The sequence below is a fragment of the Pseudomonas pudica genome, from assembly GCF_015680405.1.
In the GTDB taxonomy this organism is placed as follows: Bacteria; Pseudomonadota; Gammaproteobacteria; order Pseudomonadales; family Pseudomonadaceae; genus Aquipseudomonas; species Aquipseudomonas pudica.
Genome location: NZ_JADLJS010000011.1, coordinates 1 through 53,667 on the forward strand (window position 1 = coordinate 1; position 53,667 = coordinate 53,667).

Genomic DNA, 53,667 nt, shown 5'->3' on the forward strand with positions numbered 1-53,667 from the left:
CGCTCCCACAGGGATATCATTGCCCTCAGGTCCAGTGATATCCCTGTGGGAGCGGGCGTGCCCGCGAAGAGGCCGGTACAGGCAACAAATACCTTCAGGCCCTGCGCGGGTTGAGGATCATCAAGGCCAGCACCCCCGCCACAATCCCCCAGAACGCCGAACCAATCGAGAACAAGGTCAGCCCCGAAGCGGTCACCATGAAGGTAATCACCGCCGCCTCCCGCTCCCGTGCTTCGCTCATGGCCACGGTCAGCCCGTTCATGATCGAGCCGAACAGTGCCAGTGCTGCAATCGATAGCACCAGCTCTTTCGGCAGCGCCGCAAACAGCGCCGCCAAGGTCGCGCCGAACACCCCGGCAATGCCATAGAAAATCCCGCACCACACCGCCGCGGTATAACGCTTGGCCGGGTCTTCATGGGCATGCGGCCCGGTGCAGATCGCCGCGCTGATCGCCGCCAGGTTGACCCCGTGCGAGCCAAACGGTGCCAGCAGCAGCGAGGCAAAGCCGGTGGCCGAGATCAGCGGCGAGGCCGGCACCTGGTAGCCGTCCGCGCGCAGCACGGCCACACCCGGCATGTTCTGCGAAGTCATCGCCACCACGAACAGCGGGATGCCGATGCTGATGGTCGCCGCCAGCGAGAAGCTTGGCGTGGTCCACACCGGCGTGGCTGCTTCCAGGCGGAAGCCGCTGAAGTCCAGCAGGCCCAGGGCGCCGGACAGCGCGGTGCCCACCAGCAATGCGGCCAGAACGCAGTAGCGCGGCGACAGGCGCTTGACCAGCAGGTAGCTGAAGAACATGCCAAGTACCAGCAAGGTGCGGTGCTGGGCGGCAACGAAGATTTCGCTGCCGATCTTGAACAGAATGCCCGCCAGCAGCGCCGAGGCCAGCGAGGCCGGGATGCGCTTGACCAGGCGCTCGAAGCTGCCGGTCAGGCCACAGATCAGCACCAGCACCGCACAGGTGATGTAGGCGCCGATCGCCTCGCCATAGCTGACCCCGCCCAGGCTGGTGATCAGCAAGGCGGCGCCGGGGGTGGACCAGGCCACGGTGATCGGTGTGCGGTAACGCAGCGACAGGCCGATGCTGCACACCGCCATGCCGATCGACAACGCCCAGATCCATGACGAAATCTGCGCGCTGGTCAGCCCGGCAGCCTGGCCGGCCTGGAACATCAGCACCAGCGAGCTGGTATAGCCGGTGAGCATGGCGATGAAGCCGGCGACCACCGCCGACGGGGAGCTGTCTGCCAGGGGCCGCAGGCGTGCGGAAGTGGCATCGTTCATGAACAAAATCCTTGTAAAGGTGTAAGCAGTTTTTTCAGACTACAGCGAGCAAGGTTGATTCTTGCCATACAGCGGCCATTGCTTTTAGCCGTACAGTCGCCAACTATTGGGCGCAAATGCAGAACTGCTTGGGAGTGAAGGGGCGATGTACAAGGTCTATGGCGACTACCAGTCGGGCAACTGTTACAAGATCAAGCTGATGTTGAGCCTGCTCGGCCGGCCATACGAATGGCACCCGGTGGACATCCTAAAGGGCGAGACCGAAACACCGGAGTTTCTGGCGATGAACCCCAACGGCAAGGTGCCGGTGCTGGAGCTTGAGGACGGCAGCTACCTGTGGGAATCCAATGCCATTCTCAACTACCTGGCCGATGGCAGCGAGTTCCTGCCCACCGAGCCACGCCTGCGCACCCAGGTGTTGCAGTGGCAGTTCTTCGAGCAGTACAGCCATGAGCCGTATATTGCCGTGGCGCGTTTCATCCAGTTCTACCTGGGGTTGCCGGACGAGCGCCTGGAGGAGTACCGCAAGCTTCACAAGGGCGGTTACAAGGCACTGAGGGTGATGGAGCGGCAGCTGCAGATGACGCCGTACCTGGTCGGCGAGCAGTATTCGATTGCCGATGTGGCGTTGTATGCATACACCCATGTGGCGCATCAGGGCGGGTTCGACCTGGCCGATTACCCGGCAGTGAGGGCCTGGCTGGAGCGGGTCAGCAGCCACCCGCGGCATGTGCCGATGGTGGGCTAGTTTCTAGCCTGTGCCGGCCTCTTCGCGGGCATGCCCGCTCCCACAGGTATTCCACAATATTCAGCCCTGTGGTGAACCTGTGGGAGCGGGCGTGCCCGCGAAAGGGCCAGTACAGGCCGCTGCAAACTGTCAGGCCGAAGCGAACCGCTCATCCAGGTAGGCAATGATCGCCTTGGACTCATACATCCAGGTCACCTTGCCCGCTTCTTCAATACGCAGGCACGGCACTTTCACCCGGCCGCCACCTTCCTGCAGGGCCTGGCGGTGCACCGGGTCGTTCTTGGCATCGCGCAGCGCCACCGGCACGTTCAAACGGTGCAGGGTGCGGCGTGTCTTGACGCAGAACGGGCAGGCGTGGAACTGGTACAGCGCCAGGCCCTGGGCCGCTTGCTCGACGCGGGCCTGGGCGGCGGCGTCGCGCTTGCGCTTGGCCGGGCGGCTGATCCAGTCGCCGAACACGATGAGCTGGCCGAGGCCAACCCGCAGGGCTTTGACGATCATGGGCAACTCCTGAAATGAAAAAGCCGACCCGGCAGGGTCGGCTCGGGGTCAGCAGCCAATCACTTGATCAGGCTGAGGAACTCGCTGCGGGTAGCGGCGTTTTCGCGGAACTCACCCAGCATCACCGAGGTGATCATGGTCGAGTTCTGCTTCTCGACACCCCGCATCATCATGCACATGTGCTTGGCTTCGATGACCACGGCAACGCCGGCGGCACCGGTTACCTTCTGCACGGCCTCGGCAACCTGGCGGCTGAGGTTTTCCTGGATCTGCAGGCGGCGAGCGTACATGTCGACGATGCGCGCCACCTTCGACAGGCCAAGTACCTTGCCCTTGGGCAGGTAGGCCACGTGCGCCTTGCCGATGAACGGCAGCATGTGGTGTTCGCACATCGAATACAGCTCGATGTCCCGGACCAGCACCATTTCGCTGTTGTCAGAGCTGAACAGCGCGTTGTTGGTGACTTCTTCCAGTGTTTGCTCATAACCGCGGCAAAGGTACTTCATCGCCTTTGCAGCCCGCTTGGGCGTGTCGAGCAGGCCCTCACGGGAGACGTCCTCGCCAATCTGGCTGAGGATCTCGGTGTAGTTCTGTTCCAGGGACATGGATCTACCTGTGGGAAAAAATCGCAAAAACGAAGGGTACGGCGGCGAGGGCGGCGCTGCAAGCGCGGCGTTACTCGTCGCGGCCTTCGAGCATGGTTCGCTTGAGCATCACATACACCGCGCCGGTGCCGCCGTGGCGGGCGTTGCACGAGGCAAAAGCGAGCACCTGCGGGTGCTGGCGCAGCCAGGTGTTGACGTGGCTCTTGATCATCGGGCGCTTGCCGTCCAGGCGCGCGGCCTTGCCGTGGGTAACCCGCACGCAGCGCACTTCCAGCTTGGTGGCTTCGGCGATGAAGTCCCACAGGGTTTCGCGGGCCTTTTCCACGGTAATGCCATGCAGGTCGAGGCTGCCCTCGAACGGAATCTGCCCCAGCTTCAGCTTGCGCAGCTGGCCTTCCTGCACGCCATCGCGGCGCCACAGCAGCTCGTCTTCGGCGCCAACGTCGATGACGAACTGGTCGGACATGCCGTCGATCACCAATGCCTTGTCACTGCGCACGGTCGCCGCCTGGCGCAGGCCGGCCAGCTTCTGGCGGTCGGCCTTTGGCTTGCCGACTTCGGCGCGGTCGTGCGTGATCGGTTTGACACCGCGCACTTCGGCCTTGAACAGGGAAAAATCGTCGTCTTGCATGATGCCTCCACGTGGGCGGCGTAGTTTACGCGACTGTGGGGCCTTGTGCAGCCTGTGCGGGCCTCTTCGCGGGCACGCCCGCTCCCACAGGGATATCACAGCGGCTGAAGGGAGCGGGGTACCTGTGGGAGCGGGCGTGCCCGCGAAGAGGCCGATACAGGTAATACAACCCCATCAGTCATGCTTCTTCATCAGGTGCGGCGACAGGTTCAGCTCGCGCCCGCGGCGCAGGCGAATGCGGCTGCGCCGCCAGAAGCGCACACCCAGCCACAGCAGCAGCAAACCGGCCACGGTGAGGATGCCGGCCAGCGGTTTGTTGGCGTTGAGTTCCGCCAGCGCAGGGTAGTTGCCCAGCAGGCCGGCGACACCGGCCATCGCCAGCAGCACGCCAAGGGTCGCCAGCATGGCCGCCAGGCCGGCCGCCAGGCGGGCGCCCCAGTTACGCGGTTCGCGCGGGCGCAGGCGCTTGGCGTCGAAACTGCCTTTGAGCTTCATTCCGCTCTCCTCTGTGGATATCCGGAATTCGACCTGGAGCCGCCCATCGGGTTCCGCCCGGCTGCCGGGCGGTTGTACCCAGCCGATCAGATCAGGCTGGCGGTAGGGGCCACGCAAGCGAAGTTGTCGGCCATCACGGCCATTTCGCACTGGTGGATCTGCGCGGCCGGGATCACCCCATCCTTGAATGCCAGGTCGCGTGTCGCCGAAGCGTCTTCCACCAGGGTGCAGCGGTAACCATAGTCCTTGGCGCGGCGTACCGTGGTGCTGACGCTGGAGTGGCTCATGAAGCCGCAGACGATCAGGTCCAGGTGGCCCAGCGCCTGCAGGGTCTCATGCAGCTGAGTGTTCTTGAATGCATTGGGCATGCGTTTTTCGATGACGATTTCGCCTTCCAGCGGCTCCAGCCCCGGAATGAACTGGCCGGCCGGCCCTTGTGGGTCGAAGCGGCCACCGACAGTGCCCAGGTGGCGAACGTGGATGATCGGACGGCCGCTCTTGCGCGCGGCGTCGAGCAACCTGGCGATGTTGGCCACGGCCTCGTCCATGCCCGACAGCGCCAGGGGCCCGCTGAGGTACTCCTTTTGCGCATCGATGATGATCAGGCTGGCGTGGCTCAGCTTGGCCGGCGGATAGTCGCGGCCAGTGAGGCGAAACATCGTGGTTGGAACGGACATCAAGGGCTCCTTGGATAGGGCTTTTGTATACCTATTGTCCCCTGCCTTGGCGCCAATGGGAATGGTTGACAACGCAAGCGGCATGGTTACTGGCTTGTGGCTAGCCATTGGGCAAGGCAAAGGAACAAATGTGCGGGTTGGGCTGTTAGACTTTTGTCCGGTCTGAATTAGGAGTACCCCGTGATCACATCCCGCCTGCGCACGCTGCGCGACTATATCCGCTGGGCGGTCAGCCGCTTCCATGAGCACGATCTGTTCTTCGGCCACGGCGCCGACAACGCCTGGGACGAGGCCCGCCTGCTGGTGCTGGGGGCGGTGCACCTGCCGTGGGAGGTGGCCGACAGTTACCTGGACTGCATGCTCGAGGACGACGAGCGGGTACGCCTGCAGCACCTGCTCAAGCGCCGTATCGAAGAACGCGTGCCGGCTGCCTACCTGCTGGGCGAGGCCTGGTTCTGCGGCATGTCGTTCATCGTCGACGAGCGCGTGCTGGTGCCGCGTTCGCCGATTGGCGAGCTGATCGAGAAACGCTTCGAGCCGTGGCTGGCGAGCGAGCCGGCGCGCATTCTCGACCTGTGCACCGGTTCTGGCTGCATCGGCATCGTTGCCGCCGACGTGTTCCCCGAGGCCGAGGTAGTGCTGGCCGACCTGTCGTTCGAAGCGCTCGAAGTGGCCAACCAGAATATCGAACGCCACGGCCTGGATGGGCGCGTGTACACCGTGCAGGGCGACGGTTTTGGCGGTTTGCCGGGGCAGCGTTTCGACCTGATCCTGTCCAACCCGCCGTATGTCGATGCCGAAGACTTCGACGACATGCCGGCCGAGTATCACCACGAGCCCGAGTTGGGCCTGGCCTGCGGCAACGATGGCCTCGACCTGGTGCGGCGCATGCTGGCCGAAGCGGCGGACCACCTGACCGACAAGGGCTTGCTGATTGTCGAAGTGGGCAACAGCCAGGTGCATGTCGAGGCGCTGTACCCCGAAGTGGACTTTGCCTGGCTGGAATTCGAGCGCGGCGGGCATGGGGTGTTCATGCTGACCGCCGAGCAGTGCCGCCAGCATCAGGAGCTGTTCAAGGCCCGGGTCTGATTCCAGGGCCTCTTCGCGGGCTTGCCCGCTCCCACAGGAATTGCGCAAAGCCTGAGGACAGCGCTGTACCTGTGGGAGCGGGCAAGCCCGCGAAGCAGGCGACGCGGTCTCAGCGCGTGGCGATCCAGATCAGCAACCCCGCCTGGAACACCGCAAACGCCACCAGGCAGGTAATGGTAAAGCGCAACCCGCTGTCTTCACGCTGGTACTTGGCAACCCGTTCATCTCGCTCACGCAGTTGCCCTTCCTTCTCCTGCAACTGCTGGTCAGCCTGCTGCAGCAGGCCGGCAGCATCCAGTATCCCCACTCGCTGCAAGCGCTCGCTGTTCCACGCGCCCTTGAGCTGGCCCACGGTCATTTCCACGGTACGGCCTTTCAGGTGCTGGCTGTCCTCGTACTCCACCTCGATACCCACCCCGCGCAGGCAGTGGTCACGACGCAGGCGTGAGTCTTCGTTCAGCGCATCCTTGCTCGGCAGCGCCATGCCCTCGATCCGGTAGTGCGACCACTTGCGCTGCAGCCATTGCGCGGCCTGAGCCAGCAGGAAGCGGCCGATGCCACGGTTCAGCGGCTCCAGTTGCAGGCCATGTTCATTGCCGATGCGCACCAGGCGCTCGGTGTGGTCGACGCGAATGTCCAGGCGGTTCTGTTCCTTGTGCACTTTCTGCCCAGGCAGCTGGATTTCCATGCGCAACAGGCTGTGGGCCTTGTCGTGGCGTTCGGCATAGCCGAACTGCACAAAGCGCAGTGGCCGTGCGCCGGTGTTGCGGTCGGTAGGCAGGGCGGCCAGGCGCAACAGCTGGAAATGTTCGGCGGCCAGGTCGGCCCAGGGCAGGGCGGTGCTTTCCTCGGGCTCTTCGGCCGGCTCTACGGCGGTAGGGGCGGTTGTCATCAGGGCTTGTCCTTGGGTACGGGCATGCGGCAGGGGCTGCTGCGCAGCCCATCGCCGGCAAGCCAGCTCCCACAGGGACCGCAGGGCATTCAGGCCTGTTGTGTTCCTGTGGGAGCTGGCTTGCCGGCGATGGGGCGCGCCAGCGGCCCCAAAGTTCCGCTAATACTGAAATATCGGCCGTACCGGCAAAGACCTGAGGGTCAGGCAGATGGCAAATGCTGGATAAACGTCACAATCTGCTCGCCCAGCTCCCTTGCCAGCGGCAGTTCAGGGTTGAGGTAGCTGTCGCGCTGCTGGCTCATCGCCTTGGGGCTGATGCGCAGCATGTGGTTCATGCCATCGATCAGCACCAGTCGGGCATCCGGCTTGGCCGCCTTCAGCCGTTCGGCGTCGACCACCCCCACCTGCACATCGTTGCGCCCCTGCACGATCAGCGCGGGCATTGGCAGGCGGGCAAAGGCCGCCGCCGGGTTCTGCTGGAACAGCGAAATCAGATAGGGCTGCACACTGGGGCGGAACACCTGGCGCAGCGGCGCCGGCACCTCCAGGCTGGTCTGCCCGGCCTGCAGGCGGTCGAGCAGGGCGCTGCCACCGGCCAGTTGTGCCGGCGGCAGGCGCTGGGCCAGCTGTTCGCGCAGCACCTCGGCCAGCGGCCGGCCGCTGCCGGCCAGGGTAATCACCGCGCTGGCACCGGCCTGCTCGGCGGCCAGGCTGGCGATCAGCGCGCCTTCGCTGTGCCCGATCAGGATCAACGGGCCGAAGCGCGGGTCTGCCTTGAGCTTGTGGCTCCAGGCGACCACATCGGCCACGTAGCGCTCCACGCTCAGGTCACGCTCGTCGGGCGTGGCCGGCTGGCTGGCGGCCACCCCGCGCTTGTCGTAGCGCACGCTGGCGATGTGCTCGTTGGCCAGCAACAGGGCCAGGCGCTTGAGGTTGTCGACCCGGCCTGACGCCGGGTTGTTGCCGTCACGGTCAGTGGGCCCGGAGCCGGCGATGATCAGCACCACCGGTGGTGGGGTGGCCTGTTGCGGCAGCAGCAGGCTGCCGTGCAGCACGCCCTGGCCGGTGTCGAGGTCGATCGGGCGTTGCAGCACGGTGGGGGCGGCGGCCTGGGCCAGGCCGGTGCACAGCAGGAAGAACAGGGCGACGAGGCGCGACATCATGCGGTACTACATGGGGAGATGAGGGTTTGACCCAGTGTTTGCGGGAAGGTTCTCGGGCCTTGCCTGGCAGGTTCGGCCTCTTCGCGGGCTCGCCCGCTCCCACAGGTTTACCACAGACCTGCGTCGTGGGGGTACCTGTGGGAGCGGACGAGCCCGCGAAGAGGCCAGCACAGGCGATCAATCCATCTGTATACTGCCGCTTTCGTTCACTTCAGGCAGATCTCGCGGAGCGTCCATGTCCGGCAATACCTACGGCAAGCTGTTCACTGTCACCACCGCTGGCGAGAGCCATGGCCCGGCGTTGGTCGCCATTGTCGATGGATGCCCACCGGGCCTGGAAATTTCCCTCGCCGACCTGCAGCACGACCTCGACCGGCGCAAGCCCGGCACCAGCCGGCACACTACCCAACGCCAAGAAGCCGACGAGGTGGAAATCCTCTCCGGCGTGTTCGAAGGCCGCACCACCGGCTGCTCGATCGGCCTGCTGATCCGCAACACCGACCAGAAGTCCAAGGACTACTCGGCGATCAAGGACCTGTTCCGCCCGGCCCACGCCGACTACACCTACCACCACAAGTACGGCATCCGTGACTACCGTGGCGGTGGCCGCAGCTCGGCCCGCGAAACCGCCATGCGCGTGGCCGCCGGCGCCATTGCCAAGAAATACCTGGCCTCCCAGGGCATCACCGTGCGCGGCTACATGAGCCAGCTGGGCCCGATCGAAATCCCGTTCAAGACCTGGGAGTCGGTGGAGCAGAACGCCTTCTTCAGCCCTGACCCGAGCAAAGTGCCCGAGCTGGAGGCCTACATGGACCAGCTGCGCCGTGACCAGGACTCGGTGGGCGCCAAGATCACCGTGGTCGCCGAAGGCGTCATGCCGGGCTTGGGCGAGCCTATCTTCGACCGCCTCGACGCCGAACTGGCCCACGCGCTGATGAGCATCAACGCGGTCAAGGGCGTGGAAATCGGCGCCGGCTTCGCCAGCGTGGCCCAACGCGGCACCGAGCACCGTGACGAACTGACCCCGGAAGGTTTCCTCAGCAACAATGCTGGCGGCATCCTCGGGGGTATTTCCTCGGGCCAGCCGATCGTTGCCCACCTGGCACTGAAGCCTACCTCCAGCATCACCACCCCGGGCCGTTCCATCGACATTGACGGCAACCCGGTGGATGTCATCACCAAAGGCCGCCACGACCCGTGCGTGGGCATCCGCGCCACGCCCATCGCCGAGGCGATGATGGCCATCGTGTTGATGGACCACCTGCTGCGCCACCGCGCGCAGAATGCCGATGTGAAGGTGAATACCCCGGTGCTGGGCCAGCTCTGATTCGCTTGCACTGGCCCTATCGCCGGCAAGCCAGCTCCCACAGGATTACCACAAGCCTGAACATTGTGGGGTACCTGTGGGAGCTGGCTTGCCGGCGATAGGGCCAGTACCGGCAACCCCATAGGCGACCCCATGCAACCAATCCCCTACTGGCGCCTGTCCAGCTTCTATCTGTTCTACTTCGCCCTGCTCGGTTCCACCGCCCCGTTCCTGGCGCTGTACTTCGACCACCTGGGCTTCTCTCCGGCACGCATCGGCGAGCTGGTGGCCATCCCCATGCTCATGCGCTGTATCGCCCCCAACCTGTGGGGCTGGTTGGGTGACCGCACCGGCCAGCGCCTGCTGATCGTGCGCCTGGGCGCATTGTCGACCCTGGCCACCTTCGCTCTTATCTTCCTTGGCAAAAGCTACGCCTGGCTGGCGCTGGTCATGGCACTGCACGCATTCTTCTGGCATGCGGTGCTGCCGCAGTTCGAGGTCATTACCCTGGCCCACCTGCACGGGCAAACCGCGCGCTACAGCCAGGTGCGCCTGTGGGGCTCGATCGGCTTCATCCTCACCGTGGTCGGCCTGGGCCGGCTGTTCGAGTGGCTGAGCCTGGATATCTACCCGGTGGCGCTGGTCACGATCATGGCCGGTATCGTCGCCGCCAGCCTGTGGGTACCCAATGCCCAGCCGGTGGAGCAGGGCGAGCGCACCGGCGCGGGCGGCTTCCTGCAGCAGCTGCGGGCGCCCGGGGTGATCGCGTTCTACGCCTGCGTGGCACTGATGCAACTCAGCCACGGGCCGTACTACACCTTCCTCACCCTGCACCTGGAACACCTGGGCTATGCCCGGGGTGCCATCGGTCTGCTGTGGGCACTGGGGGTGGTGGCCGAAGTACTGGTGTTCATGGCCATGAGCCGCATCTTCGCGCGCTTTTCGGTGCAACGGGTGTTGCTGGCCAGCTTCGTGCTGGCGTCGCTGCGCTGGCTGTTGCTGGGCAACCTGGCCGGTGAGCCGGCGGTGCTGGTGTTCGCCCAGGTGCTGCATGCTGCAACCTTCGGCTGTTTCCATGCCGCCAGCATCGCTTTCGTCCAGGCCAGCTTCGGCGCCCGCCAGCAGGGCCAGGGCCAGGCGCTGTATGCGGCGTTGTCGGGCACTGGCGGTGCGCTGGGGGCGTTGTATTCGGGCTACAGCTGGAAACTGCTGGGCCCCACCTTCACCTTTGGTATGGCCAGTGCCGCAGCTTTGGCTGCAGCCGTTATCATTGCCCTTTGTTCGCAACCGACCAGGACCCGCCCCTGATGAGCATTCTCAGCGTTTTCCATCTCTCCAGCCCGGAACTGCCGAACAAGGTGCTGACCCACCACGACGACATCACCGCCACCCTGGCCGAGCAGGGCGTGCGCTTTGCCCATGCCGCGCATGGCCTGCGGGTGCGCCCGGGCACGGCCCAGGACGAGGTGCTGGAAGCCTGTCGCGATCACCTGGACCAGTTGATGACGGCGCACGGCAGCAAGGCCTTCGTGGTGCTCAACCGTGACGGTGAGGCCCCTGCGCAGGTAGATGTACGCGATGAGCATGTGCATGACGCCGAGGAGGTGTTTGCCGTGGTCAGCGGGCGGGCGCAGGTTGGCCTGCGTTTGGGGGATTGGGTGTATTCGGTGCTGTGCGAGAAGGGCGACCAGCTGGTGGTGCCGGCGGGGACCCGGCGCTGGGTCGAGCTGGGCGATGTACCATTTTGCCTGGCGTTGCGGTTGTATGGCAGCGAGCAGGGGATACAGCCGAGGTTTACCGGAGATGTGACTGCGCGGGCGTTTCTTGGCATCGATGAGTTGTGATGGTTTTGCCGGCCTCTTCGCAGCACAAGGCTGCTTCTACAGGTAAAACGCGAAGCCTGAGGCCGGCGCGGGCCCTGTAGGGGCAGCCTCGTGCTGCGAAGAGGCCAGATCCACCAAAACCAAACTCAGCGATAGGTCGGCAGGGCAAACCGCTGCTGGCTCTGCAGCATCGAAATCACCGGCAACTCGCTGGCCTGCTCGGCCAAATCCCGGCGGATGGCGCTGATCGCCCACGAAAGCTGCTCGGCGCTGTGCAATTGTGAATAGGTCAATACTCGGCGGGTGACCTTGCCATCAGCAGCGCGCAGGGTCAGCAGCACACCACCGTCGGGGCGGGCCTGAGTGTTCACCTGATAGGCCGAAAATACCGAAACGAACTTTTCCTGGATGAGGTCCATATCAACTCCTGGCTGTTGTGTGACAGACGTGAGTCGATCGTTGCAGTGTCCGTGCCAGGAACTTTTCTTTGAAAATTTCCTTTAATTTCAGGAGGTTACGCACTTTTTTCTTAAGCGCTTCCGTGCAACCTGCACGGTCGTGCATTTTGCACAGTGCATATTGCACGACAGGCGGCCAGCTATCGGCCCGATAGAATCTGAACCTTTGACCCGGCAGCCTTGCCTGACAAAGACTTGGGCAACGATTTCTGCCAGGAGGTTCCAAATGTCCAGCCAACCCACGCCTGCAACCATGACCGACGACGAAACCGCCGCCTTCGCCGAGCAGGTGTTCGAACGTGCCCGCCAGGGTGATGCCGAGATGCTCGGGCGCCTGCTAACCAGTGGCCTGCCGGCCAACCTGCGCAACCACAAGGGTGACACCCTGCTGATGCTGGCCAGCTACCACGGCCATCATGACGCAGTGCGCGTGCTGCTGGCGCATGGCGCCGACCCGCTGATTGCCAACGATAACGGCCAGCTGCCCATCGCCGGTGCCGCGTTCAAGGGCGACCTGGCCATGATCCGCCTGCTGCTGGAACACGGCGTTCCGGTGGACGCCGCCGCGCAGGATGGCCGCACCGCGCTGATGCTGGCGGCCATGTTCAACCGCAGCGAGATCCTCGAATACCTGCTGGCCCAAGGAGCCGACCCGGCCCGCCAGGATGCCCGTGGCAGCACCGCGCTGATGGCAGCGCAAACCATGGGGGCCGTGGACGCCGCAGCGCGCCTGCAAGTGCTGGCCGGCTAACCGCAAGGGGGCATTTGCGGCTATCCTTGGCGACTTTTCACCCGTCGCAGGCCCCCTTTCATGAAAACTCAGTTGCTCGAATTCATAAGCCTCATTGGCGCTGGCTGCATGCGCGAGGAAGACATCGAGCGCATCGCCGACGAGGCCGCCCAGGCCTACGCCGACCCCGCCGCTTTCCTGGCCGCCAACCCCGACATCAACTACGACGACAGCTTCCCCATCCCGCTTGGCGAATGGGTGGTGCTGGGCAGCCTGCCGGACACCGTGGTGTTCCAGGCCGACAGCTACCAGGAGCTGTTCCAGCAGATCAGCGATTCGTTCGACCAGAGCGTGCCGTTTACCCTCAAGCCCAAGCAACTGGCCCGCACCGAGCCGCTGACCGCGCTCAACCGTATCCAGGTGCAGATGGGGGCGTTGAACAAAGAGGCGGGTGGATATGTGCTACTCAACTTCAGCCAGTTGCTGGATGACGAGCTGCAGATGGTGATGGTGGGGCAGAACGACCTGGCGCGGGTGCTGGAGCTGGGGGCAGAGGTGGGGATCAAGGTCGAGCCGGCCCTGGAGGCCTTGAAGGTCGCCGTGCACGTCTGATTTCCGCGGTTGCTTCTTCGCGGGCATGCCCGCTCCCACAGGATAATCACTGGGCCCGAGGGCAGTGGAGTCCTGTGGGAGCGGGCAAGCCCGCGAAGAGGCCGGTTCAGGCAACCTGAATAGTCAGCCCAGTGCGGTATCCAGGAACATCATCACCGCAAACCCACCCATCAACCCCAGGGTCGCCGCTGTCTGGTGCCCATTGCGGTGGGTTTCGGGAATCACCTCGTGGCTCACCACAAAGATCATCGCCCCTGCCGCCAGCCCCATGCTCACCGGGTAGGCCAGGGCAAAGCCGGTAGAAATCCCCAGGCCGATCACCGCGCCCAGCGGCTCCATCAGCCCCGATCCGATCGCCACGAGCGCAGCCTTCAGGTTCGACAACCCGGTAGCGCGCAAGGCCAATGCCACCGCCAGCCCCTCGGGGATGTCCTGGATGGCGATGGCGCTGGTCAGCGGCAGGCCGATGTTCATGTCGCCATTGGCAAAGCTCACGCCAATGGCCATGCCCTCAGGCAGGTTGTGCAAGGTAATCGCCAGCACGAACAACCACACCCGGCTGATGCGCTCGGCCTCCGGGCCGCAAGGGCCGGTGCTTTCGTGTTCATGCGGGGTGAAGCGGTCCAGGCCCAGCATCAGCAGCACGCCCAGGCCCATGCCCAGCACCACGGTAAAGGCCGCGGCCGGGCCGTTGCCGGTAATTTCGCGGGCGGCATCCAGGCCCGGCAGAATCAGTGAAAACGAACTGGCCGCCAGCATCATGCCGGCGGCAAAACCCAGCATCACATCCTGCGTGCGCGCCCTGACATCGCGCAGCACCACCGCCAGCACCGCGCCCAGTGCCGTGGCGCCAAAGCCGGACAACCCGCCCAGTGCGGCCAGGTGCAGGTTTTCAGCGTGGTCGCCGTTCACCGCGTTCCACAGGCTTGCCCCGAGCAGTACCAGTACCACCAGCAGGCTAAGGGCCAGGCCAGCACCTATCCATGGGTTGTCGTGCATCTGTTGGCGCCAGGCGCTGACGGGCGATGGCAGGGCAACGGGGTGGGTATTAGCGGGGGGCATGGCAACCTCGAAATCGATGGATACAGCAGTTTAAGCAGTGACCCGCGCAAACGGCCAAGGATTCCCTTCTATCGACGTGATAGCTGGCTATGCTGTGCAGCAAAAGCTTTTGACAGGAGTTTTGGCATGGGGTCGACGTTCAACAGCCTGGTCGGGCTGATCATTCTGGCGCTGGATATCTGGGCCATCCTCAATGTGATCAAGAGTGGCAGCGAAGTGGGCATCAAGGTGTTGTGGATCCTGCTGATCGCCTTGCTGCCGGTGGTGGGGCTGGTGATATGGGCGATCGCCGGGCCGCGGGGGAATGTGAGGATCTGAATGGCTGTGCCGGCGATAGGGCCGGAACAGACAAAACCCGCAACACCCCCGTGACAAAATTTTCACATTGGTTTAAACAGAATCCGCACCCGCACAATGCTGCGTTGGTATACACCTGCGCCATCTCCGCAAACCCGCAATCCTAGGACCTTCCCATTCATGGCTAACCCGGACGCCTTGAAGCAACGGGGCGCGCGAGCGTCGTTCTCGCCCACCCTGAAATCCCACCTGGCCTACACGCTGCTCAGCGGCCTGGTGATCATGCTGATGCTCAGCCTCGTGCGCCTGGCGCTGCTGGTCTACAACAGCGACATGATCGGCGATACCCCCAATGCGACCGTCGCCGAAGGCTTCCTCAACGGCTTGCGCTTCGACCTGCGGGTGGTGGTGTACATCAGCATTCCGCTGCTGCTGGCCATCCTCAGCCCCTGGGCCATGGCCCGGCGTGGCCTGTTCCGTTTCTGGCTGACCATCACCTCGAGCGTGGTGATGTTCCTCGGCCTGATGGAGATGGACTTCTATCGCGAGTTCCACCAGCGCCTCAACGGCCTGGTGTTCCAGTACATCAAGGAAGACCCGAAGACCGTGCTGAGCATGCTCTGGTACGGTTTCCCGGTGGTGCGCTACCTGCTGGCCTGGCTGTTCGGCACCTGGCTGCTGAGCCTGCTGTTCAAGGGCATCGACCGCATGACCCGTGGCAATGGCGCCGGCGAGGTCACCCTTCAGCGCCGCGCGGCCCCGTGGTACAACCGCCTGGCGGTGTTCATGGTCATCCTGCTGGTGGCCGTGGTCGCCGCCCGTGGCACCTTGCGCCAGGGCCCGCCGATGCGCTGGGGTGATGCTTTCACCACCGATTCCAACTTCGTCAACCAGTTGGGCCTGAACGGCACCCTGACCCTGATCGATGCTGCCAAGAGCCGCTTCGGCGAAGACCGCGCCAACATCTGGAAGCCGGTGCTGGAGCAGGACGTGGCCACACAGAGCGTGCGCGAGCAATTGCTGACCGCCAACGACACTCTGGTCGATGCCGACGAGGCAGCCATCCGCCGCGACTTCGTGCCGCCGGCCGAGCGCACCCTGCCGATCAAGAACGTGGTGGTGATCCTGATGGAAAGCTTCGCCGGCCACTCTGTGGGCGCGCTGGGCAGCCCCAACAACATCACCCCGTACTTCGACAAGCTGGCCAAAGAGGGCCTGCTGTTCGACCGCTTCTTCTCCAACGGCACCCATACCCACCAGGGGATGTTCGCCACCATGGCCTGCTTCCCGAACCTGCCAGGCTTCGAATACCTGATGCAGACCCCGGAAGGTGGCCACAAGCTGTCCGGCCTGCCGGCCTTGCTCAGCGCCCGCGATTACGACGACGTGTACGTCTACAACGGCGATTTTGCCTGGGACAACCAGTCCGGGTTCTTCGGCAACCAGGGCATGACCACCTTCATTGGCCGTAACGACTTCGTCAACCCGGTGTTCTCCGACCCGACCTGGGGCGTGTCCGACCAGGACATGTTCGACCGCGGCGCCGAAGAGCTGGCCAAGCATGATGGCAAGAAGCCTATCTACGCGCTGCTGCAGACCCTGTCCAACCACACCCCGTACGCGCTGCCCAAGGACCTGCCGGTAGAGCCGGTAACCGGCCAGGGGCGCCTGGACGAGCACCTGACCGCCATGCGCTATTCGGACTGGGCGCTGGGGCAGTTCTTCGAAAAGGCGCGCAAGGAGCCGTACTTCAAGGAAACCCTCTTCGTCATCGTTGGCGACCATGGTTTTGGCAACCACCAGCAGGTCACCGAGCTGGACCTGGGCCGCTTCAACGTGCCGCTGCTGCTGATTGCCCCGGGCATCCAGGAAAAGTTCGGTGCGGTCAACCACACCGTGGGCACCCAGGTCGACATCGTGCCGACCATCATGGGCCGCCTGGGTGGCCAGGCCCGTCACCAGTGCTGGGGCCGCGACTTGCTCAACCTGCCTGAGGGCGACCAGGGCATGGGCATGATCAAGCCATCGGGCAGCGAGCAGATCGTCGGCCTGGTGCAGGGCGACCGCATCCTGATCGAGTCCAAGGACATGACCCCGCGCATGTACCGCTACCAGCTGGGCAGAGAGTTCAAGGCCGAGCTGATCGAAAGCCCGGACCAGCCAGAGATGCTGAAAAAGCTGGAAGCGTATATCCAGACCGCGACCAAGAGCTTGCTGGATAACACTGCCGGTGTAGTGCACGGCACGCCGAAGTAATAGCTGGATCGCCAGGCGGACCTGGGCCGTGTGGGAGCGGCCTTGTGTCGCGAAAGGGCTGCGCAGCAGCCCCAGATCCAGTATCCATGCATAAATCGCCGGGGCCGCTTTGCGGCCCTTTCGCGACACAAGGCCGCTCCCACAAAAAGCCGCACCGCTACCAAGTCATCTGACTGAACATTCTCCCCACCTCAAGGTCACTTGTTTCAGGCATCACACACCCGGTGTTCGTTGACTGAGAGGGGTCGTTCGATGAAAGAGTGGGAAGTCATTTTTGCCGACCAGAAAGGCGTGCTCACCACCCTGACGCTGCGCGCCGAGCAGTGCCCCAGCGAGGAGGATGCCGCGCGGGCCATCCGTTCGCACCTGTTTCCGGTGATGGACGAACTGGACCTCAACGACTTCCAGGACCGCGCCATTTCCCCCACTGCACGCTGGCTCAAGGAGCAGAGTGGCGTGACCATCACCAGCATCCACGAAACGCCCTGAACCACACGTTTGCGTGGTGCCCTGGCAGGCACTACGCTGCAAGAAGGTGCCAGTCTATTCTGCGGGGCGGCACCGCATCCCTTCGCGTCTTGCATCAGCTCGAACTGCCCGGCCGTTGCCGGCAGGTGCGTAGTGCACGGAAAGTCTATCCATCGCATTATTCAGGAGGACGTTTCATGAGCAGCCAGAACGACGATATCAGCAGCAACGTCCTGCGCCAGATGAAGGCAGGCGGTTTCGACTTCACCCAGATCCACCCCATCGAGTTCTACGCCATATTCCCCGACGAAGCAGGGGCCCGCCGTGCGGCCGGGCAGTTTCGCGGTGAATCGCTGAATGCCCAGGTGAAGGAGCTGGGCGACGGTGCCTGGCATCTGGAACTGAGCAAGGTCATGTATGCCACCCATGGCGGGATTGGCGACTTTGAAGAGGCCTTCGAGCAGCTGGTGACACCTTATGGCGGTGAGGTGGAAGGTTGGGGGGTCAAGCAGGAGCGGCCCATAGCCTGAGAGTTTTGTGTTGCCTTCTTCGCGGGCTTGCCCGCTCCCACAGGTATCTCACGGCATTCAAGCCTGTGGTGATCCTGTGGGAGCGGGCAAGCCCGCGAAGAAGCACACACAGCCCTCAAGGCCTGCGCCCAGCCATATGCCTCAAATAGGCCAGCAATTCATCCAGCTCCGGTTCACTCAAGACACTTTCTGCAAAACCCGGCATCTTCGCCTGCGGCCACTGCCGCAAACTCTGCGGGTCACGAATCAGCTGTCGTAGATATTCGGGCCGAAAATACTCGGTCGGGTTATGCGGCACATTCAGGTCCGGCCCCACCTGTGCATCCCCCGCGCCGTTCAGCCGGTGACACGCCAGGCAGTTCTGCTGGAACAAGGCAAAGCCCCGGCGCACCGGGCTTTCGGCCGGCAGCTTCGGGTCGGGCAGCAGCGCCGGAAAACGCGCCTCGACAGAAGCCAGCTTGCGAATGGTCGAAATCTGGAACGGCCACTGTTCCGGGCGGATGCCGCTGGCCTGTGGTGCAGTCCACACCAGGTAGAACGGCCCCGCACTCGGCTTGCCCTGGCCCAGTGGTGGCCACGGCCGGCCCGGTTCTTCCACCGCCAGCCACGCCTGTGCCGGCCCGTGCTGCAACAGCGGCGCTGCCGGCATTTCGGCGGCAAAGCCGTCCAGCGCCACCGCTTGCAGATGGTCGCTGGCGCTCACGCCATCCAGCAGCGCGGCCAGCGGCACCGCCCTGTAACGCATGGGCTGCTTGTAGGAAACGTCCTGGTCGATGCTGATGTCCCGGGCCTGCGGGTGGACGAGCAGGTCTGCACTGCTCCACTCGCGCGTCGTGGCGCCCAGTTCAAGGTGCAGCTGCGCCGCCGACAGCGGCAGGCTCAGGAACAACACTAACAGTGCAAGGCAGTGGCGCATGGGTAATCTCCGACCATCAAGGCCAGCAGGTTACCTGTGCGTTGCCTGTTGGCGCCACAGCAGCGGTCAGCCGAACAAACGTGTGAGGTTCGGCAGGATCAGCAGCAAAGTCGTGGCGAAGAGAATGAGCCCAGCTTGGCGAATTTTCGATTGTCTGAACATGGCGGACCGCCTTCTTGTTGTTATTCCTGAATACCCGTTGGCTTCCTTGTCGCGCTTCGGGTCGATCGCAGTGGCGTTGCGTGACGCCTGAACTGCCTGCCTCTTGAAAGTGGATATACAACCAACAGTAGGGTGTGCGTCATCCATGTTTGAGAACCCTTTGTTCTAATGCTGTTGATCGTTGATTTCTTCTGGCTATGAGGCCAAATGCCAGCTGGCTGGCATGCTCTCGCTAGACGGTGGCGCAAGTGCCAGCAGGGCCCCGACGAAATGTGACCGTTCGTCAGTGCGGCCTACTTGCTTGTACGTGCCTTTCGCGTCAGTCTCTACAGCAGATTCCCACCCATGTCGTTCAGGACTATCCCTATGTCGTTACGCATCTGCATCCTTGAAACCGATGTCCTGCGACCGGAGTTGACCGCGCAGTACCAGGGCTACGGCAGGATGTTCGAGCAGCTCTTCTCGCGTCAGCCGATCGCCGCCGAATTTCGTGTGTACAACGTGATGAACGGCGATTACCCCGCCGACAACGAGGTGTTCGATGCCTACCTGGTGACGGGCAGCAAGGCCGACTCGTTTGGTACCGACCCGTGGATCCAGACGCTCAAGGCCTACCTGTTGAAGCTGTACGAGCGTGGCGAGAAGCTGCTGGGTGTGTGTTTCGGCCACCAGTTGCTGGCGTTGACCCTGGGTGGCAAGGCCGAGCGTGCCGAGCAGGGCTGGGGCGTGGGTATCCATCGCTATTCGCTGGCAGCCCATGCGCCCTGGATGGACCCGGAGGTATCGGAGCTGACCTTGCTGATCAGCCACCAGGACCAGGTGACCGAGCTGCCGGAAGGCGCCACGGTGATCGCCTCCAGCGACTTCTGCCCGAACGCGGCGTACCACATTCGTGACCAGGTGCTGTGCTTCCAGGGGCACCCGGAGTTCGTGCACGACTACTCCCGCGCACTGCTCGATGCGCGCCAGGAGTATCTGGGTGATGAGGTGTACCACAAGGCCGTGGCCAGCCTGGCCACCGAGCACCAGGGCGACCTGGTGGGGAAGTGGATGTTGCGGTTTATCCAGCAGCCGGTGAGCAAGCACGACGCGGCGTGAGGGCCCCGGGGCCGCAAAGCGGTCCCGACAATCTCAAAGCCAGCCAGACTTCTTGAAGCTGGCATACAACGCGGTACAACCCAGCCCGATCACCCCCAGCACCCCGAAATACCCATAGTGCCACCCCAGCTCCGGCATGTTCTGGAAGTTCATCCCGTAAATGCCGGCAATTGCGGTGGGGAACGCCAGGATCGCCGCCCAGGCTGCAAACTTGCGTTGCACGATGCTCTGCCGTGACGACTCCAGCAGCATGCCGATCTCGATGGTCTGGCTGGCGATGTCGCGGATGCCAGCCAGGTCTTCCATCTGCCGTGTCACGTGGATCTGCACATCACGGAAGTACGGGCGCATGTTCTTGTCGATGAACGGGAAGCTCAGGCGCTGCAGTTCCTCGCTCACTTCCACCATCGGTGCCACGTAGCGGCGCAGGCGCAGGATGTCGCGGCGCAGGCTGTGCAGGCGGCGGATATCGTCCTCTTGCAGCGAACCGCCAAGCACGCTCTGCTCCAGCTCTTCGATCTCGCCATGAATGGCCTCGCTGACCGGCTGGTAGTTCTCGGTGACGAAGTCGAGCAGGGCGTACAGCACGAAGTCTTCGCCGTGCTCCAGCAGCAACGGCCGCGCCTCGCAGCGCTGGCGTACCAGGGCATAGGATTTGGAGTGGCCGTTGCGGCAGGTGATGATGTAGCCGTTGCCGGCGAAGATGTGGGTTTCGATGAACTCCAGCTTGCCTTCGTGGCGCACCGGCGAGTAGGTGACGATGAACAGGGCGTCGCCAAAGGTTTCCAACTTGGGCCGGCTGTGCTTTTCCAGGGCGTCTTCGATGGCCAGCTCGTGCAGGTTGAACTGGCACTGCAGGTTGGCCAGTTCCTCTGCGTTGGGCTCTTCAAGGCCGATCCATACAAAGTGCCCTGGCTTGCGCGCCCATTCGCTGCCTTCATCGATGCTGATGTTGGTGACCTTTCTGCCGGCGCTGTACACCGCCGATGCCACGACTCGACCCATGGTTGTTCGCTTATTCCGGTTGGACACGGGTTACAGCTTGGGCTGTAGTGGGCGCAAGAGCAACCTAGCGCTTGGCCAGTTCCCCTTCCATGCGGTCGATGCATTGCTGCATCTGCCCCCGGCATTGTTCGATCAGCGCTGGCAGGTCCTGCAGGGTCATGCCCGCCGTGGCGATCGGTGGCAGCGAGCGTACGATCACCGTGCGCTGGCGCCAGCTGTTCAGGCTCAGGCGCCCGGCATAGCGGCTGACGCAGACTGGCACGATCGGCACACCGGCCTCGATGGCCATGTGAAACGCGCCTTTCTTGAAGGCCAGCAGGTGCTCGCCGGGGTTGCGCGTGCCCTCGGGGAAAATCCAGATCGAGGTGTCGTCCTGAAGGACCCGGGTGGTCTTCTGCATGGCCTTGCGTGCCTGGTAGGCGTTCTTGCGGTCGACCAGCACGTTGCCACCCAGCCAGAACAACTGGCCGAACAGCGGGATCCAGCCCAGGCTTTTCTTGCCGATGGCGACGGTGCGCTGCGGCACCACCTGGCCCAGCACGAACAGGTCGAAGTTGGACTGGTGGTTGGCGACGATCACGCAGCCTGGCGGCTGGTCCCACAGCGGGCCGACTTCGGCCTTGACCCTGATACGCATCAGCCAGGTGGCCGGCAGGCTGTAGAGGCGTGCGAACACGCGGCTGTTATCGGGGTTGAAGGGGCGGCACAGGCCGATGACCAGGCCCAAGGTGCCAACGGCAAGGAAATGCAGCGCCAGCAGGAACATGCGCAATGAATAAAGCATGGTACGACTCACACCAGACAGTCGCCGGGCAGTGTACGGCTGTGCACTGGTTGGGGCAAACCCGAGGTGTGAACCTGTGATGGCCCTTTCGCGGGTGAACCCCCTCCCACAGGATCACCACACCTTCAAGGTTGGGAGTTCCCTGTGGTAGCGGGTTCACCCGCGAAGAGGCCGGCAATGTCAACCCATATGCTGCTGGTCCAGCTCGATCGCCTTGTCCAACGCTTCCAGCAACCCTTTGCGCACCTTCAGCTTGGTGTTCTTGTGCGCCAGCATGTTCAGCTTCTTCAGCTCCCAAGCCGCCGCCAGTGCCGCATCCTGCAACTGCTCGGCCGGCACCACCTTGTCGAGGAAGCCGGCGTCCACCGCGCCCTGCGGGTCAAACACCTCGGCATTGATCACCGAGCGGTGGAAGGCCGAGCGGCGCAGGCGGTCGCGGGCCAGTTCGATGCCGGCATGGTGCATGGTCATGCCGATCTGCACTTCGTTCAGGCAAACCTTGTACGGCCCTTCGACGCCAATGCGATAGTCGCCCGAAAGCAGCAGGAAGGCGCCCTTGGCCACGGCATTGCCTGGGCAGGCGACCACCACGGGGAACGGGTGCGACAGCAGGCGGCGGGCGAGGGTGGAGCCGGCGGTGACCAGGCTGATCGCCTCCTTGGGGCCGCTGGTCATCACCTTGAGGTCGTAGCCGCCAGACAGAATGCCGGGCTGCCCGGTGATGATCACCACCGCGCGTTCTTCCGTGGCGCGGTCGAGCGCGGCGTTGAAGGCGGCGATAACGTCGGGCGAGATGGCGTTGACCTTGCCGTTGTTCAGGGTAAGGGTGACGATGCCGTCTTCGGCGTGGTAGGTAATCAGCTCGCTCATGGCAGAGTCCTTTTGTTGGCGTGGCGACGACGTTACCCAGCGCCAGGGGCGAGGTAAAGCAGTAAGGCTGACTGGTCGGTCAGCGTTCGCCGGGGCTCAAATGCAAATGCATGAAAAAATTGAAAAAAATGCTTGCCAAAGGGAAGCTCTTTCACTAAATTAGCGCACCTCGACAGGCTGCAAGGCTTGAAGAGCAACGGTGAAGTGTCCGAGTGGTCGAAGGAGCACGCCTGGAAAGTGTGTATACGAGAAATCGTATCAAGGGTTCAAATCCCTTCTTCACCGCCACATTCTACGAAGAGCCCTCGAGCTGAGAAGCCGGGGGCTTTTTGTTTTTGGGGCCTTTGGGGGCCGCTTTGCGGCCCTTTCGCGACACAAGGCCGCTCCTACAAGCGTGCGCGGTCCCCTGTAGGAGCGGCCTTGTGTCGCGAAAGGGCTGCAAAGCAGCCCCAAAAAATCTAGAAGGTGACCGAAGCCGAAAGCCGAGCCGTCCGCGGCGCCCCCTGGAACAGGTAGTTATCCCCCAGGTAATCCCCCACATCGCGCCAATAACGCTTGTCGAACACGTTATCCACAGTCAGCCGCAGCACCGTGTCATACCCACCAATGCGCGTGCGGTAGCGGCTACCCACATCGAACACCGTATACCCACCAACTTCTACATTCCCCGCCTGGCTCGCATACTTGCTGGCGCTGTAGCGCGCCCCGCCCAGCAGTGCCAAGCCCGGTACCGGCAGGGTGTATTCCGCCTGCAGCGCCGCCCGGAACCTGGGCACGTTGATTGCCTGGTGGCCTTCATAGGCATCGGTGTCGCTGTTCTGCACCCGCGCCCGAATCGCCGCAGCGCTGGCCTGCACCTGCAGGTTCGAGGTCACCCAGCCGCTGGCGCCCAGCTCCAGGCCGGTGTTCTTTTGCTGACCTTGTTGCACATAGGTAAAAGTGCCGGCGCCGTCCGGGCGCGCGTATTGGTATGCCTGGCGTATCTGGAACAGTGCGGCGCTGAAGCTCAGGCCTTGCCAGTCATGCTTGAGGCCCAGTTCCAGTTGGTGCGATGTCGTCGGAACGAGGATTTCGAATCTGTTCTCGGCGAACCACGGTGCGGTACCGCCTGCCGACAGGCCTTTGGAGTAGCTGGCATATACCGTGGTATCCGGCTGCGGCTTGTAGATAAGCGCAGCGTTGGGCAGCAACTTGTACTGTCGGGTATGGCGGCCGGCAACGCCGTCCTCATTCCAGGTTTTCTCGTCCAGGCGTACTTCGCGGGCACCCAGCAGTGTCTGCCATTGCTCGTTGAAGCTGATGCGGTCGCTCACGAACAGCCCGTACTGGCGGCTGTCCAGGCGTCGTTCGCTAGACCCGATGGGTTTGTCGGATGGGTCAAAGCCTGGCGCACCGGTGTGGATGTTGCCTGTACCTACCCATTCCATATAGCTGGGGCGCTGGTCCAGCGTGCGCCGCTGTGCACTGGTGCCCACGCTCAGCTCATGCCCTACGCCCAGCGCATCGAAACGCCCGTTGAGCACGGCCTGCGCCTCGTCGGTACGGCGGGTGTCGTCGGGGCTGCGGAAGTCGTAGATGTCGTAGTCGCCGTTTCTGCCGAAGAACGCGCCTTCGCTCGAGCCCCAGGCAAACGAGCTGTAGTCATCTATCACCACCTTGCTGCGCGAGGCGCTCAAGGTCCCGGTCCAGGCTTCGTTGAAACGATACTCGAAGCGCCCACCCAGGTTCAGCGAGTCATTCTGCACCGGCTTGGCCCAGTGCTGGTAGGCCAGGCGGTCGTCGGGGTCGATGCCATGGGGTACTTCGCTGCCACCGAGCAGTTGGTAACCCGGCACCGAGCGCTGTTCGCGGTGCTGGTATTCGGCATCCAGCTGCAGGGTGGCATCCGGGTTGATCTGCCAGTCGAAGGCCAGCGAGGCGAAGTCGCGCTTGCCATCGGCGTGGTCGACGTAGGAGCGGATGTCTTCATGGGCCAGGTTGGCCCGCAGGCCGAACTGCCGCTCGCTGCCGAACCAGCCGCCCAGGTCGGTGGCCAGGTAGCGCTCGCCTTGTTCGTTGGTCGACACCGTGACGCTGCGCACGTCTTCGGCGCGCTTGGTCACGTAGTTGACCAGGCCTCCCGGCTCCGACACGCCGCTCTGCAGCCCGGACAGACCCTTGAGCACCTCCACCTGCTGCTTGTTCTCCAGAGCCACGTTCTGCTCGCCGGTGATGGTCTGGCCATTGATGCGGTAGCTGCTGGCGGCATTCAGCTCGAAGCCGCGCACGTTGAAGTTTTCGTAGTAGCCGATGGGGGCGTAGCTTTCGCCCACCGAGGCGTCGCTTTGCAGCACTTCGCTGAGCTGGCGCACCTGGCGGTCTTCCAGCAGTTGCTGGCTGAACACACTGATCGAGGCCGGGGTGTCGAGCAGGGGCGCGGGCTGGAAGCCGCCTACTGCTGCCTGGCGTACCTGATAGCCGTCGTTGGTGTAGGTATCGGACACCTGCAGCGGGGCCAATAGCACGCTGTCTTCGGCAAGCACATGGGGGCAATGCAGGGCCAGGCCCAGACTGAGCAGGCTCAGGGGCAGGCAGGGATGACGCGGGGGCATGCGGTGGGGCTCCTGGATGCGCGACACCTTAGCGGGCCCCTTCGTGGATAAACCCGCTCCCACAAGAAAATCACTATCCTCAGGTGCAGTGATATCCCTGTGGGAGCGGGTTCACCCGCGAAGGGGCCGGCACAGGCCATGAAAAAGGCGGCATCTTACAGCCGCCTTCAACATAAAACGATCCGGGCCCAGCGATAACCTGTCAGCCTCTGCGGGCCGGCCGCCTGTGCTGCCGCCAGTTGTCATCGATCTTCGACCAGGTCTTGCCATCGGTAATTGCCATGAGCTTGCGCCCGTCCTTGAAAGTGGCCAGGAAGGTGGCTTCCTCTTCCTTGCCACCCAGCCACAGCCCAGCCAGCAACCCCACCGGCCCGGCCACCAGGGCCCCGGCCACGCCCCAACCCAGGGCACTGCCCAGGCTACGGCTGGATTCCAGGCTGGCCAGCCGCAGGTCGCTGATGCGTGCCAGGGAAATCCGCTCGCCCGGGGAGGGGCTGCGCGGGGTCTTGAGTGTGAGCGATCCGTTGCGATACTCGCCTTCGCCTTGCAAGAAATCGCCGGATTGCACCGTGAGTCTTGTCATAACGTCGTCCTGTCAGGAAAAGGGCATTGACCAGCGCCTACTGAGCGCTGCCCGGGCAGCCAAGTCAACGGCCATGCGACAGAGGGTCGTGCGGTGCATTGTCGCCATGGCTAATGGCCTCTTCGCGGGCATGCCCGCTCCCACAGGTACATCACATGCTTCATGCCAGTGACAAACCTGTGGGAGCGGGCGTGCCCGCGAAGAATCCAACAAAAATTTTTCAGGCCGCTTGCAAAGCGTTCCTGCGCTTGCGCTCGGCCAACCCCCACGCCAGCAACGCCAGCCCGCCAATCACCAACCCCGCCACCACGATCCCCATCCAGCCCTGGCGCTGGAACAACTGCGTGCCCAGCAACGACCCTAATGCCCCGCCAATGAAGTAGCAGGTGATATACCCGGCATTCAGCCGCGTGCGCGCCTCGGGCCGCAGGGCAATCACCGCATTCTGGTTGCTCACGTGCACCAGTTGTACTGCCAGGTCGAGCATCAGCACGCCCAGCAGCAAGGCCAGCAACGACTGCTCGGCGAAGCCCAGCGGCACCCATGACAGCAGCAATACCACCAGGCCCACGGTGGTGCCCAGCGAACCCTTGCCACGGTCGGCCAGGCGACCCGCCCAGTTGGCCGACAGTGCACCCGCTGCACCGGCCAGGCCGAACAGGCCTATCACCGCGTCCGAATAGTGATACGGGCCTTTCGCCAGCAGGAACGCCAGTGGCGTCCAGAACAGGGCGAACAGGCTGAATGCCAGCAGGCCGAGCAGCGAACGCAGGCGCAGCACCGGTTCTTCGAGGAACAGGCGGAATACCGAGCCGATCAGCGCCGGGTATTTCAGGCCGGCATGGCTGTGGTGTTGCGGCAGGCTGCGGTACAGCGCCACGGCGGTGATGGCCATCAGCACCGCGGCCAGCACGTAGATACTGCGCCATCCACCCAGTTCGGCCATGAACCCGGCGGCGGTACGCGCCAGCAGGATGCCCAGCAGCAATCCGCTCATCAAGGTGCCGACCGCGCGCCCGCGCTGGTGTGGCTCACTGAGGGTCGCGGCCATGGGCACGAGGATCTGCGCTACCACCGAGAACAGCCCGGTCAGCGCCGTACCAAGGATCAGCCAGGGCAGGCTCGGTGCGCAGGCACTGATGACCAGGCCCAGGGTGGAAATGGCGGTCATCACGGTGATCAGCCGGCGCTGCTCGAACAGGTCGCCCAGCGGCGCCAGCAGCAACAGGCCGGCGCCATAGCTCAGTTGCGCGGCAATGACGATGCTGCCGGCACTGGCGGTGCTCAGGCCGAACTGCTGGGCGATGCTGTGCAGCAGTGGTTGCGCGTAGTAGTTGCTGGCCACGGCCAGGCCGGTGGCGGTGGCCATCAGCAGGATCAGGGCGCGGCTGAGCGTGGGGGTATTCATGGGGTTCTCGTGGCAGACGGGAGGTAGGAGCGGGGTCAACCTGTGCCGGCCCCTTCGCGGGCTTGCCCGCTCCCACAGGATTATCACAGGGTTTGAGGCCGGCGGGATACCTGTGGGAGCGGGCGCGCCCGCGAAGAGGCCGGAACAGGCAACCCTTCAATCAGGCAGCAAACCCGCCATCGACCGTCAAGCTGGCCCCTGTGACATACCCTGCCTCAGGCCCCGCCAGGTAGGCCACGAAGCTGGCAATCTCATCCGCCTCGCCATAGCGCCCGATCGCCATCAGCGGGATCAGGCTGTCAGCGAACTCGCCGCTGGCCGGGTTCATGTCGGTGTCCACCGGCCCTGGCTGCACGTTGTTCACGGTAATGCCTTTCGGCCCCAGGTCACGTGCCATGCCGCGGGTCAGGCCGACCAGCGCGGATTTGCTCATGGCATAGGGGGCGCCACCGGCAAACGGCATGCGCTCGGCATTGGTGCTGCCAATGTTGATGATGCGCCCGCCTTCACCCATGTAGCGTGCCGCAGCCTGGCTGGCGACAAATACGCTGCGCACGTTCACCGCCAGCATGTGGTCGAAGTCGGCCAGGTCGAATTCGGTCACCGGCGCTACCGCCAGCACACCGGCGTTGTTGACCAGGATATCCAACCGGCCGAAGGCCTTCACGGTGTCATCCACGGCCAGTTGCACGGCCGCTGCGTCGGCGCTGTCGGCCCGCAGGGCCAGGGCCTTGCCGCCGTTTTCGGTAATTTCCTGAGCCAGCGCCTGCGCCGGGCCGGCGGAACTGACATAGGTGAAGGCCACCTGTGCACCTTCACGGGCCAGGCGTCGCACGATGGCTGCGCCAATGCCGCGGGAACCGCCCTGTACCAGGGCTACTTTGCCTTCGAGAGTGTGTTGCTTGGACATGCTGATCTCCTGCTGGAAGCCAGGCCGGAATGCCTTGGATGGGCGCAGTATCGGCGCTTGATTACCTGCTGATAAGATGGCAATCACTATCAGCAGAGTAAACCTTTGGTTGCCAATCATGGCCATGGAATCGTTCAACGCGTTGGAGTGCTTCATCCGCAGTGCCGAAGTGGGCAGCTTTGCCGAAGCCGCCAGGCGCCTAAGCATTACCCCGGCTGCCGTGGGCAAGCATGTTGCCCAGCTGGAAGCGCGCCTGGGGGTGCGGTTGTTCCAGCGTAGTACCCGCAAGCTGACCCTGACGGAGGCAGGGCAGCGATTTTTGGGCGAGGTCAGTGACAGCTTCCGCACCATCCAGTACGCCGTGGCCAACCTGGCCAGCAGCGAAGGCCAGCCGGCCGGGTTGTTGAGGGTGAGCATGGGCACGGTGTTCGGGCGCTTGTATGTGTTGCCATTGCTGGGCGAGTTCCTGCGTCGCTACCCGGCCATTACCCCGGACTGGCATTTCGACAACCGCCAGGTCGACCTGATTGGCCAGGGCTTCGATGCGGCGATTGGTGGAGGCTTCGATTTGCCACCAGGGGTGGTGGCGCGCAAGCTGACCCCGGCGCACAGGGTGCTGGTGGCATCGCCGGCATATTTGGGCCGGTATGCGCCGATTGACGACCCGCAGGTATTGCAACGGCATGACGGTATCCTGATTCGCTCGCCGCAGACCGGGCGGGTGCGTTCATGGCCGCTGACCAGCCGTCGGCAGGTGCAGCAGCCATTGCAGTTGCGCCAGACGATGACCATGAGCGATTCGGATGCGGCTTGCGCGGTGGCCGAGCAGGGCCTAGGGATTGCCCTGGTGAGCCTGCCGTTTGCAGTGCCGTACCTGGAAGGCGGGCGGCTGCAGCGGGTGCTGCCGGACTGGTACGTGGACGATGGGCATATCAGCCTGTATTTCGCCGAGCACAAGCTGTTGCCGGGCAAGACCCGGGCGTTTATCGATTTTGTGGTGGAACAGTTCGAAGAGCAGGGGTTGGCGCGGCGGTTCGATGCCTTGCAAACCCTTTAGAAGTGTATTGCCTGAACCGGCCCTATCGCCGGCAAGCCAGCTCCCACGGGTGCAGCGTTGATCTCGGGGTTGTCGCTGTACCTGTGGGAGCTGGCTTGCCGGCGATAGGGCCGGTTCAGACAACATCGACTATGAACAATGCCTGTGCCGCCAGGCTCACCTCATCATCAACCTTCCTGCCGACCAGCTGCTGCCCCAGCGGCGAGCGCGGTGTAATCACCGTCACCAGCCCATCCCCCTCGCCAATCTTCAACCCCGCAGCCTCCGGCCCGAGGAACAGTCGGCGCTGCCCGCCATCTTCATCCTCGAGCGTCACCAGGTTGCTCACTTGCACCCCGCGTGCCGGGTCATAATCGCGCAGCAGCAGTTGCTGGTAGGTCACCAGCGCCTTGCGGATCTCGGCGCTGCGGCGGGCCTGGCCGGTGGCCAGGTACGAGGCTTCCAGGCCCAGGGTGTCGTACTTGTTCTCGGCGATGTTTTCTTCTGCAGTGGCGGCTTCGTACGCGGTTTGCGCCGCGCGGGTCAGCACATCCAGGTCATGCTCGAGGGTGGCGACGATCTGCGCCAGCAGGCTGGGCTTGTCCATGGTCAGTAACAGAACTCCAGCACGTTGGCCTGGCTTTTGTCGGTGGGCGCGGTGCGGTTCTGCTGCAGCCAGAACTGGCATCTGGGGCTGTTGAGGTTGCGCGGGTTGCCCTGGGCAGCGTCGGCGGCCTGTTGCAGCTCCTGCTTGTGCAGGATGTCCTTGTAGCGTTCGAACATTTCCGCCTGGGCATCCGCTGCAGGGGCTGGCGCTGGCGGCGCGGCAGGCCGGTACGCGGCGGGGGCCACGGCCTGGGCCAGAGGCTGTATCTGCTGTGGCCACAATTGCAGGGCCAGCCACAGGCTGGCGGCGATGGCCACGGCGCCCAGCCACAGTCCAAAGGCAACGCACACGATCAATGGCAACGGCTTGAGGGTGATCTTCAGTTCACGGTGGCGCGGCATGGCAGCCTCCTGGCAGGGTGTTCGGGGTGCATTGTCGCATGCGCCTGGGCATTTTTCCGCGCAGGCGCTTTTGTCAGCGACAATTTATGCGCAGAATGCGCGGTTTTTCCGCTGGGCGAGGGCAGGGCACATGAAAGCCACCTGGGATATCTTCTGCAGCGTCGTCGACAACTACGGCGATATAGGCGTGACCTGGCGCCTGGCCCGGCAGCTGGTGGCAGAGCACGGCTTGGCAGTGCGGCTGTGGGTGGATGACCTGAATGCGTTCACGCCCATGTGCCCCGGGGCCGATGCCACCGCCCCGCAGCAGTGGCAGCACGGTGTGGATGTGCGCCAGTGGCCGGTGACCTGGTTGCCAGTGGCGCCGGCCGATGTGGTGATCGGTGCCTTCGCCTGCCAGTTGCCAGCAGCTTATGTAGAGGCAATGCGTGCTCGCGCCACGCCGCCGCTGTGGTTGAACCTCGAATACCTCAGTGCCGAGGACTGGGTGGAGGGTTGCCATGGCTTGCCTTCGCCGCAGCCCAACGGCTTGCGCAAGGTATTTTTCTTTCCCGGCTTTACCGAAAAAACCGGTGGCCTGCTGCGCGAGGGCTCGCTGCTGGCGCGGCGTGATGCGTTCCAGCAAGGCGCACGGCAGGCGTTCTTGCAGGGGCTTGGCGTAAACCCTGAAGCGGGAAGTTTGCTGATTTCCCTGTTCGCCTACGAAAACCCCCAACTGGGCAACTGGCTTGATGCTCTGGCCTCGGGCGAGCAACCTTGCCACCTGCTGGTGCCGCAAGGGCGCGTTGTCGCGGGGCTCGGCCAGTGGCTTGGCGAGGCGGCGCTGCAAGTGGGCAGCGTGCGCAAGCGAGGGGCGCTGACCGTGCAGGTGCTGCCTTTCGTCAGCCAGGACGACTATGACCGGTTGCTGTGGAGCTGCGATTTCAATGCCGTGCGCGGCGAAGACTCGTTCGTGCGCGCGCAGTGGGCCGGGCAGCCGATGCTGTGGCACATCTACGTGCAGGACGAGAATGCCCATTGGGAAAAGCTCGAAGCGTTTTTGGCGCATTATCGACACGGGCTGTCAGACGATGCCGATGCCGCCCTGCTTGGCTTGTGGCGTGCCTGGAACATGGACCGCGACATGGGCCAGGCCTGGCAGGCGGCCCGCCAGCACTGGCCGGAACTGCAACAGCATGCCCGGCTTTGGGCAGCGCGACAGGCCGCTCAGCCGGACCTTGCCACAGCGCTAGTACACTTTTACCGAAATTCGCTATGATACGCGGCCTCGATTTTTATAAATCCATCCAGATTCGGATACTTCGTAATGAAAACTGGTAAAGAACTGAAACCCGGTACCGTCCTGCGGATCGACAACGACCCGTGGCTGGTTCAAAAAGCTGAGTTCACCAAGTCGGGCCGTAACAGCGCGATCATGAAGACCAAGCTGAAGAACCTGCTGACCGGCTACAAGACCGAAACTGTCTACGGTGCAGACGACAAGCTGGACGACGTTATCCTGGATCGCAAAGAAGCGACCCTGTCGTTCATCAACGGTGATGAATACACCTTCATGGACACCACCGACTACACCATGTACGAACTGAACGCCGAGGACATCGAAGCCGTTCTGCCGTACATCGAAGAAGGCATGGAAGACGTCTGCGAAGCCGTGTTCTTCGAAGGCCGCCTGGTATCGGTTGAACTGCCGACCACCATCAGCCGCCAGGTTGTCTACACCGAGAACGCTGCTCGCGGCGACACCTCGGGCAAGGTCATGAAGCCTGCCAAGCTGAAGAACGGTACCGAGATCTCGGTTGCCGACTTCATCCAGATCGACGAGTGGATCGATATCGACACTCGCGACAACAGCTTCAAAGGCCGTTCCAAGAAGTAATCCTTCTTGTGAAACGCAAAAAACCCGGCCTTGGCCGGGTTTTTTCATGCCTGCGTTTTTGCAGTTCTCGATGCTTGCTCTTGCTTTTGTGGGCGCGGCCTTGTGTCGCGAAAGGGCCGCAAAGCGGCCCCGGCGATCTCAAGGTGTACCCGAGATTCCGAGGCCGCTTCGCGCCCCATCGCGACACAAGGCCGCTCCTACAGGGGAAGCGTGAACTTCAGACGGTCACGTGCAGGCGCACATCCACATTGCCGCGGGTGGCGTTGGAGTACGGGCACACCTTGTGTGCTTTTTCCACCAGCGCTTCGGCATCGGCCTGGGCCAGGCCCGGCAGGTTGATGTGCAGGTCGATGTCCAGGCCGAAACCACCCGGAATCTGGCCGATGCCCACCTTCGCGGTGATCGAGGAGTCCGCCGGCAGGGCTTTTTTCTCCTGCCCGGCCACGAACTTCAGTGCACCGATGAAGCACGCCGAGTAACCGGCGGCGAACATCTGCTCGGGGTTGGTGCCGTCACCGCCTGCGCCGCCCAGTTCCTTGGGGGTGCTCAGGCTGACCACCAGTTTGCCGTCACTGGAGCGGGATTTGCCATCGCGCCCACCGGTGGAGGTAGCTTCTGCGATGTACAGTGGAGTGACCTTTTGCATCTTGAGCCTCGCTAATGTGCTGTGCGCTCGCCGTGTGGAGGAGGGCGCGGGTTGGTGTGGGATTTAAATTAGCGCGCAATTAGTTTGCGCGCAAGATAAATCGTCACCGCTCGTCCGAACGGCCATTGCACAGCATAGCTGTCAGAGGGTTTTCTGCAGGTTCTCGCGCAGCGCCAGCAGGTCGGCCTGCAGCTGTTGCAGCTGTTCCAGGCTGCGTCCGCTGGCCTTGAGGATGCACTGCGGCACTTCCTTGGCCTGCTGCTGCAAGGCGCGGCCCTTGTCGGTCAGCTGCACCAGTACAACCCGTTCATCTTCGCGGCTGCGGTTGCGCTGCAGCAGGCCTTCGCTTTCCAGACGCTTGAGCAACGGCGTCAGCGAGCCGGGGTCGGTGAGCAGGTGCTGGCTGATCTCGCCAACGGTCAGGCCGTCGTGCTCCCACAGCACGAGCATGGCCAGGTATTGCGGGTAGGTCAGGCCCAGGGCCTGCAGCAGCGGTTTGTAGACCTTGGTCATCAGCAACGAGGTGGAGTGCAGGGCGAAACAGACCTGGTTGTCCAGCAGCAGCTCGTCACAGGAGGCTTGGTTGTTGGCGTTCATGCAGGTCCTTGAAGGTAATCAATGGGAAAGTCTGGCACGCGAATCGTCAGTGCGCGCTTTATTCGCGCAGTTCACTGCGCAAGGCCAGGTCCCAGGGTGGAATCGGGCTGAAGCGGCTCTTGAGAAATTCGAGCAGCAAACGGCTGCGAGAGTTCGTTTCATGTTCCAGGCGAAGCGCATAGATACCGCTGGTCTCCGCTTCGGGCAAGCCACCGTCGCAAAACAAAGGTATCAACTCGCCACGCAGCAGGTATTCGCTGATCAGCCAAGTAGGCAGGTGGGCTATGCCTAAGCCGGCGAGGGCGCCGAACAGAAGGGTTTCGGCGTTGTTGGCGGCCATCCGCATGCGTGAGGGGCGGTACAGGCGGGTTTGCCCGGCCACGTTGAAACGCCAGGCAAATGGCGGCGCCAGGCCATCCCAGTCCAGGCCGTCGTGCCCGGGCAGTTCGCTGGGGCATATTGGCATGCCGCGGCTGGCCAGGTAGGCCGGGCTGGCGCAGGCAATGCGCACCATGTAGGCCAATGGCGTGGCGACCAGCCGGGTGTCGGCCAGGGGGCCGGCGCGCAGCACCAGGTCGACCTCGCCAAGGTGGCTGCCATGCAGGTCGACGAAGCTGTCGATCAGGCGCAGTTGCACATCCAGGCCTGGGTAGGCGACCAGGAAATCGGCAATGGCCGGGGCCAGGTGGCGGCGGCCGAATGCCGCCGGGGCGTCGATGCGGATCAGACCTTCGGGTGCATTGCTCAGCGACACCGCTTCGGCGCGGGCCAGGCGCAGTTCCTCGATGATGCGCCTGGCCCGTTCGGCAAAGGCGTTGCCGGCAGGCGTGGCGCGCACGGCGTGGGTGCTGCGGGTGAACAGGCGGCTGCCCACGGCGCTTTCCAGGTTGTCGATGCGCCGGGCCACGGCCGACGGGGTCAGCGGGTGGCGGCGGGCGGCGGCAGAAAAGCTGCCGGTTTCCAGCACATCGAGGAACAGGCTTAGCTGGTCGGTCAGGGTATCGGGGTTCATGGCTGCCTTGCTTTTGCGAAAAACGCATAGCCATTGTGCGCTGCTATGCGTTTCCCTGCCAGCCCGCACTCGTTAGCATGCTCGCATTGTGTGTACAGGCGGATGAGGCCCTGATGATCGAATGGTTGTTGTATATCGTGCTGGGCGCAGCCCTGGGGACCATGGGTGGCTTGTTCGGCATTGGCGGTGGGCTGATCGCGATTCCGGCGCTGGGCGTGCTGTTTGGCCTGGACCAGCAACTGGCGCAAGGCACGGCGCTGGTGATGGTAGTGCCCAATGTGCTGCTGGCGCTGTGGCGTTATCACCAGCGTAACCGCATCGAAATGCGCCATGCGGTGCCGCTGTCGCTGTGCAGCTTCGTGTTCGCCTGGCTGGGGTCGATCTGGGCGGTGGGGCTGGATGCGCAATCCATGCGCCTGGGTTTTGTCGGCTTCCTGGTGGCCCTGGCGGTGTGGAACGTGGCGCGGATGTTCATGAAAGTGTCGCCGCCCAGCGCCGAGTTGCGCTATGCCTGGCCGTGGCTGGGTGTACTGGGCAGCTTTGCCGGGACCATGGGCGGCTTGTTCGGGGTGGGTGGGGCCGTGGTGGCCACGCCTATCCTGACCAGTGTGTTCGGTACCACCCAGGTGGTAGCGCAGGGGCTGTCGCTGGCGCTGGCGGCGCCGAGTACCTTGGTAACCCTGGTGACTTACGGGGTGCACCACAGTGTTGACTGGGGGGTGGGGATTCCATTGGCGTTGGGCGGCCTGCTGAGTATCAGTTGGGGGGTGAAGTTGGCCCATGCATTGCCGGAGAAGGTGTTGCGGGCGATGTTCTGTGTGTTTTTGGTGGGTTGTGCGGTGATGCTCGGGTTCGAGCTTTGAGATTTTGGGGCCGCTTTGCGGCCCCAAGTTATTTGAACCCTTCGACAATGTAGTCGGCCATGCAGTCGGTAATTGGCGAAGGGTTCTGGGTACTGCGCACCAGCATCACATTGGCCACCGGCAACTGCGGCAACCCTTCGCTCTCGCCCAGAATGCGGATATTCCCGCCAATCAGGCTCTGCAACTGTGCGGTCACCGCCAACCCTGCGGTGACGATGGCAAAGATCGCTGCCAGGCTCGGGCTGGTATAGGCGATGCGGTAGTCGATGCCCTGGGCCTCCAGGGCATTGCAGGTCCAGGCCCGGCAGAAGCAGTCAGTGTTGAACAGGGCTACCGGCATGGGGCGTTGCTCGTGCGGGCAGAAGCCTTCCGCGGCGGCCCAGACCAGGCGTTCCTGGCGCAGCAGTTGGCCAATCTCGTTGCCCGGCTCACGGGTGACGATGGTCAGGTCCAGGTCCTGGCGCAGCATCAGTTGTTTGGAGGAGTCGCAATGCACCTCCACCTGCACCAGTGGGTAGGCCTGAGCAAAGCTCGACAGGATGGTCGGCAGGAAGCGCATGGCATAGTCGTCCGGCGTGCCGATGCGTACTACCCCGACCATGTGCGGCATGCGCAGGGTGTTGAACACTTCCCCATGCAACTTGAGGATGCGCCGCGCATAGCCCAGCAGCACCTGGCCCTCGGCGGTCAGGCGCACCTGGCGGCCATCGCGCTCGAACAGCTGGCGCTGGAGGATGTCCTCTTCCAGGCGTTTCATTTGCATGCTCACCGCCGACTGGGTGCGGTTGACCACCTCGCCGGCGCGGGTGAAGCCACCCTGCTCGGCGATGGCCACGAAAGTGCGCAGTACGTCCGCATCGAGGCTCTGGTATTGGGACATTGCATCAATCTCCGAGATGCATGGCATCAGAAACATTCGTTGGATTGATCTTATGCCTGGCAGGAGACTGGAGCCATCAACACGGAGGGCTTCACGATGAAAGGTCATGTCAGCAGCATCCAGCAACCTGCCTTTTCCCTGAACCACCTGTGGCATGCCGCCCTGCAGCGCCCGGCACGCTGGCTGCAGCTGTACCGCCAGCGCCAGGAACTGGCCAGCCTCAGTGACGCAACCTTGCACGACCTGGGGTTGAGCCGGGCGGATATCCAGCAAGAGGCCGAGCGGCATTTCTGGGATGACCCGCTGCGCAAATAGGCTAAGTTTGTCGGTGGAATCACTGGCCTCTTCGCGGGTGAACCCGCTCCCACAGGAACTCCACATTGCCCGAGGCCAGTGGTATCCCTGTGGGAGCGGGTTCACCCGCGAAAGGGCCAGTGCAGACACCACAAGGAGTTCAGGCTTGCCCCTCAAGCTGTCCATCAACCAGGCCCGCCGGCTGGCCCTTTCTGCCCAAGGTTTCGGCAAGCAGCCAGAATCGGTGCCGACGCTGCCGGCACTCAAACGCATGCTGCAACGCCTGGGCGTGTTGCAAATCGATTCGGTCAACGCCCTTGTCCGCTCCCACTATCTGCCGCTGTTCTCACGCCTGGGCCACTACTCGCCTGCCGCCCTCGACCAGCTCGCCTGGGGGCGTGGCCGCCAGCGCCTGATGTTCGAATACTGGGGCCACGAAGCCTCGTTGCTGCCGCTGAGCCTGTACCCACTGCTGCGCTGGCGCATGGCCCATGCCGCCGACGGTCGTGGCATCTATCGCCAGCTCGCGCAGTTTGGCCGCGAACGCCAGGACGTGATTGCCCGGGTACTGGCCGCCGTCCGCGAACAGGGCGCCCTCGGCGCAGGCAGCCTGTCCACCCGCGAGGAGCGGGCCGGCCCCTGGTGGGACTGGAGCGAGGAAAAGCACGCACTGGAGTGGCTGTTCGCCGCAGGGCAAGTGACGGTCGCTGGCCGGCGCGGCTTCGAGCGGCTTTACGATGTGCCGGAAAAGGTCCTGCCGAAGGCGATCCTCGACCAACCTTTGCCCAGCGAGACCGAGGCGCATCAGGGCTTGATGCTGCATGCCGCCACGGCCCTGGGCGTAGCCACCGAGCGTGACCTGCGCGACTACTTCCGCCTGGATCCGGGGCAGGGCAGGGCTGCGCTGGCCGAACTGTTGGCTGACGGCCGCCTGCAAGCGGTCGAGGTGCAAGGCTGGAAGCAGCTCGCCTACTGCGCCGGCGCACCGCGTATCCCCCGGCGCATAGAGGCCAGCGCGCTGTTGTCGCCGTTCGATTCACTGGTCTGGGAACGCAACCGTACCGAGCGCTTGTTCGACTTCCGCTACCGCCTGGAAATCTACACCCCGGCGCACAAGCGGGTGTACGGCTACTACGTACTGCCGTTCCTGTACCACGAACGCATCGGCGCACGGGTGGACTTGCGCGCCGAGCGCGCCCAGGGGCAACTGGCAGTGCATGCCGTGCATGTGGAGGCCGCAGGCCTGGACGAGGAAGGTTACCAGGCCCTGGCCGGCAACCTGCTGCGCCTGGCCAGTTGGCTGGGCCTGGAAAAGGTGCAACTTAACTGCCCGCGCAAGGAGGGCAGCCAGTTGCGCCAGGCGCTGCTCAGCGCCGCACCTGCTTGAGGGTTTCGGCAATCAGGAATGCCAGCTCCAGGGACTGGTCGGCGTTCATGCGCGGGTCGCAGTGGGTGTGATACCGGTCGGACAGCGCATCCTCGGTGATCGGCCGGGCGCCGCCGATGCATTCGGTGACGTTCTGCCCGGTCATCTCGATGTGGATACCGCCGGCATGGCTGCCCTCGGCCTGGTGCACCTGGAAGAACTGCTTCACCTCATCCAGGATCTGCGCAAAGTCACGGGTCTTGTAACCGCTGCTGGCCTTGATGGTGTTGCCATGCATCGGGTCGGAGCTCCACAGCACCTTGCGCCCTTCGCGCTCGACAGTGCGGATCAGCCCCGGCAGGTGTTCGCCAACCTTGCCGGCGCCCATGCGCACGATCAGGTTCAGGCGCCCGGGATCGTTGGCCGGGTTCAGCGTGTCGATCAGGCGGATCAGCTCCTCGGGGTTCATGCTCGGGCCAACCTTGACCCCGATCGGGTTGTGCACGCCGCGCAAAAACTCCACATGAGCACCGTCAAGCTGGCGGGTGCGGTCGCCGATCCACAGCATGTGCGCCGAGCAGTCGTAGTAGTCGCCGGTCAGGCTGTCCTGGCGCACGAAGGCTTCTTCATAGTTCAGCAGCAGTGCTTCGTGGGCGGTGAAGAAGCTGGTTTCGCGCAGCTGCGGCGCGCTGTCCAGGCCGCAGGCGCGCATGAATGCCAGGGTTTCGTCGATGCGGTTGGCCAGCTGGTGGTACTTGTCGGCCAGCGCCGAATTGGCGATGAAGTCCAGGTTCCACTTGTGCACCTGGTGCAGGTCGGCAAACCCGCCCTGGGCGAAGGCGCGCAGCAGGTTGAGGCTGGCGGTGGCCTGGTGGTAGGCCTGCAGCAGGCGCTCCGGGTCGGGGATGCGGCTTTTCGCGTCGAAGCCGATGCCGTTGACGATGTCGCCACGGTAGGCGGGCAGGGTGATGTCGCCGATGGTTTCATCGCCCGATGAGCGCGGCTTGGCGAACTGCCCGGCCATGCGCCCGACCTTGACCACCGGGCAGCCGGCGGCGAAGGTCATGACAATGGCCATTTGCAGCAGCACCTTGAAGGTGTCGCGGATTTTCGCCGCCGAGAACTCGGCGAAGCTCTCGGCGCAGTCGCCACCCTGCAGCAGGAAGGCGCGGCCTTCGGTGACCTCGGCGAACTGCCGGCGCAGCTCGCGTGCCTCGCCCGCGAACACCAGCGGCGGGTAACTGGCCAGGGTCTGTTCGACCTTCAGCAGGTGCGCGGCATCGGGGTAGGTCGGTTGCTGCTGGATTGGCAGGGCACGCCAGCTGTCGGGGCTCCACGGTTGGTTCATCTCGGGCTCGGTCTTGTCGGTTGTAGGCTATGGGCCATGGTAACAGTTGGCGCTGCGCTTGTTGCATCAAGGGTGTTGGCGGACAATGCGCGTTTTTGCGCGGGTGGGTGGTGAGCATGGCGGCGGAACGGGAAGAGCGGCTACTGGCACGGGTGGAGGACGCCTTTGGTGTCATCAGCGTGTATGAAGTCGACGACTACCGCTTTCTGGAATTCGGCGATGCGATCGAGCAGAGCTGCGTGTTCACGGCCGACCCAAGCTGGCTGGAATACGACTATACCCGCGCCATGCTGGTGGGGGCGTTGTGCCACGAGCAGCCGGAGAGCGCGCTGTTTCTCGGCCTGGGGGCCGGCACGCTGACCCAGGCCTGCATGAAGTTCCTGCCGCTGGACGACATCGAGGCCATCGAACTGCGCCCGGAGGTACCGCGCCTGGCCATGGAGTACCTGGGCCTGGACGATGACCCGCGGCTGTATGTACGCATCGGCGATGCCCTGGAGCTTTTGCCCACGGCGGAGAAGGCCGACCTGCTTTTCGTCGACCTGTACACCGACCATGGGCCGGGGGTGGGGCACCTGGCGTGGAACTTCCTGGAGAACTGCCAGCAGCAGCTGAACCCGGGTGGGTGGCTGGTGATCAACCAGTGGGCCACCGACGACGGCAAGCCGCTGGGCGCGGCGTTGCTGCGCGGGTTGTACCACCGGCATTACTGGGAGCTGCCGGTGAAGGAGGGCAATGTGATCCTGCTGGTGCCGGCGGACCTGGAGCAGACGCTGGACCTGGATGGGCTGAGGGCCCGGGCCGAGGCGTTGGCGCCGCGCCTGGGGTACAGCCTCGAAGGGCTGATCCGCGAGATTCGGCCGGCTACCTGATGAATCTGTGTCGAGGCTGCTGGCCCTATCGCCGGCAAGCCAGCTCCCACACCGACCGCGTTGGCTGTCCCTGTGGGAGCTGGCTTGCCGGCGATGGGGCCGATACAGGCAATAAAGAATTATCGATTCAGTTCCTGGTGGTTGATGGCCCGACACTGGTCAGGCACCCTGAAAATATTCCTCACGTCTGCGCACGATTTCGGGTATAGTACGCGCCGGTCTTTTAGCGGACCGCAAAATCAGGTGGTGTAAACCCTCCGAGTCCAGCTTCGGCTGCACGTCCGCTAGGCGGACTTTCCCACGTTTATCTTTTTCAATCGTTTTCGCAAATCCCCGCCGCCAAAGCTGCCTGGGTGACCTGTCGGTCTTTCATGGCTTGTGCAGCTTTGGAGCATGGGTCTTTGCGGATGCACCTAGAGGCAGACCCATGACCCAGGAAACCGGCGGCTTCGCCGCTCTCGATCTCAATCCGAATATTGTTGCTGCCGTTCTGGCGACCGGCTACGAAGAGCCGTCCGCCATTCAGCAACAATCGATCCCGATCATCCTCGCCGGTCACGACATGATCGGCCAGGCGCAGACTGGCACCGGCAAGACCGCTGCCTTCGCCCTGCCGATCCTCAACAAGATCGATGTGAGCAAGCGCGAACCGCAAGCCCTGATCCTGGCGCCAACCCGTGAGTTGGCGCTGCAAGTTGCTACCGCTTTCGAAACCTACGCCAAGCAGATGCCGGGCGTGAACGTGGTCGCCGTCTACGGTGGTGCCCCGATGGGCCCACAGCTGCGTGCGATCCGCAACGGCGCGCAAATCGTCGTGGCCACCCCGGGCCGTCTGTGCGACCACCTGCGTCGTGACGAAAAAGTCCTGTCGACCGTGCAGTACCTGGTACTGGACGAAGCCGACGAGATGCTCAAGCTGGGCTTCATGGACGACCTCGAAGTGATCTTCGATGCCATCCCTGCCAGCCGCCAGACCGTGCTGTTCTCCGCCACTCTGCCGTCGTCGATCCGCTCGATCGCCGAACGTCACCTGCGCGAGCCCAAGCACGTCAAGATCCAGAGCAAGACCCAGACCGTTACCGCGATCGAGCAGGCCCACCTGATGGTCCACGCTGACCAGAAGATCCCGGCTGTGCTGCGTCTGCTGGAAGTGGAAGAGTTCGATGCGCTGATCGCCTTCGTGCGTACCAAGCAAGCCACCCTGGACCTGGCCTCCGCGCTGGAAGCCAAGGGCTACAAGGCTGCCGCGCTGAATGGCGACATCGCCCAGAACCAGCGTGAGCGTGTGATCGACTCGCTCAAGGATGGCCGCCTGGACATCGTTGTCGCTACCGACGTCGCTGCCCGTGGCCTGGACGTACCGCGCATCACTCACGTGTTCAACGTCGACATGCCGTACGACCCGGAGTCCTACGTACACCGTATCGGCCGTACCGGCCGTGCCGGTCGCGATGGCCGTGCACTGCTGCTGGTCACCCCGCGTGAGCGCCGCATGCTGCAGGTGATCGAGCGCGTAACCGGGCAGAAAGTTGCCGAAGCCCGCCTGCCGAATGCCCAGGCCGTGCTGGACGCCCGCATCAAGAAGCTGACCTCGAGCCTGGCGCCGCTGGTTGCCGAAGCGGAAGCCACCCACGGCGAGCTGTTCGACCGCCTGACCGCCGACCTGGGTTGCAGCGCGCGTGCCCTGGCTGCTGCCCTGCTGCGCAAGGCCACCAATGGCCAGGCGCTGGACCTGGCTGCGGTAGAGCGTGAGCAGCCGCTGGTGCCGAGCTTCGCCCCGCGTGGCGAGCGTACCGAACGTGGTGAGCGTGGCGAGCGCCCGGAGCGTGGTGACCGCGAGCGCCGTGCACCGATGCCGCTTGCCGAAGGCCGTGTGCGTTGCCGCACTGCCCTGGGTGCCCGTGACGGCATCGCTGCCAAGAACCTGTTGGGCGCGATCCTCAACGAGGGTGGCCTGGCCCGTGACGCTATCGGCCGTATCCAGGTGCGCGACAGCTTCAGCCTGGTCGAGTTGCCGGAAGATGGCCTGGAGAAGCTGCTGTCCAAGCTCAAGGACACCCGCGTGGCTGGCAAGCAGCTGAAGCTGCGTCGCTACCGCGAGGATTGATCCTGGCGCAATGAAAAAATCCCCGGCTTTGGCTGGGGATTTTTTTTGCCTGCGCCGGCCCTTTCGCGGGTAAACCCGCTCCCACAGGTACAGCACAAGCCTTGAAATCTGTGGAGACCCTGTGGGAGCGGGTTCACCCGCGAAGAGGCCCTTCAGCCAAACCGATAAATGTCCATCCCCAACGCCCCCAGGGTAAACCCTTGGTGCACCACCCCGAACTTGCCCCCAGCCCCCAGGGCAAAGAACAGCGGCAGGAAATGCTCGTCACTGGGATGGTTGCGCGCCGCAAACGGCGCCTGCTGCCGATAATTCAGCAACGCTTGCTGATCATCCGCCCGAAGCTTTTCCACCACCCAATCCCTGAACGCCAGTGCCCATGGCTCGATCACATCCGGCCCGGCATGCCAGTCCAGTTCGCCCAGGTTGTGGGTAATGCTGCCCGAGCCGATCAACAGCATGCCCTGACCGCGCAAACCCGCCAGCGCCTGGCCTACCTTGACCTGCAGCGCCGGCCCCATGTGGCTGGGCAGGGAAACTTGCACAACCGGAATATTCGCCTCCGGGTACATCAGCGACAGAGGTACCCAGGCGCCGTGGTCGAATGGCCGCTGCGCATCCAGCCGGGCTGGCAGCCCGGTAGCCTGCAGCAGTTCACTGACCTGCCCGGCAAGGGTGGGGTCACCCGGCGCCGGGTATTGCACCGCATATAGCGCTGGTGGGAAGCCGTAGAAGTCATGCCAGGTCTCGGGCTGTGCGCTGCCGGTAACCAGCAGTTCGCGGCTTTCCCAGTGTGCCGACACCACCACGATCGCTTTCGGACGGGGCAGGGCGTTGGCCAGCCCGGCCAGCGCCGGCCCGCTGGCGCCGGGTTGCAGGGCAAGCATGGGGGAGCCATGGGAGATGAACAGGCTGGGCAGCATGGCGGGTTCCTGACGGTTAAGATGCACACATCTTCGATCAACTACAGATCGAAATCCAAACCAACTTTTACCGACAAACCATCTAAAAATCGGGAGTGATCATGGAGCCAGCGTTCTGGCAGCAGCGGTGGGCCGACAACCAGATCGGCTTTCACCAGGCGCAGGTGAACCCCTATCTGCAGAAATATTGGCCAACGCTTGGCCTTGCGCCGGGCAGCCGCGTGCTGGTGCCGTTGTGCGGCAAGAGCCTGGACCTGGCCTGGTTGGCCGGGCAGGGGTATCGCGTGTTGGGCGTAGAGCTGTCGCGGCGGGCGGTGGAGGCATTCTTCCGCGAGCATGGGCTGCAGGCCGAGGTACAGCAGCGTGGGGCTTTCGAGGTTTGGCGCAGTGGTGACGTCGAACTCTGGTGTGGGGATTTCTTTGCGTTGCAGGCAGAGGATGTCGGCGACTGCGCGGGGCTGTATGACCGGGCGGCGTTGATTGCCTTGCCTTCGCAGATGCGTGTGGCTTACATGCGGTTGTTGTCGCGCTTGCTGCCGACGGGTTGCCAAGGGTTGGTGGTGACTCTGGATTATGACCAATCCTTGCTGGGCGGGCCGCCGTTTTCGGTAGGAGATGAAGAGCTGCGACAAGGGTTTGCCGGGTGGCAGCTGGATGAGCTGGAGGCTGTGGAGGTGATTGAAGAAAGCCCGAAGTTTTTGCAGGCCGGGGTATCGAGCTTGTTGGAGCGGGTTTGCCGGGTCAGCCGCTGACAGGTGTGTAGCCTGTCTTGGCCCTTTCGTGGGTGAACCCGCTCCCACAGGTACTGCACAATCCTCAAGGTATGTGGTGAACCTGTGGGAGCGGGTTTACCCGCGAAGAGGCCGGCACAGGTGTACAAAAAAGGGCGACCGAAGTCGCCCTTTGTTTCTACCGGTTGGATCAACCGCGACGGCGCAGTGCCTCGATACGGTCTTCCAGCGGCGGGTGGCTCATCAGCAGCCCGGCCAGGCCGTGCTTCAGGCCACCATTGATGCCGAAGGCCTTCATGGTGTCGGGCATGTGCACCGGCAGGCCTTGCTCCACGCGCAGGCGCTGCAGGGCGCCGATCATCGCCGCGGTACCGGCCAGCTGAGCACCGGCTTCGTCGGCGCGGTATTCGCGGCGGCGCGAGAACCACATCACGATCATGCTGGCCAGAATGCCCAGGATCAGCTCGGCAACGATGGTCGCCACGTAGTAGGCAATGCCCTGGCCTTCTTCGTTCTTGAAGATCACCTTGTCGACGAAGTTGCCGATGATGCGCGCGAAGAACATCACGAAGGTGTTCACAACGCCTTGCACCAGCGCCAGGGTGACCATGTCGCCGTTGGCCACGTGGCCGATCTCGTGGGCCAGCACTGCGCGCACTTCATCGGGCGAGAAGCGCTCCAGCAGGCCCTGGGACACGGCGACCAGAGCGTCGTTGCGGTTCCAGCCGGTGGCGAAGGCGTTGGCCTCGTATGCCGGGAAGATACCCACCTCGGGCATCTTGATGCCCGCTTCACGGGACAGCTCTTCCACCGTTTGCAGCAGCCACTGTTCGTGGCGGGTGCGCGGCTGGCTGATGATCTGGGTGCCGGTGGTCATCTTCGCCATCCACTTGGAGATGAACAGCGAGACGAGGGAGCCAGCAAAGCCGAACACGGCGCAGAACACCAGCAGGCTGCTGAGATTCAGGTCGACCCCGTTGGCGGCCATGAACCCGTTGAAACCGAACAGGCTCAGGGTAATGCTTGCAACCAGCACCACCGCGAGGTTGGTGGCTACAAACAACAGAATGCGCATCATGGTTGTTACGTTCTCCTGACGGATGAGTTGTCGCTTACTGCGGGGTATATAAGGGGCCGGCCGTGCCGATTCAATCGGGCGACTATTTCAAACTGTGTACGGCGGAGTATGGCAGAGGATGGCGCGGGGGCTGTGGGATAGAGCGTTGCAGGATGTAAGAAACATCCTTAGGGGTTTTCGGGGGCTGCTTTGCAGCCCATTCGCAGCGCAAGGCTGCTCCTACAGGGGGCATGCGTTCTACTGTAGGAGCAGCCTTGCGCTGCGAAGAGGCCATCACTTACTGCGAATAACCTTTCAGGAAATTGCCGATCCGGCCAATCGCCGCTTCCAGGTCATCCACTCGCGGCAGGGTGACCACGCGGAAGTGGTCCGGCCACGGCCAGTTGAACGCCGTACCCTGAACGATAAGCAGCTTCTCCGACAGCAGCAGGTCGAGCACGAACTTTTCGTCGTTGTGAATCGGGCAAACCTTCGGGTCGATCTTCGGGAATGCATACAGCGCACCCATCGGCTTCACGCAGCTCACGCCCGGGATGTCGTTCAGCAGCTCGTAGGTGCGGTTGCGCTGCTCCAGCAGGCGGCCCGGCGGCAACACCAGGTCGTTGATGCTCTGGTAGCCGCCCAACGCGGTCTGGATGGCATGCTGGGCAGGCACGTTGGCGCACAGGCGCATGTTGGCCAGCATGTCGATGCCTTCGATGTAGCTTTGCGCGTGGTGCTTGGGCCCGGAGATGATCAGCCAGCCGGAACGGAAGCCCGCCACCCGGTACGACTTGGACAGGCCGTTGAAGGTCAGGCACAGCAGGTCGGGGGCCAGCGAGGCGGTGCTGATGTGCACGGCTTCGTCGTACAGGATCTTGTCGTAGATCTCGTCGGAGAACACCACCAGGTTGTGCTGGCGGGCCAGTTCCAGCATGCCCAGCAGCAGCTCTTTGGAGTACACCGCGCCGGTCGGGTTGTTCGGGTTGATGATCACCAGGGCCTTGGTGTTCGGGGTGATCTTGGCCTTGATGTCCTCAAGGTCGGGGAACCAGTCGGCCTGCTCGTCGCACAGGTAGTGCACCGGCTTGCCGCCGGCCAGGCTCACGGCGGCGGTCCACAGCGGGTAGTCGGGGGCCGGGATCAGCACTTCGTCGCCGTTGTTGAGCAGTGCCTGCATGGACATGACGATCAGCTCGGACACACCATTACCCAGGTAGATGTCTTCGATGCCAACGCCTTCGATCTGCTTCTGCTGGCAGTACTGCATCACCGCCTTGCGCGCGCTGAACAGGCCCTTGGAGTCGCTGTAGCCCTGGGCGGTGGGCAGGTTGCGGATCACATCCTGGAGAATTTCGTCAGGCGCCTCGAAGCCAAACGGCGCCGGGTTGCCGATGTTCAGCTTGAGGATGCGGTGGCCTTCCTCTTCCAGGCGCTTGGCGTGCTTGAGCACTGGGCCGCGAATGTCGTAGCAGACATTGGCGAGCTTGTTCGATTTGCTGAACTGCATGATGGGATCCCGATTGAGAAAACGCGCTACGCCCCGCCGAAAGGTTTGAAAGGGCAGGAAGCGGGTGCCAGACTGAACGCCTGGCACACGAAGCCAACTAATATACGTGCCACCCGCGCCCCGGAAAAGACGGTGCGCAGTGAAATTCAGCCTGCCGAGGTCCCTACATGCAAAAGATCGAGAAAACCCTGGAACAATGGCGGTCGATGCTCGACCCCGAGCAGTACCAGGTGTGCCGCCTGAAGGGCACCGAGCGGCCGTTCAGCGGCAAGTACAACAGCGAGCGCCGTGACGGCATCTACCACTGCATCTGCTGCGGCCTGCCACTGTTCGATGCGCAGACCAAGTTCGATTCCGGCTGCGGCTGGCCGAGCTTCTACGCCCCCATCGAAGAAAGCGCGATGATCGAGATCCGCGACACCTCCCACGGCATGATCCGCACCGAAGTCACCTGTGCCCGCTGCGATGCGCACCTGGGCCACGTGTTCCCCGACGGCCCGCCACCGACCGGCCTGCGCTACTGCATCAACTCGGTGTGCATCGACCTGCGCCCGCGCGACTGACCGGAGCCCGACCATGGCTGGATCGATACTGGACATCCCCTGCGTGACCTTGGGCGGCGAGCACAAGAAGCTCGGCGACTTCCCCGGCAAGGCGCTGCTGGTGGTCAATACCGCCAGCCAGTGCGGCTTTACCCCGCAGTACAAGGGCCTGGAGCAACTGTGGCAGGCCTATCGCGCGCGTGGTCTGGTGGTGCTGGGCTTTCCCTGCAACCAGTTCGGCAAGCAGGAGCCGGGCGATGCACGGGAAATCGCCCAGTTCTGCGAGCGCAATTTTGGTGTGAGCTTCCCGCTGTTCCGCAAGGTCGAGGTCAACGGGCCCGGCAGTCACCCGCTGTTCGTCGAACTCAAGCAGCGCGCCCCGGGCATTCTGGGTAGCCAGAAGATCAAGTGGAACTTCACCAAGTTCCTGGTCGACCCGGCCTCTGGCCAGGTAACGCGCTACGCCCCCACCACCAAGCCGCAGGCCCTGGAAGCGGATATCGAGCGACTGCTCAGCCGTTGACAGGCACCCAGTGGTCGACCAGCGCCAGCAGCTCTTCACGGCGGAACGGCTTGGCCAGGTAGTCGTTCATGCCCGCTGCCCGGCAGCGCTCGCGTTCTTCGGGCATGGCGTTGGCGGTGAGGGCAACGATCGGCAGATCGGGCCAGCGGCCGCTCTGGCGGATGCGCCGGCTGGCCTCGTAGCCGTCCATCACCGGCATGTTGCAGTCCATCAGCACCAGGTCGAACTCGTCCTGTTCCAGTAGCTCCAGGGCCTCGGCGCCCTGGGTGGCCAACTGCACCTGGCAGCCGAGCTTGGCCAGCATGCCCTTGGCCACCAGCTGGTTCACCGGGTTGTCTTCCACCAGCAGGATGCGCGCACGGCCTTGTTCCAGGGTAATGGCCGGGGTGGCCAGTGGGTGTTCGGGCTCGTGGCCCTGCAAGGTGCGGCGCAAGGTCTGGTACAGGGCGTTGCGCGCCAGCGGCCGGGCCAGCTGGTGCAGGGGGGCGAGGGTGACCGACTGTTCGCTGGGCAGGAAGTTGCCGTAGGCGGTCACCAGCAAGATCGGTGTCTTCAGCGCCGGGCGCAGTTCGAACAGCTGGTCCAGGCTGTCGGTGATCAACAGGTCTATGGCCGTGGCGTCCAACTCCGCGCTGCTGTCATGGCGCTGATAATCAAGGCCCCAGGCGGGCAAAAGGTCCTGCAGCAGTTCATCGAGCCCGCTGCCGGCCGCGCTCAGCGCAGCCACGCGCCCGTGCAATGGGGATGGCGGGATGGCCTCGGTGTGCACGGCCAGCGGCAGCTCGGCGGTGAAGCGGCTGCCGAAGCCCGGGTCGGATTTGATATGCAGGTGGCCCTGCATGGCCTTGCACAGGTTGCGCGTCAGCGCCAGGCCCAGGCCTGTGCCGCCAAACTGGCGGGTGATGCCGGCGCCCGCCTGGGTGAACGGCTGGAAGATCCGCGCCTGGGCTTCTTCGGGGATGCCGATACCGGTGTCGCGCACTTCCAGGCGCACACCGCCGACAATGGTCGCCAGGCGCACATCCACGCGGCCGAAGCGGGTGAACTTGAGGGCGTTGGACAGCAGGTTGCTGACGATCTGCCTTACCCGCGTGGGGTCGCCAAGCACGCTGCTGGGGAAGTCCCGGGCGATCAGGCAGGTCAGCTCCACGCTTTGCGCGGTGTTCTGCGACAGCAGGTTGGCGGTGTCCTCGACCATCGAGCCCATGTCGAACGGAATGCGCTCCAGCTCCAGCTGGCCGGCATCGAACTTGGACAGGTCGAGAATATCGTTGAGCAATTCCACCAGCACCTTGCCGGAGTCATGGGCTATCGCCAGTTGCTGGCGTTGCTCGCTGGGTAGCGGGCTGTCCAGGGCAAGGGCGATCATGCCGAGCATGCCGTTGAGCGGGGTACGGATTTCGTGGCTCATGTTGGCGAGAAAGGCGGCGCGTGCCTGGGCCATGTCCAGCGCCCGGCGTCGGGCTTCTTCCAGCTCCTGGTTGGACAGGCTCAGGCTGTTGTTGCTGGCTTTCAGCTCGTTGGTGCGTGCCGAGACGATATCTTCCAGCTCGTTGAGGTACTGGGTAAGGCGGTTTTCCGCTGTGCGCCGCTGCTCGATCTCGGTGGCCATGCTGACGAACTGCTGGTTTGCGACTTTCACCAGAACGCCGATCTCGTCGTTTTCGTGGCCGTGCGGGCAGGCCAGGCGGGTTTGGCGGGGCTTGCGCGGGTCGCTGCCGCTGAGCGCGCCGATCACTGTCACCAGCGGTTTGGTCAGCATCATGTAGAACAGCGCCAGCAAGATGCCGGTCAACACCAGGCTGCGGGCGAAGCCGTTGAGCAGGGTTATGCCGGCGCGGTCGAGGAAGCGGCTGCCGAAGGCGTAGGTGTCCACCTCCAGGTACAGCGTGCCGAGGTCCTCGTCGGGCATATGGGTGAGGTACAGGCGCTCCTTGAACTGGCGTTGCTCGCCGAACAGGAAGTCGCTGAGCGGTCGGTAGCGGTCCTGCAGGCGCGGCCTCTCGACATCGGCCAGCACCGTTTCGTTGTTGTCGCTCAGCCACGCGCGGATGATTGCCGGCGACTCCAGCAAGCCGCGAGTCAGCTCCAGCGCCAGTTCCGAATCGATGTTGTAGGCAATGCGCGAGGCCGGGTTGTGGCTGATTTGCAGCAAGGCGCGCACTTCGCGGTTGATGGACGCGTCTTCGCTGGCATAATCGATGCCTATCTGGATGAGACTGAGCAATGTTCCCAGGATGAAGCCGACCAGGACTGTCAACCGGGCTTGCTTGTATGACAGGCGATTGGTGAACTTGATATCCATGTGTCCCGAGCCGGTTTCACGTCCCTTGCGCTGCGCAAGCATAGCCGATCAACCCCGGCTGCTGGTGGGTCTGTCACACATTCAGCCTTGATTGCTCTACTGGTTGTGCCGGCCTCTTCGCGGCTAAAGCCGCTCCCACAGGTTTATCACCGCCCTTGAGACCTGTGATGTACCTGTGGGAGCGGCTTTAGCCGCGAAGAGGCCGGCACAGCAGCCCCGAATCTGAATTTGCAGGAGCCCTGATGGACGCTCGCTTGATTGCTTTCCTGGACCGCGCCGAATCGGTACTGGCCCGCCTCGAACCCCTGTTGCCGGCAACACGTCCGAACATCGACTGGGCCACCACCCTGGCCGCGCGCTGGCAGCGCGATGGCCGTAGCGGCTACCTGCTGCCGCTGGAAGTAAGCCTGGACATTCGCCTCAGCGACCTGATTGGCGTCGACCATCAGCGTGACCAGCTGGGCCGCAACACCCATCAGTTCATCAACGGCATGCCGGCCAACCATGCATTGCTGTGGGGCTCGCGCGGCACCGGCAAGTCGTCGCTGGTACGTGCCCTGCTGGCCGAGCACGCCGGTGCCGGCCTGCGCCTGATCGAAATCGAACGCGACCACCTGGCCGACCTGCCACGGGTGGTCGAGCAACTGCAGAAACTGCCGCAGCGCTTCATCCTGTTCTGCGACGACCTGTCGTTCGAAGCCGGGGAGGGCGACTACCGGGTGCTCAAGAGCGTGCTCGACGGCTCACTCGAGCAGGCTCCGGACAACGTGCTGCTGTACGCCACTTCCAATCGCCGCCACCTGGTGCCGGAGAAGGAAAGCGACAACGAGAACTGGAAGCGCGTGGACGGCGAGCTGCACCCCAGCGAAGCGGTGGAGGACAAGATTGCCCTGTCCGACCGTTTTGGCCTGTGGCTGTCGTTCTACCCCTTCACCCAGGAACACTTCCTGAACGTGGTCGAGCACTGGATCGGCCAGCTCGCACAAACTGCCGGCCTGGCCTGGCAGCGCAGCGAAGAACTCGACATCCTCGCCGTGCGCTGGGCCACCGGCCGCGGTAACCGTAATGGCCGTTGTGCCTATCAGTTCGCCCGCTACTGGGTCGGGCTGCAATTGCTGGAGCAAAAGTAAATGATCGACCTCAATGCCAGTGGCGCCGGCCTCGACGGCTACAACCTGCTGGCGGCGCAAGTGCAGGCGCTGTTTGCCGACGAGCGTGACTTCATCGCCAATGCCGCGCAGTTCTCGGCATTCCTCTATAACCAGGTGGACGACCTCAACTGGGCGGGCTTCTACCTCAACCGCAACGAAGAACTGGTGCTGGGCCCGTTCCAGGGCCAGGTGGCGTGCGTGCGCATCCCGTTCAGCAAGGGTGTGTGCGGAGCGGCAGCGGCCACTCGGCAGACCCAGCGGGTAGAGGACGTGCATGCGTTCCCGGGGCACATTGCCTGTGACAGCGCGTCCAACAGCGAGCTGGTGATCCCGCTGGTGAAGGAGGGCAGGTTGATTGGTGTGCTGGACCTGGACAGCCCGAAGCTTGGGCGCTTCAGTGAGGCGGATCAGGTGGGGCTGGAGCGGTTGGCGGCGATCTTCCTGGAGCTGACCGACTGCTGATGGTCGTTGCCTTTACCGGCCTCTTCGCGGCTAAAGCCGCTCCCACAAGGATGGCATCAAGCCTGAGGGCGAGGCGGTCCCCGTGGGAGCGGCTTTAGCCGCGAAGAGGCCGGTAAAGGTTAAAGCATCAGTCGTACATCACCTTCTTCTTCCAGGTCTCTTCCTCATCGGTCTTGAGCCCCTGGGTCAGTTCATTCTGCTCGTCCTCCGCCGGAGCCATGCGGTCCAGCACCTGGGCGTTGGCCCGGGCCAGCAGCTTCTCCAGGTACGTAAGCTGCTCCTCATAAACCTTCGGTTCCGGCTGTTTGCGCAGGTACTGCACGCCGCGCTCGAACGCAAGTCGCGCCTGGCCTGGCTGGTTCTGCTGGAGGGCCTGCTGGCCTAGGTTGTTGAAGAACTCGATATGCAACAGCACCAGGATATGGCGGATTTCCTTGACCCATTGCTTTGCCTCGGGCGTGGGCAGGAAGCCCTCCTGGGCGGCGCGGGTCACCTGGTTGTGCAACGCCTCCAGCAGGAAGCGCACATCCTTGGCCTTGATCTCGGTCTGGATCGGGTTGGGCGGGTTGTTCACCGGTATCTGCCCGCCCTGGGCAATCAGTCTCTCCAGTTCGGCGATGCGCGCCTTGATTTCGGCATTGTGCTTGTCCATCGCCAGTTGACGCTGGTTGAGGTTGAGCTCCAGGCGGGTCAGCAGCAACTTCAGCGCCGGTGTCATGAACTGGCCTGGGAAGGTCTCGGTGATTTCGCCACAGCGGCGCAGGCGGTCGGCCAGCTCGACCTTCATCCGGGCGCGCTCTAGCTTGCCGTTCTCGACCACATTGTTTAGGTAGCCGATCACGATCAGCAACGCGATACCCGCCACGATGAGCAGGGTGATCAGAAGTGGTGTCACCGTTAATGCCTCATTGAAGAAGAATTACACCCTTGAGTGTAGTGAGTTCGTCTGGGGACGAACAGCGGCTATATACCTGTATCGGCCTATTCGCGGCTAAAGCCGCTCCCACAGGGATCGCACCGCCCTCAGGCTTCGTGCGGTCCTTGTGGGAGCGGCTTTAGCCGCGAAGAGGGCGGTGCAGGTACCCCTCTCTCTATATCGACAACCCGGCCCGCAACTGCACCCCTACCTACCCGGAAGTCATTGATTTAAATAAATTTCTACAAAGGGGTTGACGCCTGTCCGAACCATCCATAGAATGCGCGCCACTTGCAGCGTAAAGCACACAGCGAAACGCGGCAGGGAGTGAAAGCAGGCAGTAATGCCAGCAGCGTGTCCCCTTCGTCTAGTGGCCTAGGACACCGCCCTTTCACGGCGGTAACAGGGGTTCGAGTCCCCTAGGGGACGCCAAATTGCGGGAATAGCTCAGTTGGTAGAGCACGACCTTGCCAAGGTCGGGGTCGCGAGTTCGAGTCTCGTTTCCCGCTCCAGTTTCTCCGGCAGCGCTTAATGGCGGGGCAGGAAAAGAAAATCCAGGCTGAATCGTGAGGTTCAAACCTGGTGCACTGAAAAGTGTCGTGTGTCCCCTTCGTCTAGTGGCCTAGGACACCGCCCTTTCACGGCGGTAACAGGGGTTCGAGTCCCCTAGGGGACGCCATTTGCGGGAATAGCTCAGTTGGTAGAGCACGACCTTGCCAAGGTCGGGGTCGCGAGTTCGAGTCTCGTTTCCCGCTCCAGTTCAATACTGTGGCGTCTATGCGGTGCAGTGGTGGTGAAGGTCTTCAAGGCTCTTCACGCCGATAGTGGTACAGCTTCACAATGCGGGAATAGCTCAGTTGGTAGAGCACGACCTTGCCAAGGTCGGGGTCGCGAGTTCGAGTCTCGTTTCCCGCTCCAAATCGAAGAACGAAGAAAGGGACGCAAGTCCCTTTCTTCGTTTTCGCCTTTCTGAAATTGGCCTGCCAAGGCGCCCTGTCGCAAGGCGCCTGTGTTTTGCTCACTTGTAGCTGATTGTGAATTTCAACGAGGCCTTCGCCAGGCCAGCCTTCACCTTCTCCTTGGGTTCGAGCTGGAAGTAGCGTGCCTTGAAGTCCAGCAGGGTTTCGCCGACATTCAGTCGTTTCACCCCGACGGCTTTCTGCAGCGGCAGTGGCCGCCCGTCACCGTGCATGATCTGAACACCGAAGCCGTCTGCCGTGGAACCCGTGCCCAGGCTGAAGACCCCCTGATCGGCGTCTACCACCGATGAGCCGTTGGTGCCGTCCAGTTCGATATGGGCGAAGGCCGTGGGCGCGGTACTGTCGTCATCGCAGTCGCTGAGGCGGATGTTGAACGCCACCTCGGTGCCCACTGGCCCAGGGCCGGTAAAATCAGCGAGCGTGTGGTCTGCAAACCTGACCGGGTCGGCGCTGACTGGGTTGCCCAGCAACTTGCATTGCGCTTGCCTGATCTTGCCACGTACGCTGAAGTCCATGACCTTGCCTTTGTCATTTGTAAGCCCGTGGAACAATTCTCTGTTCAGGTCGTATTCGCCTGCAGGTATCGGGCCGGTCTTGATCAGTTGCAAGGTGCCTCTGAAGTTGGCCACTCTCGCAGCGAATCCTGTATCCGTGCGCATGGTGCCCTTGTAAGGAATGGTCAGTTTGTTGTCGTCGGGTGTGAACGAATT

56 protein-coding genes, 6 tRNA genes and 1 pseudogene (1 of these 63 only partly in view) are annotated in these 53,667 nt (G+C 63.4%); 31 read left to right on the top strand and 32 right to left on the bottom strand.

The genetic code is table 11. The features are described from left to right. Positions 1-94: 94 nt before the first annotated feature. Entirely contained in the window at positions 95-1,285 is a 1,191-nt protein-coding gene (locus IRZ77_RS10595) for a benzoate/H(+) symporter BenE family transporter (RefSeq protein WP_108480549.1), read from the bottom strand. A 145-nt stretch (positions 1,286-1,430) separates the two neighbouring features. Here IRZ77_RS10595 and IRZ77_RS10600 point away from each other — a divergent pair, with 145 nt between their 5' ends. Next, positions 1,431-2,033, top strand: coding sequence for a glutathione S-transferase family protein (locus IRZ77_RS10600; RefSeq protein WP_046615509.1), 603 nt, complete (start codon positions 1,431-1,433; stop codon positions 2,031-2,033). 129 nt (positions 2,034-2,162) lie between these two features. Here IRZ77_RS10600 and IRZ77_RS10605 read toward each other — a convergent pair whose 3' ends face one another. The 5 genes from IRZ77_RS10605 to IRZ77_RS10625 form a co-directional block, all read right to left on the bottom strand. Then, positions 2,163-2,534: a glutaredoxin family protein gene (locus tag IRZ77_RS10605; RefSeq protein ID WP_003260822.1), complete on the bottom strand. Its 372-nt coding sequence runs from the start codon at positions 2,532-2,534 to the stop codon at positions 2,163-2,165. A gap of 59 nt (positions 2,535-2,593) precedes the next feature. After that, positions 2,594-3,139, bottom strand: coding sequence for a GTP cyclohydrolase I FolE (folE, locus tag IRZ77_RS10610; RefSeq protein ID WP_024086498.1), 546 nt, complete (start codon positions 3,137-3,139; stop codon positions 2,594-2,596). Positions 3,140-3,209: 70 nt separating this feature from the next. Beyond that, positions 3,210-3,770: a Smr/MutS family protein gene (locus IRZ77_RS10615; RefSeq protein WP_196173481.1), complete on the bottom strand. Its 561-nt coding sequence runs from the start codon at positions 3,768-3,770 to the stop codon at positions 3,210-3,212. Positions 3,771-3,944: 174 nt separating this feature from the next. Next, positions 3,945-4,265, bottom strand: a complete 321-nt coding sequence (locus tag IRZ77_RS10620) for a hypothetical protein (protein WP_013971504.1) — start codon at positions 4,263-4,265, stop codon at positions 3,945-3,947. Between the two features lie 86 nt (positions 4,266-4,351). Next, on the bottom strand, positions 4,352-4,942 hold the full coding sequence (locus tag IRZ77_RS10625; RefSeq protein WP_025338152.1) for a cysteine hydrolase family protein: 591 nt from the start codon (positions 4,940-4,942) through the stop codon (positions 4,352-4,354). A 180-nt stretch (positions 4,943-5,122) separates the two neighbouring features. On the opposite strand from IRZ77_RS10625, the gene prmB reads away from it, so the two are divergent. Further along, complete coding sequence (prmB, locus tag IRZ77_RS10630; RefSeq protein ID WP_015269350.1) at positions 5,123-6,031, top strand: 50S ribosomal protein L3 N(5)-glutamine methyltransferase; 909 nt, start codon at positions 5,123-5,125, stop codon at positions 6,029-6,031. A 109-nt stretch (positions 6,032-6,140) separates the two neighbouring features. On the opposite strand, the gene IRZ77_RS10635 is transcribed toward prmB, so the two are convergent. Both IRZ77_RS10635 and IRZ77_RS10640 read right to left on the bottom strand, forming a co-directional pair. After that, positions 6,141-6,923, bottom strand: a complete 783-nt coding sequence (locus tag IRZ77_RS10635; protein WP_085602227.1) for a hypothetical protein — start codon at positions 6,921-6,923, stop codon at positions 6,141-6,143. Between the two features lie 200 nt (positions 6,924-7,123). Then, on the bottom strand, positions 7,124-8,086 hold the full coding sequence (locus IRZ77_RS10640; protein WP_046615506.1) for an alpha/beta hydrolase: 963 nt from the start codon (positions 8,084-8,086) through the stop codon (positions 7,124-7,126). A 235-nt stretch (positions 8,087-8,321) separates the two neighbouring features. Here IRZ77_RS10640 and aroC point away from each other — a divergent pair, with 235 nt between their 5' ends. The 3 genes from aroC (at position 8,322) to IRZ77_RS10655 (ending at position 11,236) form a co-directional block, all read left to right on the top strand. Next, positions 8,322-9,413 carry a chorismate synthase gene (aroC, locus tag IRZ77_RS10645; RefSeq protein WP_046615505.1) on the top strand — a complete coding sequence of 364 codons (1,092 nt, stop codon included), beginning with the start codon at positions 8,322-8,324 and terminating at the stop codon, positions 9,411-9,413. Between the two features lie 132 nt (positions 9,414-9,545). Continuing rightward, entirely contained in the window at positions 9,546-10,700 is a 1,155-nt protein-coding gene (locus tag IRZ77_RS10650; RefSeq protein WP_046615504.1) for an MFS transporter, read from the top strand. Next, a complete protein-coding gene (locus tag IRZ77_RS10655; RefSeq protein ID WP_135001888.1) occupies positions 10,700-11,236 on the top strand; it encodes an oxidase in 537 nt (178 codons plus the stop codon). Before IRZ77_RS10650 ends, IRZ77_RS10655 begins: the two co-directional genes overlap by 1 nt. 125 nt (positions 11,237-11,361) lie before the next feature. On the opposite strand, the gene IRZ77_RS10660 is transcribed toward IRZ77_RS10655, so the two are convergent. Then, the gene (locus IRZ77_RS10660) at positions 11,362-11,634 is read right to left on the bottom strand and encodes a DUF3509 domain-containing protein (protein WP_046615502.1); all 273 of its coding nucleotides are present in this window, start codon (positions 11,632-11,634) and stop codon (positions 11,362-11,364) included. 265 nt (positions 11,635-11,899) lie between these two features. Here IRZ77_RS10660 and IRZ77_RS10665 point away from each other — a divergent pair, with 265 nt between their 5' ends. Next, on the top strand, positions 11,900-12,424 hold the full coding sequence (locus IRZ77_RS10665; protein WP_046615501.1) for an ankyrin repeat domain-containing protein: 525 nt from the start codon (positions 11,900-11,902) through the stop codon (positions 12,422-12,424). A 60-nt stretch (positions 12,425-12,484) separates the two neighbouring features. Further along, a complete protein-coding gene (locus tag IRZ77_RS10670) occupies positions 12,485-13,015 on the top strand; it encodes a hypothetical protein (protein ID WP_046615500.1) in 531 nt (176 codons plus the stop codon). 123 nt (positions 13,016-13,138) lie between these two features. On the opposite strand, the gene IRZ77_RS10675 is transcribed toward IRZ77_RS10670, so the two are convergent. Continuing rightward, positions 13,139-14,077, bottom strand: a complete 939-nt coding sequence (locus IRZ77_RS10675) for a ZIP family metal transporter (protein ID WP_046615499.1) — start codon at positions 14,075-14,077, stop codon at positions 13,139-13,141. Between the two features lie 126 nt (positions 14,078-14,203). On the opposite strand from IRZ77_RS10675, the gene IRZ77_RS10680 reads away from it, so the two are divergent. The 4 genes from IRZ77_RS10680 (at position 14,204) to IRZ77_RS10695 (ending at position 17,628) form a co-directional block, all read left to right on the top strand. Further along, on the top strand, positions 14,204-14,395 hold the full coding sequence (locus tag IRZ77_RS10680) for a PLDc N-terminal domain-containing protein (protein WP_012271091.1): 192 nt from the start codon (positions 14,204-14,206) through the stop codon (positions 14,393-14,395). A gap of 159 nt (positions 14,396-14,554) precedes the next feature. After that, the gene (locus tag IRZ77_RS10685) at positions 14,555-16,630 is read left to right on the top strand and encodes an LTA synthase family protein (RefSeq protein ID WP_196173483.1); all 2,076 of its coding nucleotides are present in this window, start codon (positions 14,555-14,557) and stop codon (positions 16,628-16,630) included. 252 nt (positions 16,631-16,882) lie between these two features. Further along, complete coding sequence (locus IRZ77_RS10690; RefSeq protein ID WP_046615497.1) at positions 16,883-17,119, top strand: hypothetical protein; 237 nt, start codon at positions 16,883-16,885, stop codon at positions 17,117-17,119. 176 nt (positions 17,120-17,295) lie between these two features. Next, a complete protein-coding gene (locus IRZ77_RS10695) occupies positions 17,296-17,628 on the top strand; it encodes a ribonuclease E inhibitor RraB (RefSeq protein WP_003260395.1) in 333 nt (110 codons plus the stop codon). A 115-nt stretch (positions 17,629-17,743) separates the two neighbouring features. Here the strand turns inward: IRZ77_RS10695 and IRZ77_RS10700 are convergent, their stop codons facing one another. Both IRZ77_RS10700 and IRZ77_RS10705 read right to left on the bottom strand, forming a co-directional pair. Beyond that, positions 17,744-18,544, bottom strand: coding sequence for a c-type cytochrome (locus IRZ77_RS10700; protein ID WP_108480552.1), 801 nt, complete (start codon positions 18,542-18,544; stop codon positions 17,744-17,746). Between the two features lie 66 nt (positions 18,545-18,610). Continuing rightward, complete coding sequence (locus IRZ77_RS10705) at positions 18,611-18,853, bottom strand: hypothetical protein (protein WP_146190377.1); 243 nt, start codon at positions 18,851-18,853, stop codon at positions 18,611-18,613. Between the two features lie 219 nt (positions 18,854-19,072). Between IRZ77_RS10705 and IRZ77_RS10710 the strand changes: the two genes are divergently transcribed. After that, positions 19,073-19,804 carry an amidotransferase gene (locus IRZ77_RS10710; RefSeq protein WP_108480553.1) on the top strand — a complete coding sequence of 244 codons (732 nt, stop codon included), beginning with the start codon at positions 19,073-19,075 and terminating at the stop codon, positions 19,802-19,804. A 33-nt stretch (positions 19,805-19,837) separates the two neighbouring features. On the opposite strand, the gene IRZ77_RS10715 is transcribed toward IRZ77_RS10710, so the two are convergent. The 3 genes from IRZ77_RS10715 to IRZ77_RS10725 all read right to left on the bottom strand — a co-directional run bounded on the left by IRZ77_RS10715 (position 19,838) and on the right by IRZ77_RS10725 (position 22,463). Next, positions 19,838-20,809 carry a magnesium and cobalt transport protein CorA gene (locus IRZ77_RS10715; RefSeq protein ID WP_046615495.1) on the bottom strand — a complete coding sequence of 324 codons (972 nt, stop codon included), beginning with the start codon at positions 20,807-20,809 and terminating at the stop codon, positions 19,838-19,840. Positions 20,810-20,873: 64 nt separating this feature from the next. Beyond that, positions 20,874-21,593, bottom strand: coding sequence for a lysophospholipid acyltransferase family protein (locus IRZ77_RS10720; RefSeq protein WP_046615494.1), 720 nt, complete (start codon positions 21,591-21,593; stop codon positions 20,874-20,876). Between the two features lie 180 nt (positions 21,594-21,773). Next, on the bottom strand, positions 21,774-22,463 hold the full coding sequence (locus IRZ77_RS10725; protein WP_196173486.1) for a crotonase/enoyl-CoA hydratase family protein: 690 nt from the start codon (positions 22,461-22,463) through the stop codon (positions 21,774-21,776). A 198-nt stretch (positions 22,464-22,661) separates the two neighbouring features. On the opposite strand from IRZ77_RS10725, the gene IRZ77_RS10730 reads away from it, so the two are divergent. Next, positions 22,662-22,751, top strand: a tRNA-Ser gene (locus IRZ77_RS10730). 170 nt (positions 22,752-22,921) lie between these two features. On the opposite strand, the gene IRZ77_RS10735 is transcribed toward IRZ77_RS10730, so the two are convergent. The 4 genes from IRZ77_RS10735 to IRZ77_RS10750 form a co-directional block, all read right to left on the bottom strand. Further along, complete coding sequence (locus IRZ77_RS10735; RefSeq protein ID WP_196173488.1) at positions 22,922-25,054, bottom strand: TonB-dependent siderophore receptor; 2,133 nt, start codon at positions 25,052-25,054, stop codon at positions 22,922-22,924. A gap of 202 nt (positions 25,055-25,256) precedes the next feature. Further along, complete coding sequence (locus IRZ77_RS10740; protein ID WP_046615492.1) at positions 25,257-25,637, bottom strand: hypothetical protein; 381 nt, start codon at positions 25,635-25,637, stop codon at positions 25,257-25,259. 220 nt (positions 25,638-25,857) lie between these two features. Continuing rightward, the gene (locus IRZ77_RS10745) at positions 25,858-27,045 is read right to left on the bottom strand and encodes an MFS transporter (protein ID WP_196173490.1); all 1,188 of its coding nucleotides are present in this window, start codon (positions 27,043-27,045) and stop codon (positions 25,858-25,860) included. Between the two features lie 160 nt (positions 27,046-27,205). Continuing rightward, positions 27,206-27,955: a 3-oxoacyl-ACP reductase family protein gene (locus IRZ77_RS10750; protein ID WP_085602218.1), complete on the bottom strand. Its 750-nt coding sequence runs from the start codon at positions 27,953-27,955 to the stop codon at positions 27,206-27,208. Positions 27,956-28,073: 118 nt separating this feature from the next. Between IRZ77_RS10750 and IRZ77_RS10755 the strand changes: the two genes are divergently transcribed. Next, positions 28,074-29,012: a LysR family transcriptional regulator gene (locus tag IRZ77_RS10755; RefSeq protein WP_108480555.1), complete on the top strand. Its 939-nt coding sequence runs from the start codon at positions 28,074-28,076 to the stop codon at positions 29,010-29,012. A 115-nt stretch (positions 29,013-29,127) separates the two neighbouring features. On the opposite strand, the gene IRZ77_RS10760 is transcribed toward IRZ77_RS10755, so the two are convergent. Together IRZ77_RS10760 and IRZ77_RS10765 are read right to left on the bottom strand one after the other, a co-directional pair. After that, on the bottom strand, positions 29,128-29,598 hold the full coding sequence (locus IRZ77_RS10760; RefSeq protein ID WP_046615488.1) for a GreA/GreB family elongation factor: 471 nt from the start codon (positions 29,596-29,598) through the stop codon (positions 29,128-29,130). Between the two features lie 2 nt (positions 29,599-29,600). Continuing rightward, positions 29,601-29,999: a hypothetical protein gene (locus tag IRZ77_RS10765; RefSeq protein WP_108480556.1), complete on the bottom strand. Its 399-nt coding sequence runs from the start codon at positions 29,997-29,999 to the stop codon at positions 29,601-29,603. 130 nt (positions 30,000-30,129) lie between these two features. On the opposite strand from IRZ77_RS10765, the gene earP reads away from it, so the two are divergent. Both earP and efp read left to right on the top strand, forming a co-directional pair. Beyond that, positions 30,130-31,257 (top strand): elongation factor P maturation arginine rhamnosyltransferase EarP, encoded by a 1,128-nt coding sequence (gene earP, locus IRZ77_RS10770; RefSeq protein ID WP_108480557.1) that lies wholly within the window; start codon positions 30,130-30,132, stop codon positions 31,255-31,257. A gap of 48 nt (positions 31,258-31,305) precedes the next feature. Continuing rightward, complete coding sequence (efp, locus tag IRZ77_RS10775) at positions 31,306-31,875, top strand: elongation factor P (protein WP_013971530.1); 570 nt, start codon at positions 31,306-31,308, stop codon at positions 31,873-31,875. A 217-nt stretch (positions 31,876-32,092) separates the two neighbouring features. Here the strand turns inward: efp and IRZ77_RS10780 are convergent, their stop codons facing one another. The 3 genes from IRZ77_RS10780 to IRZ77_RS10790 all read right to left on the bottom strand — a co-directional run bounded on the left by IRZ77_RS10780 (position 32,093) and on the right by IRZ77_RS10790 (position 34,130). After that, positions 32,093-32,521 (bottom strand): organic hydroperoxide resistance protein, encoded by a 429-nt coding sequence (locus IRZ77_RS10780; RefSeq protein WP_046615485.1) that lies wholly within the window; start codon positions 32,519-32,521, stop codon positions 32,093-32,095. Between the two features lie 141 nt (positions 32,522-32,662). Then, entirely contained in the window at positions 32,663-33,118 is a 456-nt protein-coding gene (locus tag IRZ77_RS10785; protein WP_046615484.1) for a MarR family winged helix-turn-helix transcriptional regulator, read from the bottom strand. Between the two features lie 58 nt (positions 33,119-33,176). Continuing rightward, positions 33,177-34,130 carry a LysR family transcriptional regulator gene (locus IRZ77_RS10790; RefSeq protein WP_046615483.1) on the bottom strand — a complete coding sequence of 318 codons (954 nt, stop codon included), beginning with the start codon at positions 34,128-34,130 and terminating at the stop codon, positions 33,177-33,179. Positions 34,131-34,243: 113 nt separating this feature from the next. On the opposite strand from IRZ77_RS10790, the gene IRZ77_RS10795 reads away from it, so the two are divergent. Then, complete coding sequence (locus IRZ77_RS10795; RefSeq protein ID WP_046615482.1) at positions 34,244-34,993, top strand: sulfite exporter TauE/SafE family protein; 750 nt, start codon at positions 34,244-34,246, stop codon at positions 34,991-34,993. Between the two features lie 28 nt (positions 34,994-35,021). On the opposite strand, the gene IRZ77_RS10800 is transcribed toward IRZ77_RS10795, so the two are convergent. Continuing rightward, entirely contained in the window at positions 35,022-35,873 is an 852-nt protein-coding gene (locus IRZ77_RS10800) for a LysR substrate-binding domain-containing protein (protein WP_085602233.1), read from the bottom strand. Between the two features lie 96 nt (positions 35,874-35,969). Between IRZ77_RS10800 and IRZ77_RS10805 the strand changes: the two genes are divergently transcribed. Both IRZ77_RS10805 and IRZ77_RS10810 read left to right on the top strand, forming a co-directional pair. Further along, positions 35,970-36,188, top strand: coding sequence for a DUF1127 domain-containing protein (locus IRZ77_RS10805; protein ID WP_013971536.1), 219 nt, complete (start codon positions 35,970-35,972; stop codon positions 36,186-36,188). A gap of 145 nt (positions 36,189-36,333) precedes the next feature. Then, entirely contained in the window at positions 36,334-37,554 is a 1,221-nt protein-coding gene (locus tag IRZ77_RS10810; protein ID WP_135001897.1) for a winged helix-turn-helix domain-containing protein, read from the top strand. Here the strand turns inward: IRZ77_RS10810 and IRZ77_RS10815 are convergent. Continuing rightward, entirely contained in the window at positions 37,535-38,881 is a 1,347-nt protein-coding gene (locus tag IRZ77_RS10815; protein WP_046615479.1) for a class II 3-deoxy-7-phosphoheptulonate synthase, read from the bottom strand. The two genes, IRZ77_RS10810 and IRZ77_RS10815, sit on opposite strands and share 20 nt — an antisense overlap. Before the next feature lie 116 nt (positions 38,882-38,997). On the opposite strand from IRZ77_RS10815, the gene IRZ77_RS10820 reads away from it, so the two are divergent. Both IRZ77_RS10820 and IRZ77_RS10825 read left to right on the top strand, forming a co-directional pair. Further along, the gene (locus IRZ77_RS10820; RefSeq protein ID WP_196173491.1) at positions 38,998-39,753 is read left to right on the top strand and encodes a spermidine synthase; all 756 of its coding nucleotides are present in this window, start codon (positions 38,998-39,000) and stop codon (positions 39,751-39,753) included. Between the two features lie 393 nt (positions 39,754-40,146). Continuing rightward, positions 40,147-41,860 (top strand): annotated as a pseudogene (locus IRZ77_RS10825) (DEAD/DEAH box helicase). A 152-nt stretch (positions 41,861-42,012) separates the two neighbouring features. Here IRZ77_RS10825 and IRZ77_RS10830 read toward each other — a convergent pair. After that, positions 42,013-42,780 (bottom strand): DODA-type extradiol aromatic ring-opening family dioxygenase, encoded by a 768-nt coding sequence (locus tag IRZ77_RS10830; RefSeq protein WP_153671221.1) that lies wholly within the window; start codon positions 42,778-42,780, stop codon positions 42,013-42,015. 101 nt (positions 42,781-42,881) lie between these two features. Between IRZ77_RS10830 and IRZ77_RS10835 the strand changes: the two genes are divergently transcribed. Beyond that, complete coding sequence (locus tag IRZ77_RS10835; RefSeq protein ID WP_108479835.1) at positions 42,882-43,532, top strand: thiopurine S-methyltransferase; 651 nt, start codon at positions 42,882-42,884, stop codon at positions 43,530-43,532. Positions 43,533-43,701: 169 nt separating this feature from the next. Here the strand turns inward: IRZ77_RS10835 and htpX are convergent, their stop codons facing one another. Together htpX and IRZ77_RS10845 are read right to left on the bottom strand one after the other, a co-directional pair. Then, entirely contained in the window at positions 43,702-44,589 is an 888-nt protein-coding gene (htpX, locus tag IRZ77_RS10840; RefSeq protein WP_003259721.1) for a protease HtpX, read from the bottom strand. A gap of 277 nt (positions 44,590-44,866) precedes the next feature. Further along, the gene (locus IRZ77_RS10845; protein ID WP_013971543.1) at positions 44,867-46,078 is read right to left on the bottom strand and encodes a pyridoxal phosphate-dependent aminotransferase; all 1,212 of its coding nucleotides are present in this window, start codon (positions 46,076-46,078) and stop codon (positions 44,867-44,869) included. Positions 46,079-46,245: 167 nt separating this feature from the next. Here IRZ77_RS10845 and msrB point away from each other — a divergent pair, with 167 nt between their 5' ends. Together msrB and IRZ77_RS10855 are read left to right on the top strand one after the other, a co-directional pair. Continuing rightward, positions 46,246-46,641, top strand: a complete 396-nt coding sequence (msrB, locus tag IRZ77_RS10850; RefSeq protein ID WP_015269381.1) for a peptide-methionine (R)-S-oxide reductase MsrB — start codon at positions 46,246-46,248, stop codon at positions 46,639-46,641. Positions 46,642-46,654: 13 nt separating this feature from the next. Continuing rightward, a complete protein-coding gene (locus IRZ77_RS10855) occupies positions 46,655-47,143 on the top strand; it encodes a glutathione peroxidase (protein WP_015269382.1) in 489 nt (162 codons plus the stop codon). Here IRZ77_RS10855 and IRZ77_RS10860 read toward each other — a convergent pair. After that, the gene (locus tag IRZ77_RS10860; RefSeq protein WP_153671222.1) at positions 47,133-49,490 is read right to left on the bottom strand and encodes a hybrid sensor histidine kinase/response regulator; all 2,358 of its coding nucleotides are present in this window, start codon (positions 49,488-49,490) and stop codon (positions 47,133-47,135) included. The two genes, IRZ77_RS10855 and IRZ77_RS10860, sit on opposite strands and share 11 nt — an antisense overlap. Positions 49,491-49,690: 200 nt before the next feature. Here IRZ77_RS10860 and IRZ77_RS10865 point away from each other — a divergent pair, with 200 nt between their 5' ends. Beyond that, a complete protein-coding gene (locus tag IRZ77_RS10865; RefSeq protein WP_085602128.1) occupies positions 49,691-50,578 on the top strand; it encodes an ATP-binding protein in 888 nt (295 codons plus the stop codon). Further along, a complete protein-coding gene (locus IRZ77_RS10870) occupies positions 50,579-51,061 on the top strand; it encodes a GAF domain-containing protein (protein ID WP_003260813.1) in 483 nt (160 codons plus the stop codon). Positions 51,062-51,188: 127 nt separating this feature from the next. Here the strand turns inward: IRZ77_RS10870 and IRZ77_RS10875 are convergent, their stop codons facing one another. Next, positions 51,189-51,956, bottom strand: coding sequence for a hypothetical protein (locus tag IRZ77_RS10875; RefSeq protein WP_046617062.1), 768 nt, complete (start codon positions 51,954-51,956; stop codon positions 51,189-51,191). Between the two features lie 377 nt (positions 51,957-52,333). On the opposite strand from IRZ77_RS10875, the gene IRZ77_RS10880 reads away from it, so the two are divergent. The 5 genes from IRZ77_RS10880 (at position 52,334) to IRZ77_RS10900 (ending at position 52,895) form a co-directional block, all read left to right on the top strand. Next, positions 52,334-52,409 (top strand) — tRNA-Glu (locus tag IRZ77_RS10880). A gap of 4 nt (positions 52,410-52,413) precedes the next feature. Beyond that, positions 52,414-52,489, top strand: a tRNA-Gly gene (locus IRZ77_RS10885). 91 nt (positions 52,490-52,580) lie between these two features. After that, positions 52,581-52,656 (top strand) — tRNA-Glu (locus IRZ77_RS10890). Positions 52,657-52,659: 3 nt separating this feature from the next. After that, positions 52,660-52,735: transfer RNA gene (locus IRZ77_RS10895), tRNA-Gly, on the top strand. Positions 52,736-52,819: 84 nt separating this feature from the next. Beyond that, a tRNA-Gly gene (locus IRZ77_RS10900) sits at positions 52,820-52,895 on the top strand. Between the two features lie 100 nt (positions 52,896-52,995). Here IRZ77_RS10900 and IRZ77_RS10905 read toward each other — a convergent pair. Next, positions 52,996-53,667 carry the 3' portion of a fimbrial protein gene (locus tag IRZ77_RS10905; RefSeq protein ID WP_181381610.1) on the bottom strand. Its footprint extends 285 nt past the window's final position, so the window shows 672 of its 957 coding nt (coding positions 286-957); its start codon lies off the right edge, out of view; the stop codon is at positions 52,996-52,998.

Coding starts and splice junctions, on each gene's coding strand:
- IRZ77_RS10595 (WP_108480549.1), bottom strand. CDS start 1,285: ATGAACGATGCCACTTCCGCACGCCTGCGGCCCCTGGCAGACAGCTCC.
- IRZ77_RS10600 (WP_046615509.1), top strand. CDS start 1,431: ATGTACAAGGTCTATGGCGACTACCAGTCGGGCAACTGTTACAAGATC.
- IRZ77_RS10605 (WP_003260822.1), bottom strand. CDS start 2,534: ATGATCGTCAAAGCCCTGCGGGTTGGCCTCGGCCAGCTCATCGTGTTC.
- folE (WP_024086498.1), bottom strand. CDS start 3,139: ATGTCCCTGGAACAGAACTACACCGAGATCCTCAGCCAGATTGGCGAG.
- IRZ77_RS10615 (WP_196173481.1), bottom strand. CDS start 3,770: ATGCAAGACGACGATTTTTCCCTGTTCAAGGCCGAAGTGCGCGGTGTC.
- IRZ77_RS10620 (WP_013971504.1), bottom strand. CDS start 4,265: ATGAAGCTCAAAGGCAGTTTCGACGCCAAGCGCCTGCGCCCGCGCGAA.
- IRZ77_RS10625 (WP_025338152.1), bottom strand. CDS start 4,942: ATGTCCGTTCCAACCACGATGTTTCGCCTCACTGGCCGCGACTATCCG.
- IRZ77_RS10635 (WP_085602227.1), bottom strand. CDS start 6,923: ATGACAACCGCCCCTACCGCCGTAGAGCCGGCCGAAGAGCCCGAGGAA.
- IRZ77_RS10640 (WP_046615506.1), bottom strand. CDS start 8,086: ATGATGTCGCGCCTCGTCGCCCTGTTCTTCCTGCTGTGCACCGGCCTG.
- aroC (WP_046615505.1), top strand. CDS start 8,322: ATGTCCGGCAATACCTACGGCAAGCTGTTCACTGTCACCACCGCTGGC.
- IRZ77_RS10650 (WP_046615504.1), top strand. CDS start 9,546: ATGCAACCAATCCCCTACTGGCGCCTGTCCAGCTTCTATCTGTTCTAC.
- IRZ77_RS10655 (WP_135001888.1), top strand. CDS start 10,700: ATGAGCATTCTCAGCGTTTTCCATCTCTCCAGCCCGGAACTGCCGAAC.
- IRZ77_RS10660 (WP_046615502.1), bottom strand. CDS start 11,634: ATGGACCTCATCCAGGAAAAGTTCGTTTCGGTATTTTCGGCCTATCAG.
- IRZ77_RS10665 (WP_046615501.1), top strand. CDS start 11,900: ATGTCCAGCCAACCCACGCCTGCAACCATGACCGACGACGAAACCGCC.
- IRZ77_RS10670 (WP_046615500.1), top strand. CDS start 12,485: ATGAAAACTCAGTTGCTCGAATTCATAAGCCTCATTGGCGCTGGCTGC.
- IRZ77_RS10675 (WP_046615499.1), bottom strand. CDS start 14,077: ATGCCCCCCGCTAATACCCACCCCGTTGCCCTGCCATCGCCCGTCAGC.
- IRZ77_RS10680 (WP_012271091.1), top strand. CDS start 14,204: ATGGGGTCGACGTTCAACAGCCTGGTCGGGCTGATCATTCTGGCGCTG.
- IRZ77_RS10685 (WP_196173483.1), top strand. CDS start 14,555: ATGGCTAACCCGGACGCCTTGAAGCAACGGGGCGCGCGAGCGTCGTTC.
- IRZ77_RS10690 (WP_046615497.1), top strand. CDS start 16,883: ATGAAAGAGTGGGAAGTCATTTTTGCCGACCAGAAAGGCGTGCTCACC.
- IRZ77_RS10695 (WP_003260395.1), top strand. CDS start 17,296: ATGAGCAGCCAGAACGACGATATCAGCAGCAACGTCCTGCGCCAGATG.
- IRZ77_RS10700 (WP_108480552.1), bottom strand. CDS start 18,544: ATGCGCCACTGCCTTGCACTGTTAGTGTTGTTCCTGAGCCTGCCGCTG.
- IRZ77_RS10705 (WP_146190377.1), bottom strand. CDS start 18,853: ATGGATGACGCACACCCTACTGTTGGTTGTATATCCACTTTCAAGAGG.
- IRZ77_RS10710 (WP_108480553.1), top strand. CDS start 19,073: ATGTCGTTACGCATCTGCATCCTTGAAACCGATGTCCTGCGACCGGAG.
- IRZ77_RS10715 (WP_046615495.1), bottom strand. CDS start 20,809: ATGGGTCGAGTCGTGGCATCGGCGGTGTACAGCGCCGGCAGAAAGGTC.
- IRZ77_RS10720 (WP_046615494.1), bottom strand. CDS start 21,593: ATGCTTTATTCATTGCGCATGTTCCTGCTGGCGCTGCATTTCCTTGCC.
- IRZ77_RS10725 (WP_196173486.1), bottom strand. CDS start 22,463: ATGAGCGAGCTGATTACCTACCACGCCGAAGACGGCATCGTCACCCTT.
- IRZ77_RS10735 (WP_196173488.1), bottom strand. CDS start 25,054: ATGCCCCCGCGTCATCCCTGCCTGCCCCTGAGCCTGCTCAGTCTGGGC.
- IRZ77_RS10740 (WP_046615492.1), bottom strand. CDS start 25,637: ATGACAAGACTCACGGTGCAATCCGGCGATTTCTTGCAAGGCGAAGGC.
- IRZ77_RS10745 (WP_196173490.1), bottom strand. CDS start 27,045: ATGAATACCCCCACGCTCAGCCGCGCCCTGATCCTGCTGATGGCCACC.
- IRZ77_RS10750 (WP_085602218.1), bottom strand. CDS start 27,955: ATGTCCAAGCAACACACTCTCGAAGGCAAAGTAGCCCTGGTACAGGGC.
- IRZ77_RS10755 (WP_108480555.1), top strand. CDS start 28,074: ATGGCCATGGAATCGTTCAACGCGTTGGAGTGCTTCATCCGCAGTGCC.
- IRZ77_RS10760 (WP_046615488.1), bottom strand. CDS start 29,598: ATGGACAAGCCCAGCCTGCTGGCGCAGATCGTCGCCACCCTCGAGCAT.
- IRZ77_RS10765 (WP_108480556.1), bottom strand. CDS start 29,999: ATGCCGCGCCACCGTGAACTGAAGATCACCCTCAAGCCGTTGCCATTG.
- earP (WP_108480557.1), top strand. CDS start 30,130: ATGAAAGCCACCTGGGATATCTTCTGCAGCGTCGTCGACAACTACGGC.
- efp (WP_013971530.1), top strand. CDS start 31,306: ATGAAAACTGGTAAAGAACTGAAACCCGGTACCGTCCTGCGGATCGAC.
- IRZ77_RS10780 (WP_046615485.1), bottom strand. CDS start 32,521: ATGCAAAAGGTCACTCCACTGTACATCGCAGAAGCTACCTCCACCGGT.
- IRZ77_RS10785 (WP_046615484.1), bottom strand. CDS start 33,118: ATGAACGCCAACAACCAAGCCTCCTGTGACGAGCTGCTGCTGGACAAC.
- IRZ77_RS10790 (WP_046615483.1), bottom strand. CDS start 34,130: ATGAACCCCGATACCCTGACCGACCAGCTAAGCCTGTTCCTCGATGTG.
- IRZ77_RS10795 (WP_046615482.1), top strand. CDS start 34,244: ATGATCGAATGGTTGTTGTATATCGTGCTGGGCGCAGCCCTGGGGACC.
- IRZ77_RS10800 (WP_085602233.1), bottom strand. CDS start 35,873: ATGTCCCAATACCAGAGCCTCGATGCGGACGTACTGCGCACTTTCGTG.
- IRZ77_RS10805 (WP_013971536.1), top strand. CDS start 35,970: ATGAAAGGTCATGTCAGCAGCATCCAGCAACCTGCCTTTTCCCTGAAC.
- IRZ77_RS10815 (WP_046615479.1), bottom strand. CDS start 38,881: ATGAACCAACCGTGGAGCCCCGACAGCTGGCGTGCCCTGCCAATCCAG.
- IRZ77_RS10820 (WP_196173491.1), top strand. CDS start 38,998: ATGGCGGCGGAACGGGAAGAGCGGCTACTGGCACGGGTGGAGGACGCC.
- IRZ77_RS10830 (WP_153671221.1), bottom strand. CDS start 42,780: ATGCTGCCCAGCCTGTTCATCTCCCATGGCTCCCCCATGCTTGCCCTG.
- IRZ77_RS10835 (WP_108479835.1), top strand. CDS start 42,882: ATGGAGCCAGCGTTCTGGCAGCAGCGGTGGGCCGACAACCAGATCGGC.
- htpX (WP_003259721.1), bottom strand. CDS start 44,589: ATGATGCGCATTCTGTTGTTTGTAGCCACCAACCTCGCGGTGGTGCTG.
- IRZ77_RS10845 (WP_013971543.1), bottom strand. CDS start 46,078: ATGCAGTTCAGCAAATCGAACAAGCTCGCCAATGTCTGCTACGACATT.
- msrB (WP_015269381.1), top strand. CDS start 46,246: ATGCAAAAGATCGAGAAAACCCTGGAACAATGGCGGTCGATGCTCGAC.
- IRZ77_RS10855 (WP_015269382.1), top strand. CDS start 46,655: ATGGCTGGATCGATACTGGACATCCCCTGCGTGACCTTGGGCGGCGAG.
- IRZ77_RS10860 (WP_153671222.1), bottom strand. CDS start 49,490: ATGCTTGCGCAGCGCAAGGGACGTGAAACCGGCTCGGGACACATGGAT.
- IRZ77_RS10865 (WP_085602128.1), top strand. CDS start 49,691: ATGGACGCTCGCTTGATTGCTTTCCTGGACCGCGCCGAATCGGTACTG.
- IRZ77_RS10870 (WP_003260813.1), top strand. CDS start 50,579: ATGATCGACCTCAATGCCAGTGGCGCCGGCCTCGACGGCTACAACCTG.